Genomic DNA, 55,337 nt, shown 5'->3' on the forward strand with positions numbered 1-55,337 from the left:
AGGCCCCTACCGGCGCGACATACAGACGTTGATCCATCGAAATGAACCGAAGCCGCCCGCATATCTCTTCAGATATCATCAATGTCAAAGAGCGTGAAGAAAACCAAACCAGAGCGCCCCCAACTTGTGGCGCCCCGCCCAGTTCCTTTCGGAATGTGTCCCCGACGCTGCATCTCTGCGCCGCCGGTGAGGGGCTATTTAGGGATGGGGCCTGCGAGTCGCAACAGCAAAAACGCATGGGAGGGCAAAAAAGTTCATCTTCTTCGACAAAGCGTTTGCCCGTGCCTCCCGCGCCACCGCTAGAGGCTGGCGCGCAGGACCCCTTCCAGCGTCTCGGTCGGCAGCGTGACAGGGTTGCCGCGCATGGATGAGGAGGCGCGCGACGCTTCTGCGAGGTCCGCCAGCTCCGCGGCATCGACGCCCATCGGGCCGAGCCGGGGCAGGCCATGATCGTCCATCCAGGCCTCCAGCGCGTCGAGCGGATCGTCCTTGGCGCCGAGTGCCGCGCCGATCCAGCCCGCGACCTCACGGTGGCGCGTCATGTCGCCCCCCTGCCCCGCCACCGCGTCGGCATTGGCGCGCAGCACGCCCGGCAGCAGACGCCCGCACAGCGCGCCATGCGGCGCCCCGGTCCGGCCGCCGAGCACGCCGGCGAAGCCGTGCACCGCGCCGAGCCCGGCATTGGCAAGCGCCAGACCGCCGAACAGGCTCGTCAGCGCCAGATCGTCGCGCGCGCCCGGGTCTTCGCCCTGCATCAGCCGCACCAGCGCCGCCAGCCCACGCGGGATCGCGTCGCGGCACAGCGCGTCGGTGAAGGGCGTGGCGCGGCACGACAGGTAGGGCTCGATCACCTGCGTCACCGCGTCGAGCCCGGAGGCCAGCGTCACGGCGCGCGGCGCGCCGTCGGTCAGCGCCGGGTCGATGATGGCGCGATCGGCCAGCATCCGGTCGTCGCGCAAGGAGACCTTGCGGCCATGCGACGGCACGCCGATCACCGCGTTCTTGGTGACCTCCGCGCCGGTGCCCGCCGTGGTCGGAAGCGCCACGAAGGGCAAGGGCGCGGCTTCGAGCGGACGCCCCTCTCCCACCACTTCGAGATGGTGCATCGCCCCGCCCGGCGCGGGGATCAGCGCCGCCGCCGCCTTGCCCATGTCGATCACCGAGCCGCCGCCCAGCGCCGCCACGACCTCGGCCCGCATGTCGCGGCCCCGCGCGACCACGGCGTCGAGATCATCAAGCAGCGGCTCGCCCTTCTGCCGGATTTCCTCGACCTCGGCGCCAAGGCCCCGCAGATCGGCGGCGAGGCGGTCGGCGCCCGGATGCGAGCCGCGCAGCAGGAGCACCCGCGCGCCATGGGCACGGATCGCCCCGGCGGCCTCACCGGCCCGGCCCCGGCCGAAGGTGACGCGGCCTGCCGTCAGGATCTCGAAGCCGCTCATGCCGAACGGGTCGCGGCAACGGCGCGGCCCCATGCGGCGTAGCCCGCCTCGCGCGTGGCTTCGTCCATCTCGGGCGCGAAGCTGCGGTCGAGCTTCCAGCGCGCGGCGAAGCCGTCCATGTCGGGATAGACCCCGGCCCGCATCCCGGCGAGCCAGGCCACGCCCAGCGCCGTGGTCTCGGTGATCTCGGGGCGGTCCACCGGCGCGCCGGTGATGTCGGCGAGGAACTGCATGGTCCAGTCGCTGGCGCTCATGCCGCCATCAACCCGGAGTGTCGCGCGCTCGCCCTCGCCCTGCCAGTCGGCGCGCATCGCCTCCAGGAGGTCGCGGGTCTGGTAGCCGACGCTTTCGAGCGCGGCGCGGGCCATCTCCTTCGGGCCGGTGTTGCGGGTGATCCCGAACACCGCGCCGCGGCAGTCCGGGTCCCAGTAGGGCGCGCCCAGACCGGTGAAGGCGGGGACCATGATCACCCGCTGCTGCGGGTCCGAGGCCTCGGCCATCCCCTGCGTCTCGGAGGCCTGTTCGATCAGGCCGAGCCCGTCGCGCAGCCATTGCACCACCGCCCCCGCGATGAAGATCGAACCTTCGAGCGCATAGGTCGGCCTGCCATCCAGCTGGTAGGCCACGGTGGTCAAGAGCCGGTGGGTCGAGCGCACCGGCGTCTCGCCGGTGTTGAGAAGCGCAAAGCACCCCGTCCCATAGGTCGATTTCAGCATGCCCGGCGCAAAGCAGGCCTGGCCCAGCGTCGCGGCCTGCTGGTCGCCCGCCACGCCGAGGATCGGGATGTCGCCGCCCAGGACGTCGGTCGTGCCGAAATCATCGGCGCAGTCGCGCAGCTCGGGCAGCATCTCCATGGGCACGTCGAGCATGCCGCAGATGGTGCTGCTCCAGCGCCCCTCATGGATGTCGTAGAGCATGGTGCGGCAGGCATTGGTGGCGTCGGTGGCGTGGACCTTGCCGCCGGTCAGGTTCCAGATCAGCCATGTATCGACGGTGCCGAACAGAAGCTCGCCCTTGCGCGCCCGCTCGCGCGCGCCGTCGACATGATCGAGAATCCATTTGAGCTTGGTGCCCGAGAAATAGGGGTCGATGATCAGCCCGGTCTTGGCGGTGACGGTCTCTTCCTCGCCCCGCTCGCGCCAGTCGCGGCAGAAGGCGGCGGTGCGGCGGTCCTGCCAGACGATGGCGTTATGGATCGGGCGTCCCGTCTCGCGCTCCCAGACCAGCGTCGTCTCGCGCTGATTGGTGATGCCGATCCCGGCGATCCCGGTGGCCGGGACGCCGGTCTTGTCGAGCACCGCGCGGCAGACGCGCAGCGTGCTTTGCCACAGGTCTTCGGGGTCATGCTCCACCCAGCCGCTGTCGGGGTAGTGCTGCGGGAATTCCTCCTGCGCCATGCCGACGATCTTCATCCCGGCGTCGAAGAGGATGGCGCGGCTCGAGGTGGTGCCCTGGTCGATGGCGAGGATGTGGGTCATCGGATGCTCGTGTCTGGAATGGGGGCGCCGCGGGCGGGACGGACCCGCCCGCGGCGCGAAGGGCCGGGGCCATCGGCCCCGGCGGTTCAGGCGATCACTGCCAGGACTGGATCAGCTCCTCATAGGCGATGGTCTCGGGCTCCTCGTCCTCGTTCTCGAGCTCGGGCTTGGGCGCGCCCGGCTGATCGAGCCAGTATTGCGGATCCCGCTCCTCGTTCATGACCGGGCCGAGATCGCCCTGGATGCCCGCGCGCTCGAGCCGCTCGAGCACCTGCTCTTGCTGCTCGCACAGGCTGTCGAGCGCTTCCTGCGCCGATTTCGCGCCCGAGGAGGCATCGCCGATGTTCTGCCACCACAGCTGCGCCAGCTTGGGGTAGTCGGGGATGTTGGTGCCGGTGGGCGACCAGCGCACCCGGTCGGGCGAGCGGTAGAACTCGACGAGACCGCCCAGGCTCGGGGCGCGCTCGGTGAAGCTTTCATGCTGGATCGTGCTCTCGCGGATGAAGGTCAGACCGGCATGGGCCTTTTCGACATCGACGGTCTGCGAGGTGACGAACTGCGCATAGAGCCAGGCCGCCTTGGCCTCGTCCACCGGGGTGCTGTCGAGAATGGTCCAGGAGCCCACATCCTGATAGCCGACCTTCATGCCGTCTTCCCAGTAGACGCCATGCGGGCTGGGGGCGAGACGCCATTTGGGCGAGCCGTCCTCGTTCACGACCGGGATGCCCTCCTCGACCAGCGACGGCACGAAGGTGGTGTACATGAACATCTGCTGGGCGATCTCGCCCTGCGCCGGGATCGGGCCGGATTCCGAGAAGGTCATGCCCGCCGCGGCCGGCGGCGCATAGGCCTTCAGCCAGTCGACGTATTTCTCGATCGCATAGACCGCCGCAGGCGAGTTGGTCGCACCGCCACGATCGACGCAGGAGCCGACCGGCTGGCTGTTCTCGTTGACGCGCACGCCCCATTCATCGACCGGCAGGCCGTTGGGCTCGCCCTTGTCGCCCATGCCCGCCATCGACATCCACGCATCGGTGAAGCGCCAGCCGAGCGAGGGGTCCTTCTTGCCGTAATCCATGTGGCCATAGACATCGCCATCGACGCCCATATGGCTCAGGTCGCGGCCGGTGAAGAACTCGGCGATGTCCTCATAGGCCGACCAGTTGACCGGCACGCCGAGCGGATAGCCGTATTCGGCCTCGAAATCCGCCATGTTCTTCTCGTCGGTGAACCAGTCGTGGCGGAACCAGTAGAGATTGGCGAATTGCTGGTCGGGCAGCTGGTAGAGCTCGCCATCCGGGCCGGTGGTGAATTGCAGCCCGATGAAATCGTCGAGGTTGAGGTTGGGGTTGGTGACCTCCGCGCCCTCATTCGCCATCCAGTCGGTCAGGCTGCGCGCCTGCTGGTAGCGCCAATGCGTGCCGATCAGGTCGCTGTCATTGACATAGGCGTCGTAGATGTTCTCGCCCGACTGCATCTGCGTCTGCAGCTTCTCGACCACGTCGCCCTCGCCGATCAGGTCGTGGGTGACCTCGATGCCGGTGATCGCGGTGAAGGCCGGGGCCAGCACGGTGGCTTCGTATTCATGGGTCGGGATGGTCTCGGAGACCACGTTGATCGACATGCCCGAGAACGGCGCGGCGGCGTCGATGAACCACTGCATCTCCTCTTCCTGCTCTTCGCGGCTGAGAGCGGAGCGTTCGATCTCCTCGTCGAGGAACTGGCGGGCGGCCTCCATGTCGGCCATGGCGGGGCCCGCCATGAGGCCGAGCGCGAGGCCCAGCGCGGTGGTGGATTTCAAGAGCGGGTTCATATGGTTTCCTCCCATTTGTCGAACCATGCAAAAGGCGCCGCCTCCCGAGCCGGCGCCATACCTTCCCGTCAGACCCAGCGGAACACCGCCGCGGCGTAGACGAGACAGACCAGCATCGCCCAGGGCTGCGCCGCCTCGGTGAGGCCGAGCCAGGCGAGATTGATGAAGGCGGAGCCCAGAAGCGTGATGAAGAGCCGGTCGCCGCGCGTCGTCTCGATCCCCAGAATGCCGCTGCGCGGCGTCTCGGGCCAGCGCGCCGCCAGCACCGTGAAGATCACCAGAAGCGCCGCGATGGTGCTAAAGAAGATCGCCGTCGGAACGGTCCATGCCATCCATGCCATGTCGTCTCTCCCTCTCTCAGACGCGGCCCAGGGCAAAGCCCTTGGCGATGTAGTTGCGCACGAACCAGATCACGAGTGCGCCCGGCACGATGGTCAAGACCCCCGCCGCCGCCAGAACGCCCCAGTCGAGCCCCGAGGCCGAGACCGTCCGCGTCATGGTGGCCGCGATCGGCTTGGCATCCACGGAGGTGAGCGTGCGCGACAGCAGCAGCTCCACCCACGAGAACATGAAGCAGAAGAAGGCGGCAACGCCGATTCCGCTCGCGATCAGCGGCATGAAGATCTTCACGAAGAACTTCGGGAAGGAATAGCCGTCGATATAGGCGGTCTCGTCGATCTCGCGCGGCACGCCGCGCATGAAGCCTTCGAGAATCCACACCGCCAGCGGCACGTTGAAGAGCGTATGCGCCAGCGCCACCGCGATATGCGTGTCGAACAGCCCCACGGAGGAGTAGAGCTGGAAGAAGGGCAGCGCGAAGACCGCGGGCGGCGCCATGCGGTTGGTGAGCAGCCAGAAGAACAGGTGCTTGTCGCCCATGAAGCTGTAGCGCGAAAAGGCATAGGCCGCGGGCAGCGCCACCGCGATCGAGATCACCGTGTTCATCGTCACGTAGATGATCGAATTGACATAGCCCATGTACCACGACGGATCGGTGAGGATCTTGGCGTAGTTGGCAAAGGTCAGGTCGCGCGGCCAGAGCGAGAAGGCCCCGAGGATCTCGGTGTTGGTCTTCAGGCTCATGTTGATGAGCCAGTAGATCGGCAGCATCAGGAAGACGAGGTAGAGCGTCATCACGATCACCGAGCCGTTCGGCCGGAACCGGCGGCGGGTGCGGGCGCGCGGCCTCGCGGCGGTGACGTCGCCGGGGATCGAGGCGGCGCCGGGGGCGGAAGTCGCGTCGCTCATCACCGGCCCTCCCTTTTGTCGAGATTGGTCATCACGGTGTAGAACACCCAGGAAATCAGCAGGATGACGAGGAAGTACATCAGGCTGAACGCCGCCGCGGGGCCAAGGTCGAACTGCCCCAGCGCCATCTTCACGAGGTCGATCGAAAGAAAGGTGGTGGCGTTACCCGGTCCGCCGCCTGTGACGACGAAGGGCTCGGTGTAGATCATGAAGCTGTCCATGAAGCGCAGAAGGATCGCGATCATCAGAACCCCCGCCATCTTCGGCAGCTCGATGAAGCGGAACACCTTCCAGCGCGAGGCCTGGTCGATCTTGGCGGCCTGGTAATAGGCGTCGGGGATCGATTGCAGCCCGGCATAGGCCAGAAGTGCCACCAGCGAGGTCCAGTGCCAGACATCCATGACGATGACGGTGGCCCAGGCGGCGATGAAATCCTGCGTGTAGTTGTAGGAGATGCCGAGCTTGGCGAGCGTGTAGCCCAGAAGGCCGATATCGACCCGGCCGAAGATCTGCCAGATCGTGCCGACCACGTTCCACGGGATCAAGAGCGGCAGCGACATCAGAACGAGGCAGAAGGAGGCCCAGAAGCCTTTCTTCGGCATGTTGAGCGCCACGAAGATGCCCAGCGGCACCTCGATCGCGAGGATGATGCCGGAAAAGACGAGCTGGCGGCCCAGCGCGTTCCACATCCGCTCGCTCTCCAACATGTCGCGGAACCAGTCGAGCCCGGCCCAGAAGAAGACGTTGTTGCCGAAGGTGTCCTGCACGGAATAGTTCACCACGGTCATCAGCGGGATCACCGCCGAGAAGCCGACGAGGATCAGCACCGGCAGGACGAGAAACCAGGCCTTCTGGTTGACGGTCTTGTTCATCACGCGGCCCTCCCCTGCGCGCCCTGCGGCGCGACTCGCCAGTCATCGGCATAGACATTGATCGCATGCGCATCGAAGACGATCCGGTCCGCGCCCGCCGGCACGGGCTCGCCCTCGTCGAGGATGGCGTTGGCCGCCGTGCCGCCGACATCGAGCCGGACGATCTTGTGGCGGCCCACATCCTCGACGCGGGTGATCCGCGCGGGCAGCCCCTCGCCGCCCGCCCGCAGCCGCACGAATTCGGGCCGCACGCCGATCTGCGCATGGCCCCCGACCGGCGCATAGGCCGCCCCGAGCGGCACCGCCGCGCCCTGCACGGTCGCGGTCGCGCCCGAGACCTCGGCGTCGAACAGGTTCATGCCGGGCGAGCCGATGAAGAAGCCGACGAAGGTATGTTCGGGCCGCTCGAACAGCTCCTGCGGCGTGCCGATCTGCACCACGCGCCCGTCATACATCACCACCACCTTGTCGGCGAAGGTCAGCGCCTCGGTCTGGTCGTGGGTGACGTAGATCATGGTGTGGCCGAAATCATGGTGCAGCTGCTTGAGCTGGGTCCGAAGCTCCCACTTCATGTGCGGGTCGATCACGGTCAGCGGCTCGTCGAACAAGAGCGCGTTGACGTCCTCTCGCACCATGCCGCGGCCCAGAGAGATCTTCTGCTTGGCGTCGGCGGTCAGCCCGCGCGCCTTGCGCCTGAGCTGGTCTTCCATGCCGATCATCGCGGCGATCGCGTTCACGCGCTCGGCGATGTATTTCGGATCGGCGCCGCGGTTCTTCAGCGGAAAGGCGAGGTTCTCGCCAACGCTCATCGTGTCGTAGACCACCGGGAACTGGAACACCTGCGCGATGTTGCGCTCGGCCGTGGGCGCGTCGGTCACGTCATGCCCGTCGAACAGGATGCGCCCGCGCGAAGGCCGCAGCAGCCCCGAGATGATGTTGAGCAGCGTGGACTTGCCGCAGCCCGAGGAGCCCAGCAGCGCATAGGCCTCGCCATCGACCCAGTCGTGGTTGAGCTCCTTGAGCGCCCAGTCGTCGTCGCTGGAGGGGTTCTTCAGGTAGGAATGGGCGAGGTTGTCGAGCGTGATCTTGGCCATGTCAGGCGGCCTCCACGTAAGAAGCAGGGGCGACGAGCGCGCCGTCCTCGGCGAAGACATAGACATGCGCCGGGTCGAGATAGGCGGTGAGCGGCTGGCCGGGGCGCAGGTTGCGCACCCCGTGGATCAGGCCGACCCAGCGTTCGCCGTGATGATCGAGATGCACGAAGGTCTCCGAGCCGGTGATCTCGGTCACCGCGAGACGCGTCTCGAAGGCGATGTCGGCCTCGCCGCGCTGGTCGAGCTCCATGTGGTTGGGCCGAAAGCCGCCCATGTAGCGCCCGTCGCGAAGCGCGCCCAGCGCGCCGGCGACCGGCACCTCGCGCCCGCCATCGAGATGCAGCGTGGCCCCGCGCTTCTCGAAGGGCAGGAAGTTCATCGGCGGATCGGAAAAGACCCGCGCCGTGGTCGCATCCACCGGGTGGCGGTAGACCTCCGGCGTCGGGCCGAACTGCGTCACCCGCCCCTCCCAGAGCGTCGCGACATGGCCGCCCAGCAGCAGCGCCTCCTCGGGCTCGGTGGTGGCATAGACGAAGATCGAGCCCGCCTCCTCGAAGATCCTGGGGATCTCGGCGCGCAGCTCCTCGCGCAGCTTGTAGTCGAGATTGGCCAGCGGCTCGTCCAGAAGCACCAGCCCCGCATCCTTCACCAGCGCCCGCGCCAGCGCGCAGCGCTGCTGCTGGCCGCCCGAAAGCTCCAGCGGCTTGCGGTCGAGCATGGGCGTGAGCTTCATCATCTCGGCCGACTTGCGCACCGCCGCGTCGACCTCGTCTTTCGACTTGCCCGAGATCCGCATCGGCGAGGCGATGTTGTCATAGACCGTCATCGACGGGTAGTTGATGAACTGCTGGTAGACCATCGCCACCTTGCGGTCCTGCACGCGCATGCCGGTCACGTCCTCGCCGTTCCACAGGATGCGGCCCGTGGAGGGCGCGTCGAGCCCGGCCATCAGCCGCATCAACGAGGTCTTGCCCGACAGGGTCGGGCCCAAGAGCACGTTCATCGTGCCGTTTTGCAACGTGAGGTCGGTGCGGTGGATATGGGTCTGCCCCTCCACCCGCTTCGACACGCCCTCCAGCGTCAGCGTCATGTCATTCCTCCCGGGTCGCCCGGCCTCAGCCGTGCCGCGCGGCCCTCTCTCCCTGCATCCAGTCCTCGAGGGCGGCGGCCTGGTCTTCCGACAGGCGCAGCCCCAGCTTCGATCGCCGCCACAGCACGTCATCCGCGTGCCGAGCGTATTCCTTTTCCACCAGCCACGCGACCTCCGCCTCGCGCAGCGTCGCGCCGAAATCGCGGCCCAGATCCTCGGGCGACCTCGCCGCCCCCAGAATGCCGCGCGCCTCGGTGCCGTAAGCGCGCACCAGCCGTCGCGCCCATGCGGCGTCGAGGAAGGGGTAATCCTCCATCAGCCCCGCAATCAGCGGCTCCACCCCGTCGACCGGGAAATCCCCGCCCGGCAACGGCGCGCCGGCGGTCCAGTCGCCCCTCTCCGTGGCCAGAAAGGGCGCGATCTTCTCCATCGCGCTCTCGGCGAGGCGGCGATAGGTGGTGATCTTGCCGCCAAAGACGTTGAGCACCGGCGCGCCGCCCGTGGCATCCACCGTCAGCGTGTAGTCGCGCGTCGCCGCCGTGGCCGAGGAGGCGCCGTCGTCATAAAGCGGGCGCACGCCGGAATAGGTCCAGACGATGTCCTCGCGCGTCACCTCGCGCTCGAAATAGCGACTGGCGAAGCGACAGAGATAGTCCTGCTCCTCGGGCGTGCATTCGGCGGGCTGCGACGGGTCGGGGTGATCGGCATCGGTGGTGCCGATCAGGGTGAAATCACTCTCGTAGGGGATGGCGAAGATGATCCGCCCGTCCGTGCCCTGAAAGAAATAGCACCTGTCGTGGTCATAGAGCCGCTTGGTGACGATGTGGCTGCCGCGCACGAGGCGCACGCCCTCGCGCGTCTCCACCTCGATCGCGCCCTTCAGAAGCTTGCCGACCCAAGGCCCGCCCGCATTGACCAGCATCTTTGCCCGATGCATGCGCCGCGCCCCGGTCTCGCGGTCCTCGACCTCGACGGCCCAGAGGTCGCCCTCGCGCGCGGCATGCAGCACGCGGGTCCGCGTCATGATCTTCGCCCCATGCGCCTGCGCGTCGCGGGCATTGAGCACGACGAGCCGCGAATCCTCGACCCAGCAGTCGGAATACTCGTAGGCGGTCTCGAAATCGGGGCGGAGCGGCGCCCCCGCCGGGTCGCTCTTCAGGTCCACCGTGCGGGTGCCGGGCAGGATCTTCCGACCGCCCAGATGGTCATACATGAAGAGCCCCAGCCGGATCAGCCAGGCCGGGCGGCGCCCCTTCATCCACGGCATCACCGTGCTCAGCAGCTTCGAGGTCGGCGTCTCGCTCTCGAAGCGCATCGAGGGGTGATAGGGCAGCACGAAGCGCATCGGCCAGGAGATGTGCGGCATGGCGCGCAAAAGCGTCTCGCGCTCGATCAGCGCCTCGCGCACCAGCCGGAACTCGAAATATTCGAGGTAGCGCAACCCGCCATGAAACAGCTTGGTCGAGGATGACGAGGTCGCCTGCGCGAGATCGTCCATCTCGGCCAGCGTGACCGACAGGCCGCGCCCCGCCGCGTCGCGGGCGATGCCGCAGCCATTGATGCCGCCGCCGATGACGAAAAGGTCGCTCACGCCTTCGGTTGACTGGATCGCAGACAAGTGGACCTCCCCGCCCCGCGTTCGGTTGCAGCATGATCCTGCCCCCTTCGAGACGCGTTTGGCAAGATGGATTTTTCGTTTTCGTTCGTTTTGAAGGCCACGCCGGAGCGGCAAAGCGGCTTCATTGGCCCGGAAAGCACCGGGAAAAGGCGGGCAACAGCGCCGTTTCAGCGCATTCGCCCCCTGCCCCAGGGCAATTCCGCGCCCATGCGCCACGCGGCCGCGTTGCATAGCGCGCATTTTCGCGCATTATGGAACACGGCCAAGGGAAGAGAGATGATGTCGCAAAGCTTCAGGCAGCCGGAAATCCTCGAGATCGCGCGCCGCGAGGGGCGGGTGACGGTGGAGGGGCTGGCCGAACATTTCGGCGTCACGCTGCAGACCATCCGCCGCGATCTCAGCGATCTGGCCGAGGCCGGGCGGCTCGACCGGGTGCATGGCGGCGCGGTGCTGCCCTCGGGCACCGCCAATATCGGCTACGAGCATCGCCGCGGCCTCAACCCCGAGGCCAAGGCCGCCATCGCCGCCGCCTGCGCCGCCGAAATCTCGGACGACGCCTCGATCTTCCTCAACATCGGCACCTCGACCGAGGCGGTGGCGCGGGCGCTGTTGCGCCATCGCGGGCTGATGGTGGTCACCAACAACATGAACGTCGCCACGATCCTCGCCGAGAACGCCGAGGCGCAGGTGATCGTCACCGGCGGCGCGCTCAGGCGCTCGGATGGCGGGCTGGTGGGCGCGCTCACCACCCGCACCATCCAGCAATTCAAGTTCGACCTCGCGGTGATCGGCTGCTCGGCGCTCGACGAGACCGGCGACCTTCTCGATTTCGATCTCGAGGAGGTCGGCGTGAACCAGAACCTTCTGGGCCGCTCGCGCCGCACCGTACTGGTGGCCGATCATTCCAAGTTCTCGCGCACCGCGCCCGCGCGGATCGCCTCGCTGCGCGAGATCGACGCCTTCTACACCGATGCGCCCCCGCCCGCGGCGCTGGCCCAGCGCTGCGCCGAATGGGGCACGCGGATCGTCGTCGCCGCAGGCTAGGCGGACACTGGCGATTCATCTTCCGAGCGCATAGAGGAAGCCGCGCCCCCCTCGCGGCGCCCGGAGAGCCCATGCGTGCCACCCTGCCCCGACTGGCCCTGCGCCTCGCGCTGGTCGTGATCCTCGTCGCGGCCAATCTCTGGCTCGCCCTCTGGCTGCGCGATTTCGCCGCCGAAATGGCGGCGCAGGGGCGGATGGACCTGCTCGGCGCCACCTTGGCCGGGCTGCTGCTGCTCTATGCCGTCGTGCTGGCGATCCCCTTCGTGCCCGGCGCCGAGATCGGGCTGGCGCTTTTGATGGCGCATGGCGCCACCGCCGCGCCCTTCGTCTGGGGCGCGACGGCGCTGGGCCTGATTCTGGCCTATGCCGCCGGGCGCGCATTGGCCGCGCCCCGCACCTGCCGGACGATCGATCGCATGGGGTTCGACCGGGCCGCCGCGGCGCTGGGCCGGCTGCGCGAGACCGATCCCGACACCCGGCTGCGCCGGCTGGAGGACAGCGTGCCGCGCTGGGCGCGGGGCTGGGTGCTGCGGCGGCGCTACCTGCTGCTGGCGCTGCTGATCAACCTGCCGGGCAATTCGCTGATCGGCGGCGGCGGCGGCATCCTGATCGCCGCCGGGCTGAGCCGCCTGTTCCGCTCCGCCCCGGTGCTGCTCACCCTCGTGCTCGCCACCGCGCCCGTGCCGCTGCTCTTGATGATCCTCGGGCCGGGCATCCTGCCCTGAGTTCGTCCCCGCCCCGGCTCTGGCCCCCTCGGGCGTGGCGCGATAACAGGGCGGGGCCGCAATGACGGGGGTTCCGTGGCCTATCTCGACAATATCCGCACCTTCGTAAGGGTCTACGAGCTGGGCTCGATGTCTGCGGCGGGCCGCGACATGCGGATCTCGGCCGCCGTCGCCTCGGCCCGGATCGGCCAGCTCGAAGCGCATCTGGGCGTGCGCCTGTTCCAGCGCACCACGCGCAGCCTCTCGCCCACCGAGCAGGGGCGCAGCTTCTACGAGGGCGCGCGCGAGGTGCTCGACAAGGTCGACGAGGCCGAGGCGCGGGTCTCCGAGATCACCGAGACGCCGCGCGGCACGATCCATGTCGCCGCGCCGCTCGGGGTCGGGCGGCGGCTGATCGCGCCGCAGCTGCCCGGCTTCGCGCAGGCCTATCCAAAGATCGATCTCAGGCTCCGGCTTTCGGACCGCAGGATCGACCTCGCCGCCGAGGCGATCGATCTGCGCTTCTTTCTCGGCCATCCCGCCGACAGCGATCTCACGATCAGGCCGATCGCCAGCTGCGCCCGCGTGCTCTGCGCCGCCCCCGATTATGTCGCGCGCCGCGGCGCACCCCGCGACGGCGCGGCGCTGGTCTCTGACAACCATGCCTGCCTCAACCTGCGCTTTCCCGGCGCGACCGAGTTTCGCTGGACCCTGCAGACGCCCGAGGGGCCGCGCCCCTACCCCGTCTCCGGGCGGCTCGAATGCGATGATGGCGACGTGCTGACGGCCTGGGCGCTCGACGGCGCGGGAATCGCCATGAAGCCGGTCTTCGAGGTGGCCGAGCATCTCGCCGCCGGGCGGCTCGTCGCGCTGTGCCACGAGACGCCGCCCCTGCCGGTGCAGATGGCCTGCCTCTACACCCATCGCCGGCTGCAGGACCCCAAGATCCGCATCTTCATGGATCACGTCTGCGGCCGCGTGGCCTCTGCCGTGGCACAGGCCGAGGCACAGGCCGGGTCGCAGGCCGGGTCGCAGGCCGCACCGGGCTGATCGGCAGATATCTGCTGATCGCGCCCCATACGGGGAACCGTTTCTGATCGCGCAACGCGACTCGGCTATACCCGGGGTAAGAGCCAAAGGAGATCGCCCTTGTTCGCAGCCGCCCAGCCCATCGAGGCCCCCGAACGTTCCGTCAGCCAGGCCGAAGCCGGCCCCCTCGTGCGCACGACCGTCCTGCTGGCCCGCGTCTGGGAGCTGCGCGATGCGCAGATGGTGGCGATCCTCGGCGGCATGCAGCCCGAAAGCTGGCGGCGCTGGCGCGCGGGCCGGGTCGAGATCGTCGATCGCGAGCGGCTGCGCCGCATGGCGCTCTTGCGCGACATCCATGTCACCACCCGCACCGAGGCCGCACGCCTCGGCGCCGCCGACTGGATTCGCGCGCGCCAGCCCCGGCTCGACCGGCGCAGCCCGCTGGAGATGATGGCCTCGGGCCGGATCGCGGATCTCATCCGGCTGCGCGACGCCTACGCCCCCCTCGCCGCCTGAGCGCGCCGAAGCGGCACGAGGCGGCGCAGCCCGGGGGCGCGCGGCGCCCCGGTTGACAGACCCGCGCCGATGGGTAGGAGGGCGCCTTTCGCCCTTCCCGCCGGAGCCCGCCCCCCATGGATCTGCCCATTGCCCAGCTGCTGGTGGCGCTCGACGTCGTCGCCGCCGTCTCCTTTGCCGCCACCGGCGCGCTGGTCGCCTCGCGCAAGGAGCTCGACATCCTCGGCTTCGTCTGGTTCGGGGTGATCACCGGCGTCGGCGGCGGCACGCTGCGCGACCTGCTGCTCGGCCTGCCGGTGTTCTGGGTCGAAGAGCCCGCCACGGTGCTGGTCTGCCTCGCCACCGCGATCGCGGTGCATTTCACCGCCCATCTGATCGAATACCGCTACCGCTACATCCTGTGGCTCGATGCCTTCGGCATGGCGCTGGTCAGCGTGGTCGGCACGCTCAAGGCCCTCGACGCGGGCGCGGGCGTCACCGTGGCCATCGCCATGGGCGTGATCACCGCCAATGTCGGCGGCATCATCCGCGACACGCTGGGTCAGGAGCCTTCGGTGATCCTGCGCCGCGAGATCTATGTCGCCGCCTCGATGCTGGGGGCGGCGGCCTGCGCGGCGCTGGTGGTGGCGGGCGCGGGGCGCGAGGCGGCGGCACTGGCGGGCTTCATCGCCGCCTTCGCCCTGCGGATGCTGGCGCTCTGGCGCGGCTGGTCGCTGCCGGCCTACCGCTCGCGCCCCGGCCGCAAGAACCCGCCCACCGGTTTCGAAACCAAGCCGTGACATGAAAAAGGGGGGCCGCCGGCCCCCCTTTCCCGTCTTGCATGCCGTGCGGCGCTCAGCCGAGCGGCCGGGTCCGGGCCGGCGTGGCCCAGGCGGTGGGGTCGATGTCGAGATCCTTGTAATCCGCGATCTCCAGCACCGGCTCCACCGCGCCCGCGCGCAGCTGGCGGCGGTAATCGGCCAGAAGCCGCAAGCCCACCGGGAACAGCATCGCCAGCGCCAAGAGGTTGACCAGCGCCAGAAGCCCCATCAGCGGGTCGGAGAAGAAGAACACTTCCGTCGCCCCGGGCGCCGCCGCGCCGAGGAACACCACCACCGGCACCGCGATGCGCAGCGCCACGCGCGCGATGGTCGTGTCCGACAGCACCGTCAGCGCGGTCTCGCCGAGATAGTAGTTGTAGATGATCGAGCTGAAGGCGAAGAGCAGCACCGCGCCTGTCAGGAAATACTGCGCCCATGTGCCCAGGTGATCGACGAGGCTCTGCTGGGTGAGCGCCACGCCGTCCACCTCGGTCGCGCCGGGCACGTAGACATCGCCCAGAAGGATGACCATCGCCGTGCAGGTGCAGATGATGATGGTGTCGATGAAGACCGAGAGCGACTGCACGATGCCCTGGCTGACCGGGTGCGGCACCGCCGCCGCCGCCGCGACGTTGGGGGCCGAGCCGAGGCCCGCCTCGTTGGAGAAGAGACCGCGCCGCATGCCTTGCGCCACCGCCGCGCCGACGCCGCCGCCGACCGCTTCCTCAAGGCCCACTGCGTTAGCCACGATGGTCCACAGCGCCGCAGGCACCTCGGTGATGTTGAGCACGATCACCGCGAGCGCCAGCACGATGTAGCCCAGCGCCATCACCGGGATCACCACGTCCGAGACGCGGGCGATGCGGCGGATGCCGCCGAAGACGATGACCATCGTCACCAGCGCGAGACCCACGCCGACCCAGATCGGATCGAGCCCGAGGCTGTCATTCGCGGCCACGGCCACGGTGTTGCCCTGAAAGGCCGAGAAGCCGAGGCCGAAGGAGGCCAGGAGGCAGGCGGCATAGAGCATGGCAAGCCAGGTGAAGCGCTTGCCCAGCCCGTGGATGATGTATTGCGCCGGCCCGCCGCGGAAGGTGCCGTCGGGCTCGGTGCGCTTGTAGAGCTGCGCCAGCGCGCATTCGAACAGCGAGGTCGCCATGCCGATCAGCGCCACGACCCACATCCAGAACACGGCGCCCGGCCCACCGAGCGTGATCGCCACCGCGACGCCCGCGATGTTGCCGCCGCCGACGCGCCCGCCGATCGACACCAGCAGCGCCTCGCGCGAGGAGACGCCGCCGTCGCGGTTGCCGCGCTCCGAGAGCACGCCCCACATGCGCCCGAAGAAGCGCAGCTGGACAAAGCCCGACATCAGGGTGAAGGCCCCGCCGAGCACGATCAGGAACGGGATGAGCGCCCACCCCCATGTGGCGTCTCCGATCCAGCCGAAGAGCGTCTGCAATTGTGTCATCTGGTCCTGTCTCCCCTAACGCGCGCAATATCCAAGGTGCGGCTCTGTGGCGCGTTTGCGCAAGCGGCGCAACGCATTGTTCACGAGAACCGCGTCAGAGAAGCACCAGCACCACGGAGCCGACATAGAGCCCCAGCACCAGCACGCTTTCGAATCCGATCCGCACCGGCCCCGCCTTCTGCCGCCGCAAGAGGCCCAAAAGCAGCACCCCCGTCATCAGCATGGCGATGAGCGCGGTGGAGCGGTCGCCCGCGGTCATCGCGCCGTAGATCGAGCCCTCGTCGAAGAAATCCGCCGCCGAGAGGAACATCACCTCGAAGGCATTGCCGCCGATGATGTCGCCCACGGCAAGGCTGACCGCGCCGATCCGCACCGCCGCGATGGCGGTGACCAGCTCGGGCAGCGAATTGGCGACGCCGGCAAAGATCGTGCCCACAGCGCTTTCGCCCATGCCGGTGATCTCGACGAGCGCGAGGCTCGCCTCGCCGATCACCCAGCCCGCCACCGCCGTCACCCCGGCATAGAGGGCAAAGCGCAGCCACAGGCCGCTGTCGGACTTGCCGTCCTCGCGCTCGGGCTCGGAGACCTCCTCGCGCGTCTCGTCGGTCTGGACCGGCTGCCACATCGGGTCGTCATGGATCTGGCTCAGGAGATGCAGGCCGAAGCCGTAGCCCACCGGGATCAGCACCGAGGCGGGATGCACGCCCCAAACGGTGATCTGCGGCTCGGCCGAGGCGATGAGCGGGATCGAGAGCAGCACCACCAGCAGCACGCCCTGCGCGAGGCCGGTGACCGAGGCCGCGGCATGTTCGAGATTGGCGCGGCGGTAGAACAGGTCGGCCACGGCGATGAAGGCGGTCTGCGCCGTCAGCCCGCCCAGCGCGTTGCCCACGGCGAGGCCCGAGGCCCCCTGCGCCGCGGTCGAGATCGAGGTGATGGCGCCGGGCAGCGAGGTCGCGGCACCGACGAAAAGCGCGCCCGCGACGACCTCTCCCATGCCGGTGCGGTCGGCCAGCGCATCGGCCACATGGGCAAGCCGCACCCCGGCCAGCGCGATGGCCGCCGCCGCCATCGCGAAGATGCCGGCGACGGCCCAGAGCGAAAGTCCCGCGAGGTCCATCTAACGCGCGGATCCGGCCGTCATTCGGCGGCCGTGAACTCGCGGCCTTCGAACAGCGCGCAGGAGCCGTCGCTGTCGCCGATGGCAAAGCCCGTCGGGCTCTGGCTGATGTCGCAGCGCATCGGGAAGATCGCCGTACCCGTGTCGCCCTGCGCCTCGTCGAGCGTCAGCACGCCGTTCTCGACGCTGTAGAGGCCATTGACGCGGCCCAGCTGGTTGCTGCCGGCCATGCTGAAGCGCCCGTCTTGCGAAAACTTCACCGCGATCGGCCCGAGCCGGTAGAGACCGGGCGCGATGGTCGCTGCGGGCTGCGCGGCTTCGGTGGCATCGGTGTCGGCCGGCGCGGCGGCGGGGCCTGCGGGCGCGTCCTTGGGGCCGTCGGGCGCGTTCTGCGCCGGCGCGATCGCCTGCTCCTGCTCTGCGGCCGGCGCCTGCGCGGGCGTTTCGGCGGCAGCGGCCTCCTCATCCGGCAGGTCGCTGATCTGCGGGCGCGCGGGGGCTTCGGTTTGGGTCGCGCGCGGCACGACGGGCGCGGGCGTGCCGCTCTCGCCCTCGGGGGCCGCCGCGTCCTCGGTCCCGGTCTCCATGCCGGTCTCGGCGGGCAGGTCGGTGATCATCGGACGCGCGCCTTGCGGCGCGCTGGCAGTGCCGCCCCGCGTCGCGGCAGCGGCGATGCGGCTTTCGACCTGCGACAGCTCCTCGGCCCGCATGGCGAGGTTCTGCGCCAGCCGCGCGACCTCTTCCTGCAGCAGCTGCTGCTGATCGCGCGCGGCCTCGACCTCGCCGCTCAGCGCCTCGCGCTCCTCGGACAGCCGCGCCACCTCGGTCTGCAGCCCGTCGCGGCGCTCGGTCAGCTCGGCCATACGCGCTTCGGCTTCGGAGACCTGCTGTTCGAGCGTGTCGTTGCGGTCGCGCAGCTCGCCCAGCTCGGTCTCGGCCTGCGAGACCTGCTCGGTCAGCTCGGCGGCCTCGGTGCTCAGCGTTGCGAGAAGCTGGCGCAGCTCGGCCTCTTCGGCACGCGCCTGTTCGAGCCGGTCGGTGACATCGCGCAGCTCGGCCATCGCCGTTTCGGTCTGAGCCTGCGCGTCGGCGCGGCGGGTCTCGATGCTGTCGAGCTCGCTGCGCAGCGGCGCGAGCCGCTCCTCGAGCGCCTGCGTCTCCGCCTGCGCCTGGCCGAGATCGGTCTCGGCGGTGGCGATCTGCCCCGAAAGCTCCTGCAGCCGCGCCTCGGCGGGGGCGATCTCGGCCTCGATCGTGGCGCGGCGGCTCTCGAGCTCCTGCTCCTCGACCCGAAGCTGATCGAGCTCGCCGCGCAGCGCCTCGATGCTGCCCATGGTCTCGGTCTGCACCGCGATCTGGTCTTCGAGCTCGACCACGCGCGTCTGCGTCTCCTCCAGATCGCCGCCGATCGAGGAACGGGCGATGAGCAGCCACAGCACCAGGATCCAGCCGATCACCGCGGCGGCCACCGCGATCCAGAATTTCGACGAGTTGGGCCGCTTGGCGGGTTCGGCAGTATCGGTCATGTCGTAAGATCTCCCCTCGTGGCACGCCTGGGCGCCGCATTCTTGTCGCGATGGGCCAACCGGGGCGAGCGCGGCGGGTTCCGCCGGAGGCACGAAAAATCCGCGGCCCGGCCGTCAGCGCGGCGGCCAGACCCGCGCCACCGCCTCGCCTATCTCGCGCAGCGGATGGGCCACCGTGCGGGTCCGCAGCGGCAGCACCGCCCCGCCCGGCCCGTAGCCCAGCGCCGCCATCGGCGCTTTCGCCGCCTCCGGCAGCGGCATCCGCTCGCGCAGGTCGTAATCGAGATTGCCGTCGCGCACCGGTTCGGGCGCCTGGCCCGCATCGGGCCGCGCGCAGAACGCCGCCAGGGCCCGCCGCGCCGCGCCGGGGTCGGCGACGAGATCCTCGTAGCGCAGGATCAGCCGCGCATGCAGCCGCGCGGCGTCGTCGAGCGCCAGCGCATGGGCCCGGCCCCAATGCGCCACCAGCTCGGCCTCGGTCAGATCGCTCCATTTCCCGGTCGCCCGCGCCACCGCCACCGGGTGCCGGGTGACGATCACGAATTGCGACAGCGGAAAGAGCTGCTGGTAGAGCCGGCTGCGCAGCAGGTTCACCGGCGATTTCTCGGCCCGCCACGGCGTGTCGGGGAACCACGGCGCCCAATCGGCCTCCAGCCGCTCGCGCACCTCGCGCCGGTCGAAGCGGCAGCCTTCGACAAGGTGCTGCGCGGGATCATGGGCAAAGCGGCCCGGCGCCCCGGACAGCGCGTCATGCGGAATAGCCCCCTGAAGATAGACCCCTTCATTCTCCGGCACCGGCGCGTCCGTTATCGTACCGATCCCCGCGATCGAACCCGCGATCCGCGCCGCGAGCGAGGTGCCCGAGCGGTGCACCCCCCCAATGAACAGGTAACGATGACGCATGGTTTGGCTCTCCGCTTCGTTCGGCTGTGCCGCAGCTAGGGCGGGCTTGCCCGAAATCCGCAACTGTACGCGACGGAACAGGGGGGGAACCGAAGCGGGCGACGCGGCATTGGGCCGCGAAACCGAGAGTTTGGCGAAAGTTTTCCCGATGTACGTGATGCAGATCGCGCTCGGCGGCTGCCTCAAGGCGCCGCCCATTCCCTATGGGCTGACCGACGATACCGGCGGTCACATCGCCTATGTGCTGGCCGCCACGCGGGCGCTCGAGGCACGGCCCGACATCGAGCGGGTCGAGGTCGTCACCCGGCGTTTCGACCGGCCCGATCTCGGCGCGATCCACGCCCGGCGCCACGAGCGGCTGGGGCCGAAATCCTCGATCCTGCGGATCGATGACGGCGCGGCGGACTACCTCTCCAAGGAGGCGCTGGAGGCGCGGCTCGACGCCTTCACCGAAGCCTTCCTGCGCCATCTCGACGGCCTGCCGCGCAAGCCCGACGCGATCCACGCCCATTTCGCCGACGCCGCGCGCGTCGCCCTCGCCGCGCGCGAGCGGTTCGGCATCCCCGTGCTCTACACGCCCCATTCCCTCGGTCTCGACAAGGCGCAGGCCATGGCAGGCAATGCAAGCGCCGCCTCGGGCATGGAGCGCCGCATTGCCGAGGAAACCCGCGCCATCACGGGGGTTTGCGCCACCGTCGTCTCCTCGCGCGAAGAGGCCGAGCGGCAGGTCTGCGCCTACCGGGGCGCCGATCCGGCCCGCGTCCACTGCATCGCCCCCGGTGCCACCCTGCCCGCCGCGCCCGACCGGGCGGCGGCCCGCGCGCTCATCGCGCCATGGCTCGATGATGCGGACAAGCCGATGATTCTCGCCGTGGCGCGCCCGGTCGAAAAGAAGAACCTCGCCGGGCTGGTCGAGGCCTATGCCAAGACGCCCGGCCTGCGCGAGCGGGCCAATCTGGTGATCCTCGCCGGTCTGCGCGGCCCCACCCGACAGGGCAGCGACGAGCAGCGCCGGGTGATCGCCGGGATCGAGGGGGCGTTGCGCCGTCACAAGCTCGAAGGACGGGTGGCCCTGCCGCCCGAGCATGACGCGGCGAGCCTGGCCGGGCTCTACGCCCTCGCCGCCGAAGGGCGCGGCGTCTTCGCCAACCCGGCGCTGACCGAGCCCTTCGGCCTGACCCTCCTCGAAGCGGCCGCGTCCGGCCTGCCGGTGGTGGCGACCTGCCGGGGCGGGCCGTCGGACATCGTCGCCCGCATCGGCCACGGCCTGCTCGCGGAGCCGACCGATGCGCAGGCCTTCGGAGCGGCGCTGTCGCGGCTGCTGACCGATGCCGATCTGCACGCGCGCTGCCGCGCCGCGGCCGCCGGTCATGGCGCGGCCTATTCCTGGGAGGGCTGGGCCGAGCGGGTGACGCAGCTCATGGCCCGCCTCGCCCGTCCGCGCCCCCTCGCGGCGCCATCGCGCATCCTCGCCAGCGACATCGACAACACGCTGACCGGCGATGCCGCGGCCCTGCCCGAATTCGCCCGCTGGCGCGCCGGGGGCCATGCGCTCTTTGCCGTGGCCACGGGGCGCAGCATCACCGAGGCGCGGCGCATCCTCGCGGAATGGGAGATCGACGAGCCCGATGCCTTCATCACCTCCGTGGGCTCCGAGATCTACCGCCGCGACGCCCAAGGGCGGCTCGGCTTCGATGCGACATGGGCGTGCGAGATCGAGCGGGACTGGCGCCGCGAGGCGATCCGCGCCACGCTCGACAACCCCTCGATCCGGCCCCAGCCCGCGATCGAGCAGCGCCCCTGGAAGCTGAGCTATTTCGGCGATGCGCGGCAGGCGATGCGGATTCGCAACCGGCTCGACATGGCCGGCCTCGCGGCGCGGGTCATCGCCTCGCATGGGCGGCTGATCGACGTGCTGCCGGTGCGCGCGGGCAAGGGCGCGGCCATCGCGCATCTGGCCAAGGCCCATGGGCTGACGCTCGACCACTGCGTCGCGGCGGGCGATTCGGGCAATGACGAATGCATGCTGCGCGCCGCCGGGCGGGCCATCGTGGTCGGCAATGCCGATGCCGATCTGGCCCGCCTGCCGCGCCGCCCCGGCCTCTTTCGCAGCCGCGAGGCCCATGCCGCGGGGCTGCTCGACGGTCTGGCCTGGGCCGGGCTGCACCAGCGGGCGGAGGCTCCGGCATGGCGGATGGCGGCGGAATGAGACCGATCGGCTACTTCGTCCACCACCAGGGCCGCGGCCATGCCGAGCGCTGCGCCGCCATCGCCCATGCGCTGCCGCCCGAGCGGCCATTGGTGATCTTCTGCGCCCGCGACGACATCTTTCCGCCCCTGCCCGCCCAGGCGCGGATCGTCACCATCCCCTCGCTGTTCGAGGCCACGGGGGCGGAGGCGCCGGGCCTTGCCGATCTCGACACGCCCGACACGCTGCATTGCGCGCCCGCCGGCTGGCCCGGCATCCGCGAGGCGATGGGCATCATCGCCGGCTGGTTTCGCGAGGCCGACCCGGCGCTGATGATCTGCGACGTCTCGGCCGAGATCGCGCAGCTTGCGCGGATCTGCTCGGTGCCGCATGTGAAGGTGGTCCAGCATGGCGACCGCAGCGATCCGGGCCATGTCGCGGCCTATCGCGGCGCGCTGGGGTTGCTCGCGCCCTGCCACGCCGATCTGGCGCAGCCGGACTGGCCCGACTGGATGATCGGCAGGATGCATTTCGCCGGCGGCCTCGGCATCGCACCGATGCCCGATCGCGCCGAGGCCCGCGCGCGGCTTGGGCATGCGCCCGATGACAGGATCGCCCTTGTCGTTTCGGGCGGTGGCGGTTCGGGCTTTGCGCAGGCCCCCATCGGGGTCGGCGCGCGCACGCTCTCCGACTGGCGCTGGCACACGATAGGCCATGTGGAGCGCGACTGGCACGCCACCGAGCCCGGCAACCTCGTCCATCACGGCTGGGTCGATGACGCGGCCGACCGGATCGCCGCCGCCGATCTGGTGATCGCCTCGACCGGCAACACCACCTGCCATCAGGTGATGGCGGCGGGCGTGCCGTGGATCGCGGTGCCCGAATGGCGCTATTTCGACGAGCAGCACGAAAAGGCCCGCGCGCTCGACGCCGCCGCCATTGCCCATGTCGCGCCGCACCTGCCCTCATCGGCCCATGCCTGGCGCGCGGCGTTCGACACCGCGCAGGCCCGGCACGACGCCGGGCGCATGCGCGCCCTCGTCGATGCCGATGCCGCGCACGCCACCGCCCACTGGCTCGAAGAGCTGATTCACCGCGCCTGGGGGGCCGAGGCCCCGCTCGCCCTCGTTGCCGAATGACATATCGGAGACCCCGGATGACCGCTTCCGTCCTGACCATCGCCCGCGGGCGCGCCGCCCATCTCGCCAATCTCGTGCGCGGCCTCGCCCGCCAGACCGAGCTGCCATCCGAGCTGGTGATCGTGCGGATGCAGCCCGAGGCCTACGAGCTGCCCGACGCCCCCTTCCCGGTGCGGCAGATCGAGCTGATCCGCGACAGCCTGCCGCTGGCCGAGGCGCGCAACCTCGCGGTGCGCGAGGCCAGGGGCGACGAGCTTTTGTTCCTCGACGTGGATTGCATCCCCGACCCCGGTTTCGTCGCCGAGTACCGCCGCCACCTCGCCGGTTTCGACGGGCTGGTGATGGGCGAGGTCATGTATCTGCCCGACGGGGTGAACCGCGACGGCTGGGACTACGCCGATTTCGAAGCGGTGGCCGAGCGCCATTCCGACCGGCAGGGCCCGCCGCCCGAAGGCATCCGGCCCTGCCACGACTACCGCTGCTTCTGGTCGCTCAACTTCGCGATCCGCCGCGCCGATTTCGAGCGCGCCGGCGGCTTTGACGAGCGGTTTCACGGCTATGGTGGCGAGGATACCGATTTCGGCCGCCTGCTCGACGAGGCCGGGGTGAAGATCGGCTGGGCCAGGGGCGCGCGCGCCTATCACCAGTATCACCCGCATCACATGCCGCCCGTGCATCACCTCGAAAGCGTCGTGCGCAACGCCGAGCTGTTTCGCGAGAAATGGGGCCATCGCACCATGGGCCACTGGCTCCATGCCTTCGAGCTGATGGGGCTGATCGCGCAGGACGAGGAGGAGATCCGCATCCTGCGCGCGCCCTCCGAGGCGGATCTGGAGCTGACGCGCCACCAGAGCCACCGCCCCTATTGCAACTCGGCCGAGGTGATCCGCGAGATCGAACGCCGCCGCGCGCAGGCCATCGCCGCGCAGTAGCGCTCAAGCGATCGCCGCGCAGCAGCGCTCAGGCCCCGGTGGCGGCGACCTCCGGGGCCAGCCAGAGCTCGTGCGGCGCGTAGGCGATGCCGGGCCACTCCGCATCGCGCGCCGCGATCGCCTCGCCATAGAGCGCCTCGTAGCCATCGACCATCGCCCGCACCGAAAACCGCCCCTCCACCCGCGCCCGCGCCGCCTTGCGCGGCAGCGCCATCGCCTCGCGCAAGGCACGCGCGAGCGCCGCGGCGTCATCGGGGGGCGCATAGGCGCCGCACTCGCCGATCACCTCGCGCACCGCTCCCATCTCGATCGCCGCGACCGGCAGGCCGCAGGCCATCGCCTCGATCGCGGCGAGGCCGAAGGGCTCGTCCCATAGCGGCGTGAAAAGCAGCGCCGAGGCGCGGCCGAAGGCGGCGGCGAGATCGGCCCCCTCAAAATGCCCGCCATAGCGGATATCGCCGCCCAGATGCGGCCTGACCTCGTTCTCGAAGTAATCGCGGTGCTCGACCACGCCGTAGAGCGTCAGCGGCACGCCCGCGATCCGTGCCGCCTGCGCCGCGAGATGCGCGCCCTTGGTCGGGGTGATCCGCCCGGCCCAGACCGCCGAGCCGTCGCCCGCTGCGCAATAGGGCCAGTCGGCCAGGGCGATGCCGTTGCCGACCACCCGCGCCGAGGGCGGCGTGTCGTCCCACCAGCGGCCGAGCTGGCGGCGCGAGCAGGTGGTGACGAGATGCCATGGCGCGAGGCTGTCATTCATCGCCCGGCGCAGCGCCGCGAAGGGCGGCACATGCATCGACGACACCATGGGCAGGCGTTTCGCGCGCGACACACGCGGCACGAAGCGGTGCAGCGTGTTGTTGTGCACCACGTCGAAGCCCCCCGCCGCCACGTCGCGGCAGGCGCCCGCGAAGGCCGTGTCGAGATGGTCGTTGAGCGTGTCGGTGCCGTGAAAGTCGTGCCACGGGTAGCGGCGGTCGTAATGCTCGGCCACCACCGGATGCAGCGTCACGCCCGGAGGCGGCGCGCTGTCGCCGCTGGCGAACATCGTCACCGCGTGGCCGCGCGCGGCAAGCTCGCGCGCAAGATACCAGCCATGCGCCTCCATGCCGCCCATGAAGGGCGGGCGCACGGGGTGACGGATATGGGTCATCAGGGCGATCTTCACGGCGGGCGGCTCCGGGCGGTGGGGTTCGGGCGGTGGGGTTCGGGCTGCAAGCTGCGCCGCGCGGGCGACGGGTCAAGCGCGGATGCGGTGGCGCAGCGCCCGGCCCGCAAAGCCGCCCCCCGGAGGAACGAAGCCGCCCTGCTCGTCGTTTCTTCGGCGGACACAGGGCGGAAAGGACACTTCCATGAGCCTCAAACGTATTCTCGGCGTCATGCTGGCCTCGCGCATGGCCGGTCGCGGCCGTCGCCGCGGCTCGCTCGGCAATGCCGCGCTTCTGGGCGGCCTCGGCAGCCGCGGCCTGCGCGGCAAGGCGGGCGTCGCGGCACTCGGATACATGGCCTACAAGGCCTATAACGATCACCAGGCGCGCCAGCGCGCCAGCGGCTCGACCGCGCATGCCGGCGCCTCCACGGGCACCGCCTCAAAGGCGAGCGCCAGCTCCGGTCTGAGCGGCATCTTCGACCAGATCGCAGGCGCGCTGGGCGGCGAGGCGCAGTCTTCCGAAACACCCGATCCGCGCCACGCCGAGGCCGCCGAGCGGATGAGCGACGACCGCGCGCTCCTGCTGATCCGCGGCATGATCGCGGCGGCCCATGCCGACGGCACGCTGTCGATGGACGAGCGCCAGCGCATCAGCGGCCAGCTCGACGAGGCCGAGGCCACGGCCGATGAGCGGCGGCTGATCTCGACCGAGATCGAGAACCCCAAGCCGCTCGATACGCTTCTGACCCAGATCAACGACCACGACACGGCGATCGAGTTCTACCTCGCCTCCCGCGCGGCGGTGGATTCGGAGACCGAGGCGAACCGGGCCTATCTGACGCTGCTGCGCCACCGGCTCGACATCACCGAGGAGGAGGCGCGCGAGGCCGAGGAGCTGGCCCCCTGAAGCCGCGCCCTGCCCCGGCTTTCGGACATGCGAAAGGCCGCTCCGTCATGGAGCGGCCTTCTGTCTGTTTGGCGAGGCCTGCACCCGCGGGGGGCGTCACTCCGTCTTGCTCGGCCCCTTGGCATAGGCGTCGGCGCTCTTTTCGGGGCCGGAGCGCACCGCGCGGCGCGAAACCTTCTTTTTCCCCGCATCCGTCGTGTTGCCGCCGGGTGCTGCGCCAAGCTTGCCCGGATCGGCCTCCGCGACCGGCTTGGCCTTCTTGGGGCGGCCCCGCTTGGGCGCGGCGCCCGGCTCGCGCGTCTTGGCCGCGGCCTTGCGGCGCCCGCCCGTCGCGGGCGTGGTATCGGCGACCTGTTCGCCCGGGGCCTCGCCCATGTTGGCATGGGCCTGGTCGAGCCCCTGCTCGTCGAGACCGCCGGCGCCTTTTGGCCCGTCATCGGCCCGTCCGGCGAGCCCCGCGGCCGCCGAGCTTTCGATCGCGACCTCCGAGTCGCGCGTTTCTTCGGCATCGATCTGCGCCGCGGCTTCGTGCCAGTGATCCTGATCGCGCCCCTCGGGCGCGCCTTCGCGCTGCCACAGGTCGTAGGCGCGCTGCCGGATCCGTTCTTCCCTGTCGTCGGCCATCTGGCCCTCCCGATTGAAAACCATGTTCTTTCCGGGAGGTATCGCTGATCGGCGCGATTTCGAGTCTCCGCTTCAAAAAGAAGGCAGGGCCCAAACGACGAAAGCCCCCGGAGGGGCTTCATCGGTCTCTCGTGTCTTTCCGGGAGGGAAGTGGCGGACTGGGGAGGATTCGAACCCCCGACCCCTTGATTCGTAGTCAAGTACTCTATCCAACTGAGCTACCAGTCCGCTGTAGAGTGAGGCCGATCTACCGTTCGCTGCCGGGACATGCAAGGGCCGTTTTCACGAATTTCGCGCTTTTCCTTCTCCTGCCCGCCTGCCGTCGCGGCACTCTCAGCCGGAGACGGCGAGATCCGGCGCGCTGCGCGGCAGGTGGATCTCGAAGGCGGTGCCGGTCTCGTCCGAGCGCGCCAGCTCCAGCTGCCCGCCATGGCCGCGCACCAGCTCGGCGGCGATGGCGAGGCCGAGGCCGGTGCCGCCCTTGGTGACCCCGCCGCGAAAGGCGCTGAACAAATGTTCGCGCGCGCGCGGCGGCAGGCCGGGGCCGGTATCCTCGATGCGGATCGACCAGGCTTCGTCCTCCTCATGCGCCGAAACGGTGACGCGCCCCGCGGCCCCCGTCGCGGCGATCGCCTGCCGGGCGTTGCGCACGAGGTTCGACAGCACCCGGAACAGCTGCTCGGAATCGGCGCGCAGCACGAGGCCGGGCGGGACCTGCGCGGCAAAGGCGATCGCGTCATCGCCGGCGGCGAGGCGTTCGGCCTCGATCACCTCGCTCACCAGCGGCGCCAGCTCGAACCGGGCAAGCCGGGGCGGCGGCTCTTCGGCCCGGCCAAAGGCCAGCGTCGATTCGCACAGGCTCACCGCGCGGCTGATCGAGCCGACGAGCTTGGGCGCCATGCGCTTGACCAGCGGGTCCTCGGAGCTGTCGAGCCGGTCGGCGAAGAGCTGGGCCGAGGTGAGGATGTTGCGCAGATCATGGCTGACCTTGGCGACGCCCGAGCCGAGCTGCGCCAGCCTGTCCTTCTGCCGGAGCGCGCCGGTGAGCTGGGTCTCCATCGCCTGCAGCGCGGTTTCCGCCTCGCGCAGCTCGCGCAGGCTGGCGCGCGGCGAGATGATCCGCCGCGCATCCTCGGGCGCGTCGGCATAGCTGCGGATCTGGCCCACCACCCGCTTGATCGGCACCACCAGAAAGGCCTGCACCGCGGCAAAGAGCAGCGCCGCCGTCACCACCGAGATCACCGCCGAGAGCAACAGGATGCGCAGCCCGTACTCGACCATCTCCTCGCGCAGCGGCTTTTCGTCCATCGTCACCTCGATCAGGAGCCCGCCTTGCTGCACCGGGTCGCCGATCACGCGGATGATCCGCTCATCGGCATCGAGCAAGGTCCCCATCGCGTCGCGGATCAGCGTCAGGGCCGAGACATCGCGCAGATCGTAGGTGGCGTGGATCGGCTCGGGCAGCGGCGAGGACAGCGCGAGCTGGCGCACCTCGTCGCGCCGGAGCACCACGTTGTAGACGCCCGCATTCTCCAGAAGCTCGGCCTCCAGCTCGGCATCGAGCGTCTCGCTCGCCAGCAGCGCCAGCGAGGCGATCTGCGCCCGTTCCAGCCGCAGCTGCAGGTAATCTTCGCGGAATCGCGCCACGGAAGGCACGAAGATCAACACCTCGGCCAGCATGACGAAGACCGTGGTCAGAGCGAGGAATCGTCCGGAAAGGGTATTGAACATCTGGTCCCTTCTGCGCCGCCGGACGACCGGGGCCTCAGGGCACCCAGCGTTGGACCGCCCGGACGGCTGTCTTCACCCACTCGTTACCAAACAGTCTGCTGCTGAAATAGTTGCCTGCCGCGCGTTTGTTGATTTCGCCCAGGGAGGGATAGGGCAGCACCGCGCCCGCGATCTTCGACAGCTTGGTGCCGCTGGCGATGGCGATGGCCCAGACGCCGATCAGCTCGTCGGCATGGGCGCCGAGGATCGTCGCCCCCACCGGCCGCCCCCTGACCGCCATCAGCTTGAGCATGCCCTCGGTGCGCCCTTCGGCAATGGCGCGGTCGTTCTCGTCGTAATCGGCGCGGATCACCTCCAGCGCGTCGCCATGCGCCTTACGCGCCTGTGCCTCGGTCAGCCCGACCTGCGCGAGGCCCGGATCGGTATAGGTGACCCACGGGATATGCGCGGTCTTCGCCTTGGAGGGCAGGCCGAACAGCATGGAGCGGATGATGACGCCCGCATGGTAGCCCGCCACATGGGTGAACATCAGCCCGCCCGCCGCATCGCCCACCGCATAGACCCGGCGATTCGTCTCGGAGCGCAAATCGTCGCCCACGGCGATGCCCTTTGGCCCATGTTTCACGTGTGCCATGTCGAGCCCGAGCCCCTCGGTCACCACCTCGCGGCCCACGGCCATCAAGAGATGCGTGCCCTCGAACCGGCCCTTCTCCGTCTCGACCGCGACCGCGCCATTGCTGCCCGAAACGGCGGTGACCTTGGCCCCCTCCTCGATGCGGATGCCCTCGCCGCGCAGCATGTCCAAGAGCCGCCCGGCAAGCTCGGGGTCGTCCTTGCCCAGCGCCTTCGCCCCCTCGATCACCGTGACCTCAGAGCCCAGCCTGCGATGCGCCTGCGCCATCTCCACGCCGATCGGCCCGCCGCCGATGATCAGCAGGTGATCGGGCCTCTCGCGCAGATCGAAGATGGTCTCGTTGGTGAGATAGGGCGTGTCCTCGATCCCGTCGATCGGCGGCACCATGGGGCGCGAGCCGGTGGCCAGCACGAAGCGGCGCGCCCTGATCGTGGTGTCGCCCGCCTGCATCTCCTCGGGCGAGGTGAAGCGCGCATGCTCGCGGATCACGGTGACGCCGAAGCCCTCGTAGCGCTCCTGCGAATCGACCGGCGCGATGGTGGCGATGGCGCGCGCGACATGGTCCTTCACGGCGGCGAAGTCGATCTCGGGCGTGACGGGGGTGATGCCCATCTCGGCCCCCTTGGTCATCGCGTGCGCCTGCCTGGCCGCCGCCAGGAGCGCCTTGGAGGGCACGCAGCCGCGATTGAGGCAATCGCCGCCCATCTCGCCCTTTTCCACGAGGACGACCCTGGCCCCCATCTGCGCCGCCCCGGCGGCGACCGAAAGCCCGCCCGATCCGGCGCCGATGATGCAGATGTCGCAGTCGATATGGCTCATGCGAGACCTTTCCGGCCCTTCACGGCCTTGATCACGAGGGGAAGCGCCGAAAGCGCGGCGAGGCCGAGCAGCGGCAGGAGGATATGCGGCTCGAAGATGAGGCCGAGATCGGGCGTCTCCCCGGCGGCAAAGACAGCGCCGAGCCCCGCGCCCACCGAGGTGAAGACCAGCGCGCCCGGCGCGATGCCCAGAAGCGTGGTGAGCGCGAAGGGGACAAGCCCCACGCCGATCAGCGCCGGCAGCAGGTTGGCCACGAAGAACGGCACCACCGGCAGCAGCCGCAGCAAAAGCAGCATCGACCACTGATTCTCGCGGATGCCCTCCTTGATCTTCTTCAGCCGCCCTTCGGAAGTATCCATCCCCTTGGAAAGCCGCCGCCCCAGCCCTGCGCGCGCGGCAAGAAAGATCAGCACCGCGCCGATCGTCGCGGCAATGACGTTGTAGGCCACGCCCGGAAAGGTGCCGAAGAGAAACCCGCCGGTCAGCGTCGCCACCGTGGCGCCGGGCAGCGAGAAGGCGACGATGGCGACATAGGCGGCCATGAAGCCCGCCACGGCGAGCGCGTAATTGGCGTCGCGCCAGGCGATCAGCGCCTCGCGGTTGTCGCGCAGCGTCTCGAAGCTCAGCAGGTCGCGCAGGAAGAAGGCGCCCGCCAGCGCCACGATCCCGATCACCGCGAGCGGCAGGTAGCGCAGCCAGCCGGGCCGCGCGGGCGCTGAATCATCCGTGGTTTCGCTGGCCATCTGGTCCTCCGGGGCTGCCCGCCCGACCAGACATGCACCGCGAGCGGGGGCGCGCCCAGCCCCCTCGCGCCCTGTTGATCCAGACCCATCGCCTGTAACATTGCGCGGGCTTGCGGGAATCCGGCCCGGCCGCGTTGACAGGCCGCGGATCGCTCTTTATGGCACGGGCTTCGAATATGGCAGGCCCCGAATCCGGCATGGACGGCGGACGGCGCGGCCCCTTGAGACGGAGAAAGCGCAATGAAACGCACGTTCCAACCCTCGAACCGTGTGCGCAAGTCGCGTCACGGCTTCCGCGCCCGCATGGCCACCAAGGCCGGCCGGAAGATCATCAACGCCCGCCGCGCGCAGGGCCGCAAGGTCCTGAGCGCCTGATTTCCGATCAGGTGACAGCGGAAAAGACCCCCGTGGCCGGCAGCGATGCCGCCGCGCAGGGGTCTTTCGGCGTTGGCGTGGACAAGATGCGCAAGCGCCCCGATTTCCTGCGCGCCGCCCGGGCGCTGCGGCAGGGCACGACCGGCTTCCACCTTCAGGGCAATCCGCGCCGCGACGGCTCGGAAGCCATGCGCGTGGGCTTCACCTGCTCCAAGAAGGTCGGCAATGCCGTCGCGCGCAACCGCGCCAAGCGCCGCCTGCGCGAGGTGGCGCGCCGGGTGCTGCCCGATCAGGGCCGCGCGGGCTGGGACTACGTGCTGATCGGCCGGGCCGAGATCACCTCCACCCATGATTTCGAGCAGATGTGCCGCGATCTCGAATGGGCGCTGGGCCGCGTCCACGCGCGGGCATGAGCCCGCTGGCGCGGCTCGTGGCGCTGCCGGTGCGCGCCTACCGCCTCACCTTTTCGCCCATGGTCGGCCATGGCTGCCGCTTTCACCCGACCTGCTCGGCCTATGCGCTGGAGGCGCTGGAAAAGCATGGCGGGCTCAGGGGCGGCTGGCTGACGCTGCGGCGGCTGGCCCGCTGCCACCCCTGGGGCGGCAGCGGCATAGACAACGTCCCCGACTGATCACTGCCTGAGCGTGATGACGCCGCAGGCGATGCGGTCGCCCGCCCCGGCCTCGGCCTGGTAGGTGTCGGGGTTCACATGGATGATGACCGCCGAGCCGTCCTCGTCGAACAGGCTGTTCTCGGCCCCTTCCTGCATCGAGAGCCGGTCGGTGAACATGTCGGCGTTCACCTCCTGCTCGGCATCGGCATAGATGTTGGGCATGTCGCCCGCATGCGGCCCCGCCTCGTTCTGGAAGCCATGCTCGGCGCCGTCGGGGTTGAAGTGATCGCCCGCCGCCGAGAAATCGGGCTCGCAGGCGCCGGTCTCGTGAATGTGAAAGCTGTGGCCGCCCTCGGGCAGGTTGGTGATGCCGAGCGTCAGCAGCACGCCGTTCGGGGTCTGGGTGAAGGCCACGGTGCCCATCTCCATGCCGTCGACGCCGACCATGTCGGCCACGGCGTCCTGCGCGGTTGCGGCGGCAGGCAGCGCCATCAGCGCCGTGCAGGCCGCAAAGAATGTCGTCCGTGTCGTCATCGGGTCTCTCCCTTGCCATCGGGCGGCTTTGCCGCCCCGTGAAACCCAACCGGAACGGGCAGGCCCGCGTTCCCGGACCTTTCCTCGCCGCGCCGCACGTGGCATATCCCCGCCGATCCCTGAGGAGCCCCCGCCATGCTCGACGATGCCCGAGACGACAGCCCCGACGACGCGAATGACGACATCCACCCGCTTTTCGCCGGGGCGCCCAAGACCACCGAGTTCCGCAAGCTGCGCAAGCGGATCATCCGCGACACCCGCGAGGCGATCGAGACATACGGCATGGTCGAGCGCGGCGCGCGCTGGCTGGTTTGCCTGTCGGGCGGCAAGGACAGCTACACGCTGCTCGCCGCGCTGACCGAACTGCAATGGCGCGGGCTGCTGCCCGTGGAGATCCTCGCCTGCAATCTCGACCAGGGCCAGCCGGGCTTTCCGGCGACCGTGCTGCCCGAGTTTCTCGAGCGCATGAAGGTGCCGCACCGGATCGAGTATCAGGACACCTATTCCATCGTCATGGACAAGGTGCCGCAGGGCCGGACCATGTGCGCGCTGTGCTCGCGGCTGCGCCGGGCCAATCTCTACCGCGTCGCGCGCGAGGAGGGCTGCTCGGCCGTGGTTCTGGGCCATCACCGCGACGACATGCTCGAGACCTTCTTTCTCAATCTCTTCCATGGCGGCAAGATCGCGACCATGCCGCCCAAGCTGCTCAATGACGAGGGCGACCTCTTCCTCTACCGCCCGCTCGCCCATGTGGCCGAGGCCGATTGCGAGAAATTTGCAAGCGCGATGAACTACCCCATCATCCCCTGCGACCTGTGCGGCAGCCAGGACGGGCTGCAGCGCCAGCAGATCAAGCAGATGATCGACCAGTGGGAAAGGAACGCGCCGGGCCGGCGGCAGAAGATGTTCACCGCGCTGAGCCAGGTGCGCCCGAGCCACATGCTCGACCCTTCCCTGTTCGACTTCATGGCGCTCGCGCGCGAGGCCGAGACAGGCGGGGCCGAGACCGGCGAGGACAATTTTAGAGATCAGGCGGCCCCGCGTTAACAGACCGCTTAGAATGGCTTTCTAGGGTGTCCCCCTGTCGGCCCGGCCGCATTCGCGGCAGGGGTCCAAGGGCAGGAAAGGACACCATGCGCAGCTCGGCCGGTCTCACGTCGCATCGCACTTCCCTCCCCTCCCGGCGGCAGCTCGGCCGGCTGGGGCGGCTGCTGATGCTGGGGCTGGCGCCCGCGCTCCTGCTCGGGGCGCTGGCGCTGGGCGGCGCATGGGCGGTGGTGCTCGTGGTCATCGCGTTGCCGCTGACCGTATCGAGCGCGCTGGGCCGGCCGATCCTGTCGCGCAACCTGACGCGCGATGCGCTGACCGGGCTGGGCGACCGCGCCGCGATCACCGGCCGCCTCGACAGGATGCTCGCCCACCCCGGCGGGATGCCCCCCTCGGTCGCGGCCATGGTGCTCGAGATCGACGGCTTCAAGCAGCTCGAACAGCGCCATGACCGCGCGCTGATCGAACATCTGCTGCGGGTGGTGGGCGAAAGGCTCCAGATCGGGCTGCGGCACGACGACATGCTCGCCCGCCTCGACGGGGCCTGCTTCGGGCTCGCGCTTTCCTCCTCGCACCGGCTCGACCTCGAGGCCGCGCTCCAGCTTGGCCAGAGGTTGCAGGAAAGCGTGGCCGATCCGGTCGAACGCGGCGGCACGAAGGTCCGCGTCAGCCTCTCGCTCGGCTTCGCGCTCGCGGCCCGGCTGAACCGGCCGGGCGGGGCCGAGCTGCTGCACGCCGCCACGCTGGCGCTGATCGAGGCGCAGCGCGGCGATCCCGGCTCCATCCGCTGCTATTCCGAGGCGATGCGCCACCGCGTCCGCATCCGCAACGCCCTCGTGGACGAGGCCGCCGCCGCGCTCGACAGGGGCGACGTGGCCGCGCATTTCCAGCCGCAGGTCTCGCTGAGTGATGGCCGGCTCACCGGGGTCGAGGCGCTCGCCCGCTGGAACCACCCCCGGCGCGGCCTGATCTCGCCGGCCGAATTCCTGCCGGTGATGGAGCAGGCCGGGCTGATGGGGCGGCTCGGCGAGGTGATGGTGCAGGACGGGCTCAACGCGCTGCGCCTGTGGGACGCGGCGGGGATCGAGGTGCCGCAGGTCGCGATCAACTTCTCGCAGGTGGAGCTGGCGGATCCGCGCCTCGTCGATCGCCTCGCCTGGGAGCTCGACCGCTTCGACCTGCGCCCCGAGCGGCTGGCGGTCGAGGTGCTGGAGACGGTGGTGGCGCATCGTCTCGAAGACGTGGTGGTCCGCAATCTTTCGGGCCTTTCGGGGCTGGGCTGCCAGCTCGATCTCGACGATTTCGGCACCGGCCACGCCGCCATCACCTCGATCCGGCGCTTCTCGATCCAGCGGATCAAGATCGACCGCTCCTTCGTCAGCCGAATCGACGCGGATGCCGACCAGCAGAAGATGGTCTCGGCGATCCTGACCATGGCCGAAAGGCTCGGTCTCGAAACCCTGGCCGAAGGGGTCGAGACGCAGGCCGAGCGCGACATGCTCAGATCGCTCGGCTGCGGCCATGCGCAGGGGTTCGGCATCGGCCGGCCGATGCCGCGCCCGGAGGCCGAGGCCTGGATGCGCGCGCGCCCGGTCGCGCGGCCCGCGCCCGCCACATCCGCCACATCCACCGCGCGGCACGCGGTCTGACGCCATCGGCGGCCCGCCGCCCATCCGCCCTGCCCATCCCCCCTGCCCGTCTGCCCGTCCACCCTTCCCCTCCGCCCCGCCCGCATGGCGCCCGGGGCGAAAGAGCTTGACCTTCCGACCCTCGCCCTGTTGAACCGCCACTGACCTTTTCCGGCGATCGAGGGCGGCTTTTCATGGATGATCAGAACAAGAACCTGATCCTGGCGACGGTGCTCAGCCTGGTGGTGATCCTCGGCTGGTTCCTGATCTTCCCGCCCGAGGAGCAGGCGCCCTCGCCCGAGATCGACGAGATCTCGACCGCGCCGACCGAGAGCCTCGGCCCCGGCACCGCCAATGATTCCGTTCCCGGCAGCGCGCTGGAGCAGGCCGCGCCCGTGGCGCAGGAGGCCCCGCGCATCGCCGTCGAGACGCCCGAGCTGACCGGTTCGCTGTCGCTGCGCGGCGGCCGGATCGACGACCTGTCGCTGGTCGACTACAACGAGACGCTCGACCCCGAGAGCCCGCTGGTGCGGCTCTTGTCGCCGGTGGGCACCGACACGCCCTATTACGCCGTCTGGGGCTGGGCCCCGGTCGGCGGCACGGCGACCGCCCTGCCCGGCCCCGACACCGTCTGGTCGCTCGAAAGCGGCGAGACGCTGACCCCCGAAAGCCCCGTCACCCTGTCTTGGGACAATGGCGAGGGGCTGATCTTCCGCCGCACCATCTCGGTCGACGACAAGTTCATGTTCGACGTCGAGCAGACCGTCGAGAACACCACCGACACCGCCGTCACCCTCGCCCCCTACGGCTTCGTGGCGCGGCATGGCGAGCCCGACACGCAGGGCTTCTTCATCCTGCATGAGGGCGTGGTGCGGATGACCGACGGCACGCTCGAGGAGATCGACTACTCCGACATGCCCGATCTCGAGCCCGACGCGCGCGGCGCGGGCCGGGTCGATGTCTCCGAGGTCACCGGCAATGGCTGGACCGGCTTCACCGACAAATACTGGATGACCACGCTGATCCCCGAGCCCGGCACGCCGTTCCGCTCGGTGGTGCGCTATTCCGACCGCTCGGAGGTCTACCAGACCGATGCCGTTCTGCCCGCGCTCGAAGTGGCGCCCGGCGCCACCGCCTCCTCCGACACCCGCCTCTTCGCGGGCGCCAAGGAATGGGAAGCGATCCAGGGCTACCAGAACGAGGGCGGCATCGAGGGCTTCGTCGACAGCATCGACTGGGGCTGGTTCTTCTTCCTGACCAAGCCGATCTTCATGCTGCTGCATTTCCTCAACGGCCTGATCGGCAACATGGGCTGGGCCATCGTCGCGCTGACGCTGATCCTCAAGGCGATCGTCTTCCCGCTGGCCTACCGCTCCTACGTCTCCATGGCCAAGATGAAGGAGCTGCAGCCCGAGATGGAGGCGCTCAAGGAGCGCGCGGGCGACGACCGGCAGGAAATGCAGAAGGGCATGATGAAGCTCTACAAGGAGAACAAGGTGAACCCGGCTTCGGGCTGCCTTCCGATCCTTTTGCAGATCCCGATCTTCTTCTCGCTCTACAAGGTGATCTTCGTCACCATCGAACTGCGGCACGCGCCCTGGTTCGGCTGGATCCGCGACCTGTCGGCCCCCGACCCGTCCTCGATCCTGAACCTGTTCGGCCTGCTGCCCTTCGCGGCACCCGATCCGTCGAGCTTCCTCGCGATCATCTCGCTCGGCGTGCTGCCGATCCTGCTGGGCGTCTCGATGTGGCTGCAGCAGAAGCTGAACCCGGCCCCCTCCGACCCGACCCAGAAGATGGTCTTCGCCTGGATGCCCTGGGTCTTCATGTTCATGCTGGGCAATTTCGCCAGCGGCCTCGTGCTCTACTGGATCACCAACAACGTGGTCACCTTCGTCCAGCAATACGCGATCATGCGCAGCCATGGCGCCAAGCCCGACATCTTCGGCAACATCAAGCAGGGCTTCAAGCGCAAGCCCAAGCCCGCCGAGGCCAAGGCCGCCAACACGCCCGGGAAGCCGAAGAAGTGAGCGGCATGAAGATGACCTTTCCCGAGGCCGCCCCGCCCGAGCCGCATGAGGCCGAGGCGGGGCGGCTTCTCTTCGCCGGCGAGGTCGAGTTCCTCAAGGGCGTGGTCGCCATGTCGGGCCTGCCGCCGGCCGACCGGATCGAGGTCTGCTTCGCGGGCCGCTCCAATGTCGGCAAGTCGTCGCTGATCAACGCGCTGACCGGCCGCAAGGCGATCGCGCGGGCCTCCAACACGCCGGGCCGGACGCAGGAGATCAACTTCTTCACCGCCGCAGACAGCCACTACATCGTCGACCTGCCGGGCTACGGCTTTGCCAACGCCCCCGTCGCCGTGGTCGAGAAATGGCAGCGCCTCCTCAAGCAGTATCTCTCGGGCCGCCCGACCCTGCGCCGCGCCTTCGTGCTGATCGACGCGCGCCACGGCGCCAAGAAGGTCGACGAGGAGATCATGACCCTGCTCGACCGCTCCGCCGTGCCGTTCCAGGTGGTGATGACCAAGATCGACAAGGTGAAGAAGAGCGATCTGGAGCAGAGCCTCGGCCTGACCCGCGCGGCGCTTGCCAAGCACCCCGCCGCCTATCCCGAGCTGGTGCTGACCAGCTCCGAGAAGGGCGACGGGATCGAGACGCTCCGCGCCATCGTCGCGGGGCTTTCCTGACGCATTGAACAGGGGCCTCTGATGAGGACGCAGAAGATGGACCGAGACTGGATCGCCACCGCCAAGACCCTCTCCGAGGCCCTGCCCTACCTGCAGCGCTATTCCGGCGCCATCGTGGTGGTGAAGTTCGGCGGCAATGCCATGGGCGATGCCGAGGCCATGGCCGAGTTCGCCCGCGACATCGTGCTGATGCGCCAGGTCGGCGTGAACCCGGTCGTCGTGCATGGCGGCGGCCCGATGATCAACGAGATGCTGGCCAAGCTCGGCATCGAATCCTCGTTCGTGCGCGGCAAGCGCGTCACCGACAAGGCCACGGTCGAGGTGGTCGAAATGGTGCTCACCGGTCTCGTCAACAAGCGCATCGTGCAGGCGATCATGGATGAGGGCGGCCGCGCCGTGGGCCTTTCGGGCAAGGATGACGACCTGATGGTCGCGGTGGCCGACGATCCCGAGCTGGGCTTCGTGGGCCGCCCGGTGGAGATGAACGTGCAGGTGCTGCGCGACATGTTCGCCGCCGGCATCATCCCCGTCGTCGCCCCCGTCGCCACCGGCATGGACGCCAACGAGACCTTCAACGTCAATGGCGACACCGCCGCCGGCGCCATCGCGGGCGCATTGGAGGCCGACCGCCTGCTGCTGCTCACCGACGTCTCGGGCGTCAAGGACGCGTCGGGCGAGGTCGTCACCCAGCTCTCCCCCGAACAGGTGCGCCAGCTGACCGCCGACGGCGTGATCGCGGGCGGCATGATCCCCAAGACCGAGACCGCGCTCGCCGCGCTCGAACAGGGCGTGCGCGCGGTGGTGATCCTCGACGGGCGGCTGCCCAACGCCGCGCTGTTGGAGCTCTTCACCGAGCATGGCGCGGGCTCGATCATCCGCTCGACCGAGAGCAGCATGAAGCCGCGCGGCGCGGCATGAGCCTCACGCTCATCCTGATCCGCCACGCGAAATCCGATTGGGCCGATCCCGGCCAGCCCGACCATGCGCGCCCGCTCGCCCCGCGCGGCCGGCGCGATGCGCCGCGCATGGGCGCGTGGCTGGCCCGGGGCGGCCATCTTCCCGAACTGGTGCTCTGCTCCGACGCGGCCCGCACGCGCGAAACGCTCGCGCTGATGCAGTCCGAATGGCCCACCACCCCCGAAATCCGCCACGCGCCCGCGCTTTACGCCGCCCCGCCGCGCAAGCTGCGCGGCGCGCTGGAGGGCATGGGCGCGCGCAGCATCGCCCTCGTCGCCCACAATCCCGGCATCGGCCAGCTTGCCGCCGATCTCGCGGCCGAGGCCCCGGCGCATCCGCGCTTTGCCGATTACCCGACCTGCGCCGTCACGGTGCTGAAGTTCGAAGCGAAGGACTGGTCTTCCATCTCGAAAGGCCACATCGCCGCCTTCGCCATCCCCGCCGATCTCTGACGCGCGAAAGGGGCCGCCTTTGCGCGCCCCCTTCCCTTTCATCTTTCTTCAAATACGCAAATCCGACGGTCAGTGACCGAGGATCTGGCTGAGGAACAGCTTGGTCCGGTCGGACTGGGGGCTGTTGAAGAAGGCTTCCGGCTCGTTCTGCTCGACGATCTGGCCCTGATCCATGAAGATCACCCGGTTGGCGACCTGCCGCGCGAAGCCCATCTCGTGGGTCACGCAGAGCATGGTCATGCCCTCCTCGGCGAGCTCGATCATGGTGTCGAGCACCTCCTTGATCATCTCGGGATCGAGCGCGGAGGTCGGCTCGTCGAAGAGCATGATCCGCGGCTTCATGCACAGCGAGCGCGCGATGGCCACGCGCTGCTGCTGCCCGCCCGAGAGCTGGCCGGGATATTTGAGCGCCTGATCGGGGATCTTCACCTTTTCGAGGAAATGCATCGCGATCTCCTCGGCCTCGCGCTTGGGCGTCTTGCGGACCCAGATCGGCGCGAGGGTGCAGTTCTCGAGGATGGTCAGATGCGGAAACAGGTTGAAGTGCTGAAAGCACATGCCGACCTCGGAGCGGATCTTGTCGATGTTCTTCAGATCCGAGGTCAGCTCGATCCCGTCGACGACGATCCGGCCCGACTGGTGCTCCTCCAGCCGGTTGATGCAGCGGATCAGCGTCGACTTGCCCGAGCCCGAGGGCCCGCAGATCACGATGCGTTCGCCGCGATAGACGGTGAGGTCGATGTCGCGCAGCACGTGGAACGCGCCGTACCACTTGTTCATGTTCGAGATTTCGATCGCGACCTCGTCCGAGATCTGCATCTGGCTGCGGTCGATGGTGCGGGCGGCGGTGGTGTCGGTCATCACACCCTCCTCAGTTGTGGCCGCGCTGGAGCTTCTTCTCCAGATACAGCGAATAGCGGGACATGCTGAAGCAGCAGATGAAGAACAGCAGGCCGATGAAGACGAAAAGCTCCCAGTAGATGCCGTTCCATTCGGTCGAGGCGCGGATCGCGTTCGACAGGCCGATCGGGTCCAGAAGGCCGATGAACACCACCAGCGTCGTGTCCTTGAACAGGCCGATGAAGGTGTTGACGATGCCGGGGATCGAGATCTTGAGCGCCTGCGGCAGGATGATCAGCCGCATCGACTGCCAGTAGGAGAGGCCGAGGCTGTCGGCCCCCTCATACTGGCCCTTGGGCAGCGCCGCGAGACCGCCGCGCACCACTTCGGCGATATAGGCCGCGGCGAAGAGCGTCACCATGATGATGACCCGCAGCATAAGGTCGAAATTGGTCCCCGGCGGCAAAAAGTAGTTCAGCAGCAAGGAGGCGGTGAACAGCCAGACGATCAGCGGCACGCCGCGGATGATCTCGATGAAGCCCACGGAGATCTTGTTGATGATGAAGAGGTCCGACTGCCGGCCCAGCGCCAAGAGGATGCCCAAGGGAAGCGACAGGATGATGCCCGCGATGCCGATGATGAAGGACAGCATGAAGCCGCCGAAATCCTGGCTCGGCACGTATTCGATGCCGAGCGCCAGCACCTGCTCCAGCTCGCGCGCCAGCGGCCCGGCGGTGTAGAGCCAGTAGACGATCGGCAGCAATGCGGCGACGATGGAGGCGACGAGCGTGCCCGCCGGCCCCGAAAGCGCCCGCCACGCGGCCCAGCCCAGCACGAAGCCGAAGGCGATGGAGACCGGGAACCAGACCGAGCCGCCCCAGAGCAGCCAGAACATGACGAAGGGCGACAGGGCCGTGAACCACAGCGCCCGGCGCGGCACATGGGCAAAGAGCACCGGCGCGATGGCCGCGAGGAAGATCACCAGCGCCAGCACCGGGCGCCAGTAAAGCTCGCGCGGGTAGAAGCCGAACATCAGCTGCTGCCAGCGGTCGCCCAGCACCGCCCAACAGGCGGCGGAAATGCCCTCGGGCAGGGTGGCGTCGCGGATCTCGCGGCATTCCGAGAGCGAGCCCGCGTTCCAGATGCCGCGGAAGACCCATGGCATGGTATGCGCCAGCGCCCACCAGATCACGTAGAGCGAGACGAGGGTGAGCAGGATGTTGAGCCAGCCCGAGAACAGGTTCTCGCGCATCCAGAGCAGCGCGTCGCGGTTGCCGACCGGCGGCTCGGCCTGTGGCAGCATGGTCTCGCGCACATAGGAGACGGTCTGCGCATGCGTATCCGACATCTCAGCGCTCCTTCAGCTTCACGCGGGAATTGTAGAGGTTCATGGCGCTGGAGATCACGAGGCTGGTGACGAGGTAGAACAGCCCCAGAAGCAGCATCCCCTCCAGCTCCTTGCCGGTCTGGTTGATGGTGATGCCCCCCAGCGTCGAGCGCACATCCATGTAGCCCACCGCGATCGCCAGCGACGAGTTCTTGGTGAGGTTCAGATATTGCGAGATCATCGGCGGGATGATGACGCGCAGCGCCTGCGGCAGGATGACGAGGCGCATGGTGCGCGAGGGCTTGATGCCCAGCGCGTAGGCCGCCTCGGTCTGGCCCTTGGAGACCGCGAGGATGCCGCCGCGCACGTTCTCGGCGATGAAGGCGCCGGTGTAGAGCGACAGCGCCAGCCACAGCGCGATCAGCGAATTGCGAAGCTGCAACCCGCCCTCGAAGTTGAAGCCGCCCAGCACCGGGCGCTCGAACTCGACCGGCAGGCCGCGCGCGATGTCGTCCGACAGCGCCAGCGCGCCGGCGGGCAGCGTCGCGGGATCGACCGAGCCCGGCAGCGACATGATGTTGCAGCGCCCCGCTTCGGCGGCGGCGATGGCGGCGGCGTTGTCTTCCACGGCGACGAGGTTGAAGCGCGCCTCATTGCTTCGCATCAGGCGGCGCAGGTTCAAGGCCTCGGTCGAGCCGGGCACGGCGCAGACATTCATGCCCTGCGCGCCCGGCCCGGCGGCATAATCGGCGAGGCTCATCTGCGCCTCGGCCCCGGTGACATAGACCGGCTGACGCTCGCGGCCCATGGTGGCCGACAGCACGAGAAAGGCCAGCGCCGTGGGCAGGATCAGGAGCCCCAGCGTGCCCCAGCCGATCGGCAGGATGCGGCCCGTCTGCTCCTGCACCTTGTGGGCGTGGCGGCGCCAGGCCCAGATCGCCACCAGCGACAGCAGGAAGACGGCAAGCAGGATGCCCGCCCCCGCGCCCCAATGCGGCGCCGGGATGAAGACGCCGCGATTGGTGATCGCGACGCTGTCGCCGAAGATCATCGAGGCACCGCCGCCCTCGCGGAAATCGCGCGGCTGCGGGGTCGATTCGGTCATCAGCGCGAAGATCAGCAGGATCCACAGCAGCAGCGGGATGTTGCGGAAGCCCTCGACATAGACCGCCATCAGCTTGGCGACGATCCAGTTCTTGGACAGGCGCAGCACGCCCGCCAGAACGCCGAGGATGGTCGCAAGCGTGCAGCCCAGCACCGCGACGAGCAGCGTGTTGAGGATGCCCACGAGGGCGGCGCGGCCATGGGTCGAGCCGCTGTCATAGTCGATCAGGCGCTGGTTGATGTCATATCCCGCGCGCTGGCCGAGAAAGCCGAAATCGAAATCCTTGCCGAGCGCGGAGAGGTTGGCGATCGTGTTCGACACCAGCCAGCTCAGCCCCAGCATGAGGGCGATGAAGGCGATCACCTGAATGGTCAGGGAGCGGTAGCGGGTGTCGTAGATGAGCTGGCTAGGCCGAAACCCGGCCTTCGGAACATCCGAGGTCGTTGTCATGAAATGGTCCCCGTTGGTCCCCCGTGCCGGCTTCGCGCCGGTTGCTCCGGCTGCGCCCTGAAAACGGGAGAAAGGCGGCGCTGCGCGCCATGTCCTTCATTGGTGGGGAGGGGCGCGCACGCCCCTCCCGATCAGCTTAGCGGAAGGGCGGCGCGTAGATCAGGCCGCCATTGGTCCACTGCGCGTTGAGACCGCGCGCGAGGCCGATGGGGGTGTTCTCGCCGATGTTCTTCTCGAAGATCTCGCCGTAATTGCCGCCGGCGGCGATCGCCCTCTTGGCCCAGTCGTTCTCGAGGCCGATCATCGCGCCAAGCTCGCCCTCGGTGCCCAGAAGGCGGTTCACTTCGGGGTTGGTGCCCGGGGCGGAGGCCAGCTCGTTGACATTGGCCGAGGTCACGCCGAACTCCTCGGCGGCGATCAGCGCGTTGAGCGTCCAGCGCACGATGTCGCCCCACTCGTTGTCGCCATGGCGCACCAGCGGGCCGAGCGGCTCCTTGGAGATGATCTCGGGCAGGATCACGTGATCGCCCGGGTTCTCGAAGGTGGCGCGGGTCGCGGCGAGGCCGGAGGCGTCGGTGGTGTAGGCGTCGCAGGCCCCGGCGAGGTATTGCTGCTGGGCCTCGGCGTTGGTCTCGACCGGCACGGGCTCGTAGCTGATGTTGTTGTTGCGGAAGAAGTCCGCGAGGTTCAGCTCGGTGGTGGTGCCGGTCTGGATGCAGACGGTCGCGCCGTCGAGATCCTTGGCCGAGGAGACGCCCAGCTCGGTCGGCACGATGAAGCCCTGGCCGTCATAATAGTTGACGCCGGCGAAATCGAACTTGAGGTCGGTGTCGCGCGAGAAGGTCCAGGTGGTGTTGCGCGCCAGCATGTCGATCTCGCCCGAGGCGAGCGCGGTAAAGCGGGTCTGGCCGGTGGTGGGCACGAAGTTGACGGCCGTGGGATCGCCCAGCACGGCGGCGGCGACGGCGCGGCAGACGGAGACGTCGAAGCCCTCCCAGACGCCATTGGCATCGGGGGCGCCGAAGCCGGCCAGGCCGGTCACCACGCCGCAGTTCAGCTCGCCGCGCTCCTTGACGTCGTCGAGCGTGGCGGCTTGCGTCGCTCCGGCGGCGAGACCGGTGACGGTCAGGGCGCCGAAGAGTACGGATTTCTTCATGAACAACCTCTTCCTGTGTAGCGGCCCCTCTTGGCGGGGGCGGCTTTCCTTGTGCCGGGCGCGGTCCGGCCCGGCGGGATGCTGGAGCCAAGAGGCCCCCACCGGGGCAGTTGGGCAATGATTTGCCGACAGGTCAAGTCCCAGCCCCCGTCACGTCACGGAGCGAACGCGGGGTAAAGCGGCACCCATGCACGAAAAACGGGCGGCCCCGAAGGGACCGCCCGCATGCCTTGCACCGCTGTTTCGCGGCCTCAGCCGAGCAGCGTCCAGAACCGCGCCGCATCGTGAAACGCCGTGCGTTTCACCTGTGCGAGCGCCTCGGCCTCCTCGTCCTCGCCCCATTGCTCGATCTGCCATTCCTCGTCGAGCCGCGACAGCCGCCAGGCCTCGGCGGCGTCGAGCCGCGCCTCGGTGACGGCATGGGCCAGCACGAGCGAGCCCGAAAGCGCCACGAGATCGTGAAACGCCGCGAGCGCGAAGGGGTCCATCTCGCGCAGCGGCGCGGCCAGCCGCTCCAGTGCCGCCGCGTCCTGCGCCACCGGCATGACGCCCGCCGTCACCGCAAGCCGCGCGCCAAAGCGCGTCTCGGCCCAGTCGAGCAGCGGGTCCCAGTCCGCCGATTGCCGCGCCACCAGCTCGGCCGGCCCATCGGCGCGGTAGCACAGCATGTCCGAGCCGCCGTAAGCCGCCAGCATCGCGGCCACCTCCTCGTGCTGCACCGCCACCTTGTCGATGGCCGAGTTTGCGGTGCGGGTGGCGGGCATGGCGCGCGGGTCGATCTTTTCGCCCTGCGCCTGCCATTCGGCGGCGATGGCCTGCGCCAGCCGCTCGGAGGGCAGCACCAGCGCCGCCTTGGCCGGGGTGCGCACGGGGCGCCCGTCGAGCAGCACCTGCCAGCCGCTCTCCGCCGGCTCGAAGGTGGCTTCCTTCCAGAACCGCTTGGCCTTCCATTCGCTCATGAAATCGTCTCCGTCAGCTCGTCGAGCGCGGGCATGAGCCCGGCCCAGTCATGGATGATGCGGTCGGCGCCAAGCCCCGCCGCCGGCTGATAGCCCCAGCCCACCCCGATCGAGGCGACGCCCGCGGCGCGCGCCATGTCGGTGTCAAAGCGCGTGTCGCCCACCATCACCGCGCGATGCGCCGCCACCCCCGTCTCGCCCAAGGCGGCGCGGATCATCGCCGGGTTGGGCTTCGAGGGGTGATCGTCGGCGGTCTGGCGGCTGTGAAACAGCCCCTCAAGCCCATGCGCCTCGACCAGCCCATCAAGCCCGCGCCGCGACTTGCCGGTGGCCACGGCGAGCAGCGTGAAGGGCTCCCCCGCCAGCCGCTCCAGCATCTCCCGCGCACCGGGATAAAAGGGACTGCTCCCGGCCCCGTTCGCCTGCCGCAGCCCGGCATAGGCGCTGCAATAGCTGGCGATCATGCGCGCGCGGGTGTCCGGCCCCTGCTCGCCCGCGAGGCGCAGGAAGGTTTCGGGCAGCGACAGCCCCACCCCCGACAGCACCCGCTCGCGCGGCGGCATGGCGAGGCCCTCGGCCCCGAAGGCCGCCGCCATCGCCGCGAGGATGTCGCGCTGGCTGTCGACCAGCGTGCCGTCGACATCGAAGATCACCAGCCGCGTCTCGGTCATCCGGCGACGTCGTCCGGGTCGAACGGGTCCATCGGCGCGTCGCGCGCATCCCAGCCGAGGAAATCCCATGTCCGTTCCATGTGATCGGGCAGCGGCGCCACGAGCTGCAGGATCGCCTTGGTCACCGGATGCTCGATCTTGAGCGAACGCGCATGCAGGTGCAGCTTGCGGTCGATCTCGGCGCCGAGCCCCGCGCCCCAGCCATCGCCGAGGTTCTCCTGCCCCGAGCCGCCATATTTGCCGTCGCCCACCACCGGGTGGCCAAGCTCGGCCATATGCGCGCGCAGCTGGTGGGTCCGCCCCGTCACCGGCACCAGCGCCATCCACGACACGCGCTGGCCCAGCGCGCTGATGGTGGCGAATTCGGTGGTGGCGCGCTTGGCGCCCGGCGTCCTGTCGACCTCCGCGGGATGGATGCACTGCATCTTCTCCCCCTCGCCGCCCTTCCCGTGGCCCATCGCCTTGACGAGGCCATACTTGATGATGCCCGCGCGCGGCTGCGGCGCGCCGGCGACGGCGGCCCAGTAGATCTTGCGCGTCTCGCGGTGCTTGAGGTTCTCGGTCAGCCCCTTGGCGGCCATGCGGGTGCGCGCCAGCAGCAGCACGCCCGAAGTGTCGCGGTCGAGCCGATGCACGAGGCGCGGCTTGTCGTCATAGCCGTCGCGCAGCGCCTCGGCGAGCCCGTCGACATGCTTGGAGACCCCCGATCCGCCCTGCGTCGGCAGGCCCGCGGGCTTGTTGATGGCGATGATGTGCTCGTCGCGGAAGATCACGCAGCCGCGGATCATCTCCGCGTCCTTCTTGGAGATCTGGGAGCGATCGACGGGCCGGCTTTCGACCTCGTGCGCCTCGGGGATCGGCGGCACGCGCACGCTTTGCCCGACCTCCAGCCTCGTGGCGGGCTTCACGCGCCCGCCCTCGACCCGCAGCTCGCCCTTGCGGCACATCTTCTCGATCCGGGTCTGGACGAGGTGGGGAAAGCGCCGCTTGAGCCAGCGGTCGAGCCGCTGGTCGCCTTCGTCGGCGCCTACGGTGATGGTCTGCACGCCGCTCATGAGAGGCTCCTTGCGATCCAGAGGCCCGAAGCACAGGCCATGATTGAGAGAATGACCGATCCCGCCACATAGGCCAACGCCGCGCTCGCGCGCCCCGCCTCCATGAGCCGCAGCGCATCGAGCGAGAAGGCCGAAAAGGTGGTGAACCCGCCCAGAAGCCCGGTGATCAGCAGCGGCGCGAGATGCGCCGCGCGGGTTTCGAGCAGCACCCACAGCACCCCGATGGCCAGGCTGCCCGCGACATTGACCGCGAGGGTGCCCATCGGGAAGGCCAGCGCCTGCCCGACGAGAAACCGCAGGCTCGCGCCCGTGGCGCCGCCCATGGCCACCAATGCAAGGGATGTCATCATCCGCGCGGTGTCGCGGCGCCGCCCCCGCTTGTCAAGCGCCGCCCCTTTCATCTTTCCCCAAATACGCCGGGGGAGGCCGCAGGCCGGGGGCAGCGCCCCCCGCCCACGGTAAAACACAAGAACGATCGGCCCCAAACCCCCTCCCCCGCACACCCCGAAAGAGAAGACGCACGAGCCACCGATGCCCCCATCTTCGCGCCCCGCCGCGCGCCAACAATGCGTGCCGAGCGGCGCTTGCGGGACCGGAGAACATGAAGCCGGGGGTTGACGTAGCGTCACTTTGCAGGCGGAATTGGTTCCATCCGCGATTGAATGGAGCTGGCCGATGAAGTGCGCCCATCTTGTCATCCTTGCCGGCCTCCTGCTCTCATCCCCCGCCCTGGCCGATCGGCATTCCGTGGTCGTCGCGACGCTCAACTGGCCGCCCTATGTCTCCGAGGAGCTGCCGAAGGGAGGGGCCACCGCGGAGGTCGTGCGCCGGGCCTTCGCCGCCGCCAGGACCGAGGTCGAGATCCGCACCCTGCCGTGGAAACGGGCGATCTCGATGACCCGCGACACCGAAGAGGTCGTGGCCTATTTTCCGGGCTATCATTGCCGGCATGTCGAGGGCTTCGTGCCCTCGGACCCGATCGGGGACGGCCCGCTCGGCTTCGTCGAGCATGTCGCAGCGCCGATCACCTGGGAGCGCGTCGACGATCTCGGCGAGCAGAAGCTGAAGATCGGCACGGTTCTCGGCTATGCCAATACCGACGAGTTCGACGAGAAGGCCGGGACGGGCTGGATTCATGCCATTCCGGCCGCGGACGACGTCACCAACCTGCGCAAGCTGTCGTTGCAGCGCATCGATGTCGCGGTCATCGACAAGCTGGTGCTGGCCTACCTGCTGGCGACGGAGCCCTCGCTCGAAGGGCTGGAGACGGTGCTGCGCTTCAACCCGAGGCCGCTCGAGCACAAGACGCTCTACCTGTGCTTCAACGATGACGCGGCGGGCCGCGCCCTGCGCGACCACTTCAATGCCGGGCTCGCGCAGATCGACGTGCCCGCCCTCGTCGAAAGCTACTTCGCGGACGAGTTCTGATGCTGGGGAGCGCCCGCCTCAAGGCCGGCCCCGGCCCGCCGGTGCCGGGGCTGCGGTGGCTGACCGGTTCGGTTCAGGGCAAGCTGCTGGCCTATCTGCTGCCGCTGGTCATGATCTCGACCATCATCGTCTTCGGCCTTTTCGAATGGAATGCCCGCCGCTCGGCCGAGGCGCAGCTTCATGCCAAGCTCGACAAGATGGCGGAAATCCAGAGCGCCGTGGTGGCGGAGGCCCTGTGGAACGTCGCCGACGAGCAGATCAAGCTGATCCTTGCCGCGGTGATGACCGACGAGGACGTCCTGGCGGTCTCGGTTCTCGACGAGCAGGACCGGATCGTCGCCGCGCTCGGCGCGCCCGATGCCTTCGAGCGCAGCGCCTTCACCGCCCGGCGCGACATCCTCTACGACACGGGCGAGAGCGCCTTGCGGATCGGCACGCTCGAGATCGCGCTTTCGGAGGCACGGCTGACCGAGCTGGCGCGCGAGCGCCTCACGCTGGCCCTGATCCTCGCGGGGATCCTGATGGCCGCCGTGGTGACCGCGACGCTCATCGTCAACCGCCGGATCATCGGCCGGCCGCTCTCGCTGCTCATGGCCTCGATCAGCCGGGTCGCCTCCAGCGCGCCGCGCGCCCGCGTCGACTGGGACAGCGGCGACGAGATCGGCCGCGTCGTGGCCGCCTTCAACGAGATGCAGGCGCGGCAGGACGCCTATGAGGCGCAGCTGCGCGCCACCAATGACGAGTTGGAGCGCCGGGTGGAGGAGCGCACCGCCGAGCTGGCAGGCGCCGAAGCCACGGCGCGACAGGCGCGTGGCCAGCTCGCGGATGCGATCGGCAGCATCTCTGAGGGTTTCGCCCTCTTCGACGAGGCCGATCGGCTGGTCGTCGCCAACCGCCGCTACCGCGAGATCATGCTGGGCGACGGCGATGACGCCGACGCGCTCGGGCCCGGCCTGTCCTTCGAGGCGCTGCTGCGCGGATCGGTCGAAACCGGCGCCTTTCCGAATGCGCACCCGGACCCGGAGAGCTGGATCCAGCGCCAGCTTTCGCGTCATCGCCAGCCCGGCGCGCCCTATGTCCAGGAGATGAGGGGCAATCGCTGGCTGCAGGTCAGCAACCGGCGCACCTCCGAGGGCGGGACCGTCGCCGTCCATTCCGACATCACCGAGATCAAGCGCATCTCGGACGAGCTGAAACACGCCAAGGAGGCCGCGGAGGCCGCCAACGAGGCCAAGAGCGCCTTCCTCGCCACGATGAGCCACGAGATCCGCACGCCGCTGAACGGCATCATCGGGATGAGCACGCTGCTGGCCGGCACCGATCTCGACGAGGAGCAGCGCGATTTCAGCGATACGATCGTCACCGCGGCGGACAGCCTGCTGACCATCATCAGCGACATCCTCGATTTCTCCAAGGTCGAGGCCGGCGCGCTGGAGCTGGAGCAGACGCCGATGGATCTGGGCGAGACCATCGAGGCGGCGGTGGAGATCGTCGCGCCCAAGGCCGCCGAGAAGGATGTCGAGCTGGCCTGCCGGATCAATCCCGACGTGCCCGCCGGGATGATCGGCGATCAGGTCAGGCTCAAGCAGATCCTGATGAACCTGCTCAACAACGCGGTGAAGTTCACCGCGAAGGGGGAGGTGGTGCTGACGGTCTCCACGATGATGCCCGATGCGGGCCGGATACCGGGCGAGACGGTGCTCCTGACATTCGAGGTGCGCGACACCGGGATCGGCATTCCCGAGGAACGGATGAACCGGCTCTTCAAATCCTTCAGCCAGGTCGATGCCTCGACCACGCGGCGCTATGGCGGCACGGGTCTCGGCCTCGTCATCACCAAGCGGCTGGTCGAGCTGATGGGCGGGGAGATCAGCGTCACGAGCACGCCCGGCCGGGGCACGACCTTTTCCTTCACCCTGCCGGGCGAGGTCGCCGCCATTCCCGACCGCGCCAGCCGCGAAAGGCAGCTGGCGGCGCTCCGGGGCGCGCGCATCCTCGTCGTCGACGACAACCGCACCAACCGCATCATTCTCAGCGAGAGGTTCCGCGCCTGGGACCTCGTGCCCCACGGCTGCGGCGACCCGCAGGAGGCGCTCGACCTGCTGGCGGAGGGGCGCGTCTTCGATGTCGTCGTGGTGGACTACAAGATGCCGCACATGAACGGCTTCGAATTCACCACCGCCGTGCGCGAACGGCTGAAGGCGGCGGCACCCCCCATGATCCTCTTCAGCTCGATCTCGCCGATGGAGGGGCGCTTTCGCGAGGCGGTGGCGGAAATGGGCTATGCCGCGGCGCTGACCAAACCGGCCAAGTCCGGCCAGCTGCTCCAGGCGCTGGTGCGCATCCTCGCCCCCGCGCAGATGCCGGCATCGCGCGGCACCCCTCCGGGGCAGGCCGAAGGCGCGGAGCAGAATGATCTGCGGGTGCTGCTGGTGGATGACAACGCCATCAACCGGAAGGTCGGGAGCAAGATCCTCAAGCGGCTCGGCATCGCGCCGGTCGTCACCGGCAGCGGCGCGGGCGCGATCGAGGCCTGCCGCGGCGATGCGTTCGACATCGTGCTGATGGATATCGAGATGCCGGAGATGGACGGGGTGACGGCGACGCAGAAGATCCGCGAAAGCCTGCCCGAAGACGAGACCCCCTATATCGTCGCGCTGACGGCCAATGCGATGCATTCCGAGCGCGAGACCTATCTGCGCTCCGGCTTCGACGATTACCTCAGCAAGCCGATCGACGTCGAGGCGCTGGTCGCGAGCCTCGATGCGGCCCGGCGGCTGCGCGAGACGCGCCTTGGCGCGGCGGCGGCAGGCCCATGAGCGGCGAGGTGATCGATCCGGCCGCGCTGGAGCGGCTGCTGGCCGCGATCGGCGGCGACCCCGAGGACCTTCGGGAATTGCTGGATGATTTCCAGCAGGAAGGGCCCCGCGCCCTTTCGCAGATGCAAAGCGCCGCCCATGCGGGCGATCGCGACGCGCTGCGCATTTCGGCCCACAGCCTCAAATCCAACGCGCGCGATTTCGGCGCCACCGCGCTCGCGGCCGAATGCGCGCGAACCGAACAGGCCGCCGCCACCGATGATCTCGAGGCGCTGCACGCGCGGATCGGCGTGATCGCCGCCGAGCTGGAGCGTGCCCGGACCGCCCTCGCCGAATTGGCGCGACGCGATGAATGACGCCACCGCCCCCGCCGCCCCCGCTGCCCATGCCGCCCCGGGCGCGCCCCTCCCGGCCAGGGTTCTCGTCGTCGACGACAACGCCATCAACCGCAAGAAGCTGCGCATCGCGGTGACCCGTCTCGGGCATGATGCCGAAACCGCCACGGATGGCCGCGAGGCGCTAAGGATGCTGGCGGAGCGGAGCTTCGACGCGGTGCTGCTCGACATCGTGATGCCGCAGATGGACGGCTTCGACGTGCTCGACCGGATGCGGGCGAGCCCTGCGATGCGCGACGTGCCGGTGATCGTGGTGTCCGCCCTCGACGACGAGACCGAGAGCGTCGTCCGCGCGATCGAGCTGGGCGCCGAGGATTTCCTGCCCAAGAGCTTCGATCCGGTGATCCTGAAGGCGCGGCTCGAAGCCTCTCTCACCCGCAAGCGCTTTCGCGATCAGGAGAAGGAGTATTTCGGGCGCATCGAACGGCTGACCGAGGCGGCCGAAAAGCTCGAACGCGGGCGCTTCGATCCCGACAGCCTGGCGCTCGACGATCTGGTCCGGCACAGCGATCCGCTGGGCCGGCTCGCGGCGGTCTTTCGCGGCATGGCCAACGAGATCTACGAGCGCGAGCTGAAGCTGCACCGCGCCGTGGCGACGCTTCAGGGCAGCTTTCTGGTGCTGGCCGTGGGCCTCGTCTGGGGGCTCACCCCCGCCCTGTCGCGCATGGCTGCCGGCCTCGGCTCCAATCCGCTGGGGCTCGCCGTCTGGGTGAACGGCATCGCGGCGCTGCTCTGCCTCGGCATCGCGTGCTACCGGCGGCGCCTGCCGCGGCTGGGCTGGCGGGAGCTGCGCTTTTATGCCTACTGGGCCCTCATCGCCGGCATCCTGCAACGCATGACCACCTTCGTCGCCGCGGCCCATGTCGAGGCGGCGATGCTGTCGCTGATCGTGACCTTGCAGGGCTTCATCGTCTTTGCCGTCGCCGCGATGACCGGCATGGAGAGAGCCGACGCGAAGCGCCTCGCGGGGCTGCTGGTCGGTCTTGCCGGTGTCTCGCTGGTGCTGTTCACCCGCTTCGACATCGCGGCCGGGGCGCAGAACGCCTGGCTGATCTTCGCGATGCTCCTGCCGCTTCTCTTTGCCGTCGAGGCGCTGGTTCTCGCGGGCAAGCGCCCCGCGCAGGTGGATATCTTCGCCTCGGTCGGCCTGATGATGGGCCTCTCCGCCGCCTTTCTCGCCCCTGTCGCCTGGGCCACGGACAGCCTCCTGCCGCTGGGCCCCGATATCGGCAGGCTGGAGCTGCTGGTTCTGCTGATGGGCATCGTCGGCGCCTCCTCCCTGCTCCTGGCGTTCCGCCTCGTCGCCACGGCGGGGGCGGTCTTCTACAGCCAGAGCGCCTATGCCATGACCATCGCGGGCGTCGTCTGGGGCATGCTGCTGCTGAGCGAGGAGCTTTCGCCGCTGGCATGGCTGGCCTTCGCGGTCATCGTTCTGGGCATGTATCTCGTGGAGCCCAAGCGAAACGACAAGGAGTTGGTGATCAAGCGGTCCTTCGTCCGGTAAGCACGGCTTCCCGCACGCCCTTGCGCATGGATCAGCTGCCCGGCCCGCCTAGCGCCCCTCGCCGCGCCTGCGTTTCTCGCGCAGCCCCGAAAAGAACTCGACCCGCTTCCTGAGCTCGCGCTCATGCCCGCGATCGACCGGCGTGTAATAGACCGGCCGCTTCATCGTCTCGGGGAAGTAGTTCTGCCCCGAAAACGCATCCTCCGCGTCGTGGTCGTAATCATAGCCCTTGCCATAGCCCTGCTCCTTCATCAGCCGGGTCGGCGCGTTGAGGATGTGCTTGGGCGGCGGCTCGGAGCCGGTCTTGCGCGCCTCGGCCAAGGCCGCCTTGAAGGCGGCGTAGCCCGCGTTGGATTTCGGCGCGAGCGCGAGGTAGATCACCGCCTGCCCGAGTGCGAGATCGCCCTCGGGGCTGCCCAGCCGCTCATAGGTCTCCCAGGCATGCAGGCAGATCGTCTGCGCCTGCGGATCGGCGAGGCCGATATCCTCGACCGCCATGCGGGTGATGCGCCGCGCGAGGTAGCGCGGGTCCTCCCCCCCGACCAGCATCCGCCCGAGCCAGTACAGCGCGGCGTCGGGGTCCGAGCCGCGCACCGATTTGTGCAGCGCCGAGATGAGGTTGAAATGCTCCTCGCCCGACTTGTCGTATTTCGCCGCCCGCTTCATCAGCCGCGCGGTCAGCGCCTCGACCCCGAGCCGGGTGTCGGTCTTCCACGCCGCGACCTGCTCGATCAGGTTGAGCAGCGCCCGCCCGTCGCCATCGGCCATCTCCAGCAGCGTCTCGCGCGCCGCCCCGTCGAGCGGCAGCGCCCGGCCCAGCTCCTTCTCGGCCCGCTGGGCGAGCCGTTCGAGATCCGACAGGTCGAGCCGCTCCAGCACCAGCACCTGCGCCCGGCTCAAAAGCGCGGCGTTCAGCTCGAAGGAGGGGTTCTCGGTGGTGGCCCCCACCAGCAGGATCGTCCCGTCCTCCATATGCGGCAGGAAGCCGTCCTGCTGCGCCTTGTTGAAGCGGTGGATCTCGTCGACGAAAAGCAGCGTCGCCCGCCCCTGCCCGCGCCTGAGCTTGGCCGCCTCGAACACCTTCTTGAGGTCGGCGACGCCGGTGAAGATCGCGCTGACCTGCACGAAGGCGAGATCGGCGGCATCGGCCAGAAGCCGCGCGATGGTGGTCTTGCCCACCCCCGGCGGCCCCCACAGGATCAGCGAGGAGAGCGACCCCGCCTCGAGCATCGCCCCGAGCGGCGCATCCCGCCCCAGCACCTGCTCCTGCCCGATGACCTCGCCGAGCCTTTGCGGGCGCAGCCGGTCGGCCAGCGGCCGATGCGCGGCCTGCGCCTCGGGCGGCGCGGGCCGGGGCGCGGATGCGGGTTCGGTGAGATGATCGAACAGGTCAGCCATGCCCCAAATCTAGTGTATCTGTGGATAACTTCCAAGAGATTTGGTATTGCTGCCGAAATCTGGGGCGCAGCCCCCCGACCCCTGCCCGCGTCGCCCCGATTTGCCCCGCCTCTTCAGAGCATCCGCTGGTCGCGGGCCCTCTGGATCGCCTCGGTGGTGGTGCGCGCCAGCAGCGCGCTGCGCGCCGAGGCGAGCCGCGCCTTGAGCGCACTTTCGGAGATCCCCAGCCGCGCCGCCGCGGCGGTGTGCCGATCGCCTTCCGCGATGCAGCGCAAGGCTTCGATCTGCGCCTTGGTCAGCCCGCGCGGCGGCTCGGTGAGCTCGTGCAGATGCGCGATGCGCTCCGCGAAGCGCTCGATCTCGGCATCGGTGAATTCGCGATCCGGGCGGCAGGCCGAGGCGATGCTGCGCGATTGCAGCGGGCCGCAGGAGACCGACACGCCGAAATTCATCCCGAACTCGCGCGCCTGCCCGAGGATGTCGAAGGGATCGGGGATCTCGATCTCGCTCCAGCGGCAGCTTCCGGTGGTGCTGAAGCCCCAGGCGATGATCGGATCGCGCAGCGCATAGGCCTCCTCGGCATAGCGCTCGACCCAGCCCTCCGGGAAGGCCTGGTGGCTCAGGGAGGGCACGGCGGAGCGGATGTGCAGCGCAACGCAGAACCCCGCCGGGGCGAGAGCCGAAAGCTTGGCGAGATACAGGTCGATGCCGGCGCTGCGTGACATGGCTTTCCCATTCTCCAAAGGATCAGGCACGTCACGTTTCTACGTCGTCAAACCCCCGGTCCCCAAGGGCTAAGCCCTTGACGTTGGGGCATTAACCAAAAAAGCCCCACCCTTTGGGGGTGAGGCTCTATCCTTAGGGATTAGCTCCCTATCACTCCGCGGCGGCGTCTTCCGCTTCGAGCCGGGCGCGGTCGGCGGCGCCCTTGGCGTCGACGTCGCGATCGACGAATTCGATGATCGCCATCGGCGCCATGTCGCCATAGCGGAAGCCGGCCTTCAGCACGCGGACATAGCCGCCCTGACGCTCGGCGTAGCGCGGCCCGAGGATCTCGAACAGCTTGGCGACATGCGCGTCCTGCTTGAGCTGCGAGGCGGCCTGGCGGCGGGCATGCAGGTCACCGCGCTTGCCGAGCGTGACGAGCTTCTCGATCACGCGGCGCAGGTCTTTCGCCTTGGGCAGCGTGGTCTTGATCTGCTCGTGCTCGATCAGCGAGCCGGCGAGGTTCGAAAACAGCGCCTTGCGGTGCTCGTGGGTGCGGTTCAGGCGGCGGTAGCCACTTCCATGACGCATTGGGTGTCTCCTT

General features: G+C 69.1%; 52 protein-coding genes and 1 tRNA gene. 22 read left to right on the plus strand and 31 right to left on the minus strand.

Annotation, left to right across the window (positions count from 1 at the left end):
* Positions 1–299 precede the first annotated feature (299 nt).
* The 9 genes from CJ301_RS12390 to glpD all read right to left on the minus strand — a co-directional run bounded on the left by CJ301_RS12390 (position 300) and on the right by glpD (position 10,625).
* Positions 300–1,439 (minus strand): iron-containing alcohol dehydrogenase, encoded by a 1,140-nt coding sequence (locus CJ301_RS12390; protein WP_099277799.1) that lies wholly within the window; start codon positions 1,437–1,439, stop codon positions 300–302.
* Positions 1,436–2,917 carry a glycerol kinase GlpK gene (gene glpK, locus CJ301_RS12395; protein ID WP_099277725.1) on the minus strand — a complete coding sequence of 494 codons (1,482 nt, stop codon included), beginning with the start codon at positions 2,915–2,917 and terminating at the stop codon, positions 1,436–1,438. Before glpK ends, CJ301_RS12390 begins: the two co-directional genes overlap by 4 nt.
* 94 nt (positions 2,918–3,011) lie before the next feature.
* Positions 3,012–4,730: an ABC transporter substrate-binding protein gene (locus tag CJ301_RS12400; protein WP_099277726.1), complete on the minus strand. Its 1,719-nt coding sequence runs from the start codon at positions 4,728–4,730 to the stop codon at positions 3,012–3,014.
* A 68-nt stretch (positions 4,731–4,798) separates the two neighbouring features.
* A complete protein-coding gene (locus CJ301_RS12405; RefSeq protein ID WP_099277727.1) occupies positions 4,799–5,071 on the minus strand; it encodes a DUF2160 domain-containing protein in 273 nt (90 codons plus the stop codon).
* Positions 5,072–5,087: 16 nt separating this feature from the next.
* The gene (locus CJ301_RS12410; protein ID WP_173812361.1) at positions 5,088–5,978 is read right to left on the minus strand and encodes a carbohydrate ABC transporter permease; all 891 of its coding nucleotides are present in this window, start codon (positions 5,976–5,978) and stop codon (positions 5,088–5,090) included.
* Positions 5,978–6,850, minus strand: a complete 873-nt coding sequence (locus CJ301_RS12415; RefSeq protein ID WP_017928076.1) for a carbohydrate ABC transporter permease — start codon at positions 6,848–6,850, stop codon at positions 5,978–5,980. The genes CJ301_RS12410 and CJ301_RS12415 overlap by 1 nt, the downstream gene beginning before the upstream one ends.
* Positions 6,850–7,944, minus strand: coding sequence for an ABC transporter ATP-binding protein (locus CJ301_RS12420; RefSeq protein WP_099277728.1), 1,095 nt, complete (start codon positions 7,942–7,944; stop codon positions 6,850–6,852). Before CJ301_RS12420 ends, CJ301_RS12415 begins: the two co-directional genes overlap by 1 nt.
* A 1-nt stretch (position 7,945) precedes the next feature.
* A complete protein-coding gene (locus CJ301_RS12425) occupies positions 7,946–9,034 on the minus strand; it encodes an ABC transporter ATP-binding protein (RefSeq protein ID WP_099277729.1) in 1,089 nt (362 codons plus the stop codon).
* A gap of 25 nt (positions 9,035–9,059) precedes the next feature.
* Positions 9,060–10,625: a glycerol-3-phosphate dehydrogenase gene (gene glpD / locus CJ301_RS12430; protein ID WP_254050147.1), complete on the minus strand. Its 1,566-nt coding sequence runs from the start codon at positions 10,623–10,625 to the stop codon at positions 9,060–9,062.
* Positions 10,626–10,931: 306 nt separating this feature from the next.
* Here glpD and CJ301_RS12435 point away from each other — a divergent pair, with 306 nt between their 5' ends.
* The 5 genes from CJ301_RS12435 to CJ301_RS12455 all read left to right on the plus strand — a co-directional run bounded on the left by CJ301_RS12435 (position 10,932) and on the right by CJ301_RS12455 (position 14,724).
* A complete protein-coding gene (locus tag CJ301_RS12435; RefSeq protein ID WP_099277801.1) occupies positions 10,932–11,696 on the plus strand; it encodes a DeoR/GlpR family DNA-binding transcription regulator in 765 nt (254 codons plus the stop codon).
* A gap of 71 nt (positions 11,697–11,767) precedes the next feature.
* Positions 11,768–12,421 (plus strand): hypothetical protein, encoded by a 654-nt coding sequence (locus tag CJ301_RS12440; RefSeq protein WP_099277731.1) that lies wholly within the window; start codon positions 11,768–11,770, stop codon positions 12,419–12,421.
* A 75-nt stretch (positions 12,422–12,496) separates the two neighbouring features.
* Positions 12,497–13,450 (plus strand): LysR family transcriptional regulator, encoded by a 954-nt coding sequence (locus tag CJ301_RS12445; RefSeq protein WP_099277732.1) that lies wholly within the window; start codon positions 12,497–12,499, stop codon positions 13,448–13,450.
* A 99-nt stretch (positions 13,451–13,549) separates the two neighbouring features.
* Complete coding sequence (locus tag CJ301_RS12450) at positions 13,550–13,945, plus strand: hypothetical protein (protein ID WP_099277733.1); 396 nt, start codon at positions 13,550–13,552, stop codon at positions 13,943–13,945.
* A gap of 116 nt (positions 13,946–14,061) precedes the next feature.
* Positions 14,062–14,724, plus strand: coding sequence for a trimeric intracellular cation channel family protein (locus CJ301_RS12455; RefSeq protein ID WP_099277734.1), 663 nt, complete (start codon positions 14,062–14,064; stop codon positions 14,722–14,724).
* Positions 14,725–14,779: 55 nt separating this feature from the next.
* Here CJ301_RS12455 and CJ301_RS12460 read toward each other — a convergent pair whose 3' ends face one another.
* The 4 genes from CJ301_RS12460 to CJ301_RS12475 form a co-directional block, all read right to left on the minus strand.
* Positions 14,780–16,216 (minus strand): alanine/glycine:cation symporter family protein, encoded by a 1,437-nt coding sequence (locus tag CJ301_RS12460; protein WP_099277735.1) that lies wholly within the window; start codon positions 16,214–16,216, stop codon positions 14,780–14,782.
* Between the two features lie 94 nt (positions 16,217–16,310).
* Positions 16,311–17,336 (minus strand): sodium:calcium antiporter, encoded by a 1,026-nt coding sequence (locus CJ301_RS12465; protein WP_099277736.1) that lies wholly within the window; start codon positions 17,334–17,336, stop codon positions 16,311–16,313.
* Positions 17,337–17,356: 20 nt separating this feature from the next.
* Positions 17,357–18,862, minus strand: coding sequence for a hypothetical protein (locus CJ301_RS12470; protein ID WP_099277737.1), 1,506 nt, complete (start codon positions 18,860–18,862; stop codon positions 17,357–17,359).
* A gap of 114 nt (positions 18,863–18,976) precedes the next feature.
* Positions 18,977–19,765 (minus strand): sulfotransferase, encoded by a 789-nt coding sequence (locus CJ301_RS12475; protein ID WP_099277738.1) that lies wholly within the window; start codon positions 19,763–19,765, stop codon positions 18,977–18,979.
* Between the two features lie 157 nt (positions 19,766–19,922).
* Here CJ301_RS12475 and CJ301_RS12480 point away from each other — a divergent pair, with 157 nt between their 5' ends.
* Genes CJ301_RS12480 through CJ301_RS12490 form a run of 3 tightly spaced genes read left to right on the plus strand, consistent with a single transcriptional unit; the run spans position 19,923 to position 24,024 of the window.
* Positions 19,923–21,974, plus strand: coding sequence for an HAD-IIB family hydrolase (locus CJ301_RS12480; protein WP_216823291.1), 2,052 nt, complete (start codon positions 19,923–19,925; stop codon positions 21,972–21,974).
* Positions 21,971–23,092, plus strand: a complete 1,122-nt coding sequence (locus CJ301_RS12485) for a glycosyltransferase (RefSeq protein WP_099277802.1) — start codon at positions 21,971–21,973, stop codon at positions 23,090–23,092. The genes CJ301_RS12480 and CJ301_RS12485 overlap by 4 nt, the downstream gene beginning before the upstream one ends.
* 17 nt (positions 23,093–23,109) lie before the next feature.
* Complete coding sequence (locus CJ301_RS12490) at positions 23,110–24,024, plus strand: glycosyltransferase family 2 protein (protein WP_099277740.1); 915 nt, start codon at positions 23,110–23,112, stop codon at positions 24,022–24,024.
* 28 nt (positions 24,025–24,052) lie between these two features.
* Here the strand turns inward: CJ301_RS12490 and CJ301_RS12495 are convergent, their stop codons facing one another.
* On the minus strand, positions 24,053–25,189 hold the full coding sequence (locus CJ301_RS12495; protein WP_099277741.1) for a glycosyltransferase: 1,137 nt from the start codon (positions 25,187–25,189) through the stop codon (positions 24,053–24,055).
* Positions 25,190–25,373: 184 nt separating this feature from the next.
* Between CJ301_RS12495 and CJ301_RS12500 the strand changes: the two genes are divergently transcribed.
* On the plus strand, positions 25,374–26,078 hold the full coding sequence (locus tag CJ301_RS12500) for a DUF533 domain-containing protein (RefSeq protein WP_099277742.1): 705 nt from the start codon (positions 25,374–25,376) through the stop codon (positions 26,076–26,078).
* 96 nt (positions 26,079–26,174) lie between these two features.
* Here the strand turns inward: CJ301_RS12500 and CJ301_RS12505 are convergent, their stop codons facing one another.
* From CJ301_RS12505 to CJ301_RS12525, 5 genes are all read right to left on the minus strand, one after another.
* Complete coding sequence (locus tag CJ301_RS12505) at positions 26,175–26,702, minus strand: DUF2934 domain-containing protein (RefSeq protein WP_099277803.1); 528 nt, start codon at positions 26,700–26,702, stop codon at positions 26,175–26,177.
* Positions 26,703–26,853: 151 nt separating this feature from the next.
* Positions 26,854–26,930, minus strand: a tRNA-Arg gene (locus CJ301_RS12510).
* A gap of 105 nt (positions 26,931–27,035) precedes the next feature.
* The gene (locus CJ301_RS12515; RefSeq protein WP_099277743.1) at positions 27,036–28,433 is read right to left on the minus strand and encodes a sensor histidine kinase; all 1,398 of its coding nucleotides are present in this window, start codon (positions 28,431–28,433) and stop codon (positions 27,036–27,038) included.
* A gap of 34 nt (positions 28,434–28,467) precedes the next feature.
* Positions 28,468–29,886, minus strand: a complete 1,419-nt coding sequence (locus CJ301_RS12520) for a dihydrolipoyl dehydrogenase family protein (RefSeq protein WP_099277744.1) — start codon at positions 29,884–29,886, stop codon at positions 28,468–28,470.
* Positions 29,883–30,629: a TVP38/TMEM64 family protein gene (locus CJ301_RS12525; protein ID WP_099277745.1), complete on the minus strand. Its 747-nt coding sequence runs from the start codon at positions 30,627–30,629 to the stop codon at positions 29,883–29,885. The genes CJ301_RS12520 and CJ301_RS12525 overlap by 4 nt, the downstream gene beginning before the upstream one ends.
* A gap of 240 nt (positions 30,630–30,869) precedes the next feature.
* On the opposite strand from CJ301_RS12525, the gene rpmH reads away from it, so the two are divergent.
* Genes rpmH through yidD form a run of 3 tightly spaced genes read left to right on the plus strand, consistent with a single transcriptional unit; the run spans position 30,870 to position 31,635 of the window.
* Positions 30,870–31,004 carry a 50S ribosomal protein L34 gene (rpmH, locus tag CJ301_RS12530; protein WP_017928060.1) on the plus strand — a complete coding sequence of 45 codons (135 nt, stop codon included), beginning with the start codon at positions 30,870–30,872 and terminating at the stop codon, positions 31,002–31,004.
* A gap of 11 nt (positions 31,005–31,015) precedes the next feature.
* Positions 31,016–31,417, plus strand: coding sequence for a ribonuclease P protein component (gene rnpA, locus CJ301_RS12535; protein ID WP_437438411.1), 402 nt, complete (start codon positions 31,016–31,018; stop codon positions 31,415–31,417).
* Entirely contained in the window at positions 31,414–31,635 is a 222-nt protein-coding gene (gene yidD, locus CJ301_RS12540) for a membrane protein insertion efficiency factor YidD (protein ID WP_099277747.1), read from the plus strand. Before rnpA ends, yidD begins: the two co-directional genes overlap by 4 nt.
* Here the strand turns inward: yidD and CJ301_RS12545 are convergent, their stop codons facing one another.
* A complete protein-coding gene (locus CJ301_RS12545; RefSeq protein WP_099277748.1) occupies positions 31,636–32,151 on the minus strand; it encodes a superoxide dismutase family protein in 516 nt (171 codons plus the stop codon).
* A gap of 135 nt (positions 32,152–32,286) precedes the next feature.
* Here CJ301_RS12545 and ttcA point away from each other — a divergent pair, with 135 nt between their 5' ends.
* From ttcA to CJ301_RS12575, 6 genes are all read left to right on the plus strand, one after another.
* Positions 32,287–33,198, plus strand: a complete 912-nt coding sequence (ttcA, locus tag CJ301_RS12550) for a tRNA 2-thiocytidine(32) synthetase TtcA (RefSeq protein WP_099277749.1) — start codon at positions 32,287–32,289, stop codon at positions 33,196–33,198.
* Between the two features lie 86 nt (positions 33,199–33,284).
* Positions 33,285–34,847 carry a putative bifunctional diguanylate cyclase/phosphodiesterase gene (locus CJ301_RS12555; RefSeq protein ID WP_099277750.1) on the plus strand — a complete coding sequence of 521 codons (1,563 nt, stop codon included), beginning with the start codon at positions 33,285–33,287 and terminating at the stop codon, positions 34,845–34,847.
* 173 nt (positions 34,848–35,020) lie between these two features.
* Positions 35,021–36,856: a membrane protein insertase YidC gene (gene yidC / locus CJ301_RS12560; RefSeq protein ID WP_099277751.1), complete on the plus strand. Its 1,836-nt coding sequence runs from the start codon at positions 35,021–35,023 to the stop codon at positions 36,854–36,856.
* A 5-nt stretch (positions 36,857–36,861) separates the two neighbouring features.
* Positions 36,862–37,512, plus strand: a complete 651-nt coding sequence (yihA, locus tag CJ301_RS12565; protein WP_099277752.1) for a ribosome biogenesis GTP-binding protein YihA/YsxC — start codon at positions 36,862–36,864, stop codon at positions 37,510–37,512.
* 21 nt (positions 37,513–37,533) lie between these two features.
* Positions 37,534–38,430, plus strand: a complete 897-nt coding sequence (gene argB / locus CJ301_RS12570; RefSeq protein ID WP_099277753.1) for an acetylglutamate kinase — start codon at positions 37,534–37,536, stop codon at positions 38,428–38,430.
* Positions 38,427–38,921, plus strand: coding sequence for a SixA phosphatase family protein (locus CJ301_RS12575; protein WP_099277754.1), 495 nt, complete (start codon positions 38,427–38,429; stop codon positions 38,919–38,921). Before argB ends, CJ301_RS12575 begins: the two co-directional genes overlap by 4 nt.
* Positions 38,922–38,990: 69 nt before the next feature.
* Here the strand turns inward: CJ301_RS12575 and CJ301_RS12580 are convergent, their stop codons facing one another.
* The 8 genes from CJ301_RS12580 to crcB all read right to left on the minus strand — a co-directional run bounded on the left by CJ301_RS12580 (position 38,991) and on the right by crcB (position 46,834).
* Positions 38,991–39,782 carry an amino acid ABC transporter ATP-binding protein gene (locus CJ301_RS12580; RefSeq protein WP_099277755.1) on the minus strand — a complete coding sequence of 264 codons (792 nt, stop codon included), beginning with the start codon at positions 39,780–39,782 and terminating at the stop codon, positions 38,991–38,993.
* 10 nt (positions 39,783–39,792) lie between these two features.
* The gene (locus tag CJ301_RS12585) at positions 39,793–41,109 is read right to left on the minus strand and encodes an amino acid ABC transporter permease (RefSeq protein WP_099277756.1); all 1,317 of its coding nucleotides are present in this window, start codon (positions 41,107–41,109) and stop codon (positions 39,793–39,795) included.
* Position 41,110: 1 nt separating this feature from the next.
* On the minus strand, positions 41,111–42,643 hold the full coding sequence (locus CJ301_RS12590; RefSeq protein WP_099277757.1) for an ABC transporter permease subunit: 1,533 nt from the start codon (positions 42,641–42,643) through the stop codon (positions 41,111–41,113).
* 136 nt (positions 42,644–42,779) lie between these two features.
* Positions 42,780–43,799: an amino acid ABC transporter substrate-binding protein gene (locus CJ301_RS12595; protein WP_099277758.1), complete on the minus strand. Its 1,020-nt coding sequence runs from the start codon at positions 43,797–43,799 to the stop codon at positions 42,780–42,782.
* A 251-nt stretch (positions 43,800–44,050) separates the two neighbouring features.
* Positions 44,051–44,758, minus strand: coding sequence for an ATP12 family chaperone protein (locus CJ301_RS12600; protein ID WP_099277759.1), 708 nt, complete (start codon positions 44,756–44,758; stop codon positions 44,051–44,053).
* Complete coding sequence (locus CJ301_RS12605; protein WP_099277760.1) at positions 44,755–45,429, minus strand: HAD-IA family hydrolase; 675 nt, start codon at positions 45,427–45,429, stop codon at positions 44,755–44,757. Before CJ301_RS12605 ends, CJ301_RS12600 begins: the two co-directional genes overlap by 4 nt.
* Positions 45,426–46,484 carry an RluA family pseudouridine synthase gene (locus tag CJ301_RS12610; protein WP_099277761.1) on the minus strand — a complete coding sequence of 353 codons (1,059 nt, stop codon included), beginning with the start codon at positions 46,482–46,484 and terminating at the stop codon, positions 45,426–45,428. The genes CJ301_RS12605 and CJ301_RS12610 overlap by 4 nt, the downstream gene beginning before the upstream one ends.
* A complete protein-coding gene (gene crcB / locus CJ301_RS12615; protein WP_162620515.1) occupies positions 46,481–46,834 on the minus strand; it encodes a fluoride efflux transporter CrcB in 354 nt (117 codons plus the stop codon). The genes CJ301_RS12610 and crcB overlap by 4 nt, the downstream gene beginning before the upstream one ends.
* A 325-nt stretch (positions 46,835–47,159) precedes the next feature.
* On the opposite strand from crcB, the gene CJ301_RS12620 reads away from it, so the two are divergent.
* From CJ301_RS12620 to CJ301_RS12635, 4 genes are read left to right on the plus strand one after another with little or no spacing between them, the layout of a single operon-like run.
* Positions 47,160–47,912, plus strand: a complete 753-nt coding sequence (locus CJ301_RS12620; RefSeq protein ID WP_099277762.1) for a substrate-binding periplasmic protein — start codon at positions 47,160–47,162, stop codon at positions 47,910–47,912.
* The gene (locus CJ301_RS12625; protein ID WP_099277763.1) at positions 47,912–50,731 is read left to right on the plus strand and encodes a response regulator; all 2,820 of its coding nucleotides are present in this window, start codon (positions 47,912–47,914) and stop codon (positions 50,729–50,731) included. Before CJ301_RS12620 ends, CJ301_RS12625 begins: the two co-directional genes overlap by 1 nt.
* Positions 50,728–51,087: an Hpt domain-containing protein gene (locus CJ301_RS19250; RefSeq protein ID WP_099277764.1), complete on the plus strand. Its 360-nt coding sequence runs from the start codon at positions 50,728–50,730 to the stop codon at positions 51,085–51,087. The genes CJ301_RS12625 and CJ301_RS19250 overlap by 4 nt, the downstream gene beginning before the upstream one ends.
* On the plus strand, positions 51,080–52,630 hold the full coding sequence (locus tag CJ301_RS12635) for a response regulator (protein ID WP_099277765.1): 1,551 nt from the start codon (positions 51,080–51,082) through the stop codon (positions 52,628–52,630). Before CJ301_RS19250 ends, CJ301_RS12635 begins: the two co-directional genes overlap by 8 nt.
* A gap of 48 nt (positions 52,631–52,678) precedes the next feature.
* Here CJ301_RS12635 and CJ301_RS12640 read toward each other — a convergent pair whose 3' ends face one another.
* The 3 genes from CJ301_RS12640 to rplQ all read right to left on the minus strand — a co-directional run bounded on the left by CJ301_RS12640 (position 52,679) and on the right by rplQ (position 55,324).
* Positions 52,679–54,028 carry a replication-associated recombination protein A gene (locus CJ301_RS12640; protein WP_254050148.1) on the minus strand — a complete coding sequence of 450 codons (1,350 nt, stop codon included), beginning with the start codon at positions 54,026–54,028 and terminating at the stop codon, positions 52,679–52,681.
* Between the two features lie 113 nt (positions 54,029–54,141).
* Entirely contained in the window at positions 54,142–54,753 is a 612-nt protein-coding gene (locus CJ301_RS12645) for an autoinducer binding domain-containing protein (RefSeq protein ID WP_099277766.1), read from the minus strand.
* Positions 54,754–54,904: 151 nt separating this feature from the next.
* Positions 54,905–55,324 (minus strand): 50S ribosomal protein L17, encoded by a 420-nt coding sequence (gene rplQ, locus CJ301_RS12650; protein ID WP_099277767.1) that lies wholly within the window; start codon positions 55,322–55,324, stop codon positions 54,905–54,907.
* Positions 55,325–55,337: the final 13 nt, after the last annotated feature.

The organism is Limimaricola cinnabarinus, from assembly GCF_002723615.1.
GTDB classification, from domain to species: domain Bacteria; phylum Pseudomonadota; class Alphaproteobacteria; order Rhodobacterales; family Rhodobacteraceae; genus Limimaricola; species Limimaricola cinnabarinus_B.

Excerpts from the sequence above, each read along its gene's own strand:
- CJ301_RS12390 (WP_099277799.1), bottom strand. The coding sequence starts at position 1,439 with ATGAGCGGCTTCGAGATCCTGACGGCAGGCCGCGTCACCTTCGGCCGG.
- glpK (WP_099277725.1), bottom strand. The coding sequence starts at position 2,917 with ATGACCCACATCCTCGCCATCGACCAGGGCACCACCTCGAGCCGCGCC.
- CJ301_RS12400 (WP_099277726.1), bottom strand. The coding sequence starts at position 4,730 with ATGAACCCGCTCTTGAAATCCACCACCGCGCTGGGCCTCGCGCTCGGC.
- CJ301_RS12405 (WP_099277727.1), bottom strand. The coding sequence starts at position 5,071 with ATGGCATGGATGGCATGGACCGTTCCGACGGCGATCTTCTTTAGCACC.
- CJ301_RS12410 (WP_173812361.1), bottom strand. The coding sequence starts at position 5,978 with ATGAGCGACGCGACTTCCGCCCCCGGCGCCGCCTCGATCCCCGGCGAC.
- CJ301_RS12415 (WP_017928076.1), bottom strand. The coding sequence starts at position 6,850 with ATGAACAAGACCGTCAACCAGAAGGCCTGGTTTCTCGTCCTGCCGGTG.
- CJ301_RS12420 (WP_099277728.1), bottom strand. The coding sequence starts at position 7,944 with ATGGCCAAGATCACGCTCGACAACCTCGCCCATTCCTACCTGAAGAAC.
- CJ301_RS12425 (WP_099277729.1), bottom strand. The coding sequence starts at position 9,034 with ATGACGCTGACGCTGGAGGGCGTGTCGAAGCGGGTGGAGGGGCAGACC.
- CJ301_RS12435 (WP_099277801.1), top strand. The coding sequence starts at position 10,932 with ATGTCGCAAAGCTTCAGGCAGCCGGAAATCCTCGAGATCGCGCGCCGC.
- CJ301_RS12440 (WP_099277731.1), top strand. The coding sequence starts at position 11,768 with ATGCGTGCCACCCTGCCCCGACTGGCCCTGCGCCTCGCGCTGGTCGTG.
- CJ301_RS12455 (WP_099277734.1), top strand. The coding sequence starts at position 14,062 with ATGGATCTGCCCATTGCCCAGCTGCTGGTGGCGCTCGACGTCGTCGCC.
- CJ301_RS12460 (WP_099277735.1), bottom strand. The coding sequence starts at position 16,216 with ATGACACAATTGCAGACGCTCTTCGGCTGGATCGGAGACGCCACATGG.
- CJ301_RS12465 (WP_099277736.1), bottom strand. The coding sequence starts at position 17,336 with ATGGACCTCGCGGGACTTTCGCTCTGGGCCGTCGCCGGCATCTTCGCG.
- CJ301_RS12470 (WP_099277737.1), bottom strand. The coding sequence starts at position 18,862 with ATGACCGATACTGCCGAACCCGCCAAGCGGCCCAACTCGTCGAAATTC.
- CJ301_RS12475 (WP_099277738.1), bottom strand. The coding sequence starts at position 19,765 with ATGCGTCATCGTTACCTGTTCATTGGGGGGGTGCACCGCTCGGGCACC.
- CJ301_RS12480 (WP_216823291.1), top strand. The coding sequence starts at position 19,923 with ATGCAGATCGCGCTCGGCGGCTGCCTCAAGGCGCCGCCCATTCCCTAT.
- CJ301_RS12485 (WP_099277802.1), top strand. The coding sequence starts at position 21,971 with ATGAGACCGATCGGCTACTTCGTCCACCACCAGGGCCGCGGCCATGCC.
- CJ301_RS12490 (WP_099277740.1), top strand. The coding sequence starts at position 23,110 with ATGACCGCTTCCGTCCTGACCATCGCCCGCGGGCGCGCCGCCCATCTC.
- CJ301_RS12500 (WP_099277742.1), top strand. The coding sequence starts at position 25,374 with ATGAGCCTCAAACGTATTCTCGGCGTCATGCTGGCCTCGCGCATGGCC.
- CJ301_RS12505 (WP_099277803.1), bottom strand. The coding sequence starts at position 26,702 with ATGGCCGACGACAGGGAAGAACGGATCCGGCAGCGCGCCTACGACCTG.
- CJ301_RS12515 (WP_099277743.1), bottom strand. The coding sequence starts at position 28,433 with ATGTTCAATACCCTTTCCGGACGATTCCTCGCTCTGACCACGGTCTTC.
- CJ301_RS12520 (WP_099277744.1), bottom strand. The coding sequence starts at position 29,886 with ATGAGCCATATCGACTGCGACATCTGCATCATCGGCGCCGGATCGGGC.
- CJ301_RS12525 (WP_099277745.1), bottom strand. The coding sequence starts at position 30,629 with ATGGCCAGCGAAACCACGGATGATTCAGCGCCCGCGCGGCCCGGCTGG.
- rpmH (WP_017928060.1), top strand. The coding sequence starts at position 30,870 with ATGAAACGCACGTTCCAACCCTCGAACCGTGTGCGCAAGTCGCGTCAC.
- yidD (WP_099277747.1), top strand. The coding sequence starts at position 31,414 with ATGAGCCCGCTGGCGCGGCTCGTGGCGCTGCCGGTGCGCGCCTACCGC.
- CJ301_RS12545 (WP_099277748.1), bottom strand. The coding sequence starts at position 32,151 with ATGACGACACGGACGACATTCTTTGCGGCCTGCACGGCGCTGATGGCG.
- ttcA (WP_099277749.1), top strand. The coding sequence starts at position 32,287 with ATGCTCGACGATGCCCGAGACGACAGCCCCGACGACGCGAATGACGAC.
- CJ301_RS12555 (WP_099277750.1), top strand. The coding sequence starts at position 33,285 with ATGCGCAGCTCGGCCGGTCTCACGTCGCATCGCACTTCCCTCCCCTCC.
- yidC (WP_099277751.1), top strand. The coding sequence starts at position 35,021 with ATGGATGATCAGAACAAGAACCTGATCCTGGCGACGGTGCTCAGCCTG.
- yihA (WP_099277752.1), top strand. The coding sequence starts at position 36,862 with ATGAAGATGACCTTTCCCGAGGCCGCCCCGCCCGAGCCGCATGAGGCC.
- argB (WP_099277753.1), top strand. The coding sequence starts at position 37,534 with ATGAGGACGCAGAAGATGGACCGAGACTGGATCGCCACCGCCAAGACC.
- CJ301_RS12575 (WP_099277754.1), top strand. The coding sequence starts at position 38,427 with ATGAGCCTCACGCTCATCCTGATCCGCCACGCGAAATCCGATTGGGCC.
- CJ301_RS12580 (WP_099277755.1), bottom strand. The coding sequence starts at position 39,782 with ATGACCGACACCACCGCCGCCCGCACCATCGACCGCAGCCAGATGCAG.
- CJ301_RS12585 (WP_099277756.1), bottom strand. The coding sequence starts at position 41,109 with ATGTCGGATACGCATGCGCAGACCGTCTCCTATGTGCGCGAGACCATG.
- CJ301_RS12590 (WP_099277757.1), bottom strand. The coding sequence starts at position 42,643 with ATGACAACGACCTCGGATGTTCCGAAGGCCGGGTTTCGGCCTAGCCAG.
- CJ301_RS12595 (WP_099277758.1), bottom strand. The coding sequence starts at position 43,799 with ATGAAGAAATCCGTACTCTTCGGCGCCCTGACCGTCACCGGTCTCGCC.
- CJ301_RS12600 (WP_099277759.1), bottom strand. The coding sequence starts at position 44,758 with ATGAGCGAATGGAAGGCCAAGCGGTTCTGGAAGGAAGCCACCTTCGAG.
- CJ301_RS12605 (WP_099277760.1), bottom strand. The coding sequence starts at position 45,429 with ATGACCGAGACGCGGCTGGTGATCTTCGATGTCGACGGCACGCTGGTC.
- CJ301_RS12610 (WP_099277761.1), bottom strand. The coding sequence starts at position 46,484 with ATGAGCGGCGTGCAGACCATCACCGTAGGCGCCGACGAAGGCGACCAG.
- crcB (WP_162620515.1), bottom strand. The coding sequence starts at position 46,834 with ATGATGACATCCCTTGCATTGGTGGCCATGGGCGGCGCCACGGGCGCG.
- CJ301_RS12620 (WP_099277762.1), top strand. The coding sequence starts at position 47,160 with ATGAAGTGCGCCCATCTTGTCATCCTTGCCGGCCTCCTGCTCTCATCC.
- CJ301_RS12625 (WP_099277763.1), top strand. The coding sequence starts at position 47,912 with ATGCTGGGGAGCGCCCGCCTCAAGGCCGGCCCCGGCCCGCCGGTGCCG.
- CJ301_RS19250 (WP_099277764.1), top strand. The coding sequence starts at position 50,728 with ATGAGCGGCGAGGTGATCGATCCGGCCGCGCTGGAGCGGCTGCTGGCC.
- CJ301_RS12635 (WP_099277765.1), top strand. The coding sequence starts at position 51,080 with ATGAATGACGCCACCGCCCCCGCCGCCCCCGCTGCCCATGCCGCCCCG.
- CJ301_RS12640 (WP_254050148.1), bottom strand. The coding sequence starts at position 54,028 with ATGGCTGACCTGTTCGATCATCTCACCGAACCCGCATCCGCGCCCCGG.
- CJ301_RS12645 (WP_099277766.1), bottom strand. The coding sequence starts at position 54,753 with ATGTCACGCAGCGCCGGCATCGACCTGTATCTCGCCAAGCTTTCGGCT.
- rplQ (WP_099277767.1), bottom strand. The coding sequence starts at position 55,324 with ATGCGTCATGGAAGTGGCTACCGCCGCCTGAACCGCACCCACGAGCAC.